Source organism: Marinobacterium iners DSM 11526 (assembly GCF_900107855.1).
GTDB classification, from domain to species: domain Bacteria; phylum Pseudomonadota; class Gammaproteobacteria; order Pseudomonadales; family Balneatricaceae; genus Marinobacterium; species Marinobacterium iners.
This window is the reverse complement of sequence record NZ_FNRJ01000016.1, coordinates 1-56,523: the sequence shown is the minus strand read 5'-3', so window position 1 is coordinate 56,523 and position 56,523 is coordinate 1. Positions and strand designations below refer to the sequence as shown.

60 protein-coding genes and 1 pseudogene (1 of these 61 only partly in view) are annotated in these 56,523 nt (G+C 53.8%); 23 read left to right on the top strand and 38 right to left on the bottom strand.

The window, feature by feature from the left end; translation table 11 throughout:
* Positions 1-1,530, bottom strand: the start of a protein-coding gene (locus tag BLV48_RS15000; protein ID WP_091827609.1) for an efflux RND transporter permease subunit. It extends 1,632 nt beyond the left edge of the window; only the first 1,530 of its 3,162 coding nucleotides appear in the window; the start codon lies at positions 1,528-1,530; the stop codon falls past the left edge of the window.
* The gene (locus tag BLV48_RS14995; RefSeq protein WP_091827608.1) at positions 1,527-2,699 is read right to left on the bottom strand and encodes an efflux RND transporter periplasmic adaptor subunit; all 1,173 of its coding nucleotides are present in this window, start codon (positions 2,697-2,699) and stop codon (positions 1,527-1,529) included. The genes BLV48_RS15000 and BLV48_RS14995 overlap by 4 nt, the downstream gene beginning before the upstream one ends.
* Positions 2,700-2,928: 229 nt before the next feature.
* Between BLV48_RS14995 and msrB the strand changes: the two genes are divergently transcribed.
* Positions 2,929-4,074 carry a peptide-methionine (R)-S-oxide reductase MsrB gene (gene msrB, locus BLV48_RS14990; protein WP_254775059.1) on the top strand — a complete coding sequence of 382 codons (1,146 nt, stop codon included), beginning with the start codon at positions 2,929-2,931 and terminating at the stop codon, positions 4,072-4,074.
* Between the two features lie 31 nt (positions 4,075-4,105).
* On the opposite strand, the gene BLV48_RS14985 is transcribed toward msrB, so the two are convergent.
* On the bottom strand, positions 4,106-4,828 hold the full coding sequence (locus BLV48_RS14985) for a TrmH family RNA methyltransferase (RefSeq protein WP_091827606.1): 723 nt from the start codon (positions 4,826-4,828) through the stop codon (positions 4,106-4,108).
* Positions 4,825-6,453: an NAD(P)/FAD-dependent oxidoreductase gene (locus BLV48_RS14980; protein WP_091827605.1), complete on the bottom strand. Its 1,629-nt coding sequence runs from the start codon at positions 6,451-6,453 to the stop codon at positions 4,825-4,827. The genes BLV48_RS14985 and BLV48_RS14980 overlap by 4 nt, the downstream gene beginning before the upstream one ends.
* Positions 6,454-6,611: 158 nt before the next feature.
* On the opposite strand from BLV48_RS14980, the gene rlmE reads away from it, so the two are divergent.
* The 3 genes from rlmE (at position 6,612) to BLV48_RS14965 (ending at position 10,247) form a co-directional block, all read left to right on the top strand.
* On the top strand, positions 6,612-7,232 hold the full coding sequence (rlmE, locus tag BLV48_RS14975; protein ID WP_091827604.1) for a 23S rRNA (uridine(2552)-2'-O)-methyltransferase RlmE: 621 nt from the start codon (positions 6,612-6,614) through the stop codon (positions 7,230-7,232).
* Between the two features lie 95 nt (positions 7,233-7,327).
* A complete protein-coding gene (locus BLV48_RS14970) occupies positions 7,328-8,749 on the top strand; it encodes a sensor domain-containing diguanylate cyclase (RefSeq protein WP_091827603.1) in 1,422 nt (473 codons plus the stop codon).
* Entirely contained in the window at positions 8,733-10,247 is a 1,515-nt protein-coding gene (locus tag BLV48_RS14965) for an ABC transporter substrate-binding protein (protein ID WP_091827602.1), read from the top strand. Before BLV48_RS14970 ends, BLV48_RS14965 begins: the two co-directional genes overlap by 17 nt.
* Here BLV48_RS14965 and BLV48_RS14960 read toward each other — a convergent pair.
* The 3 genes from BLV48_RS14960 to trmA all read right to left on the bottom strand — a co-directional run bounded on the left by BLV48_RS14960 (position 10,235) and on the right by trmA (position 13,153).
* A complete protein-coding gene (locus BLV48_RS14960) occupies positions 10,235-11,476 on the bottom strand; it encodes an OmpP1/FadL family transporter (protein ID WP_091827601.1) in 1,242 nt (413 codons plus the stop codon). The genes BLV48_RS14965 and BLV48_RS14960 overlap by 13 nt on opposite strands.
* A gap of 122 nt (positions 11,477-11,598) precedes the next feature.
* Positions 11,599-12,042 (bottom strand): DMT family transporter, encoded by a 444-nt coding sequence (locus BLV48_RS14955; RefSeq protein ID WP_091827600.1) that lies wholly within the window; start codon positions 12,040-12,042, stop codon positions 11,599-11,601.
* A 25-nt stretch (positions 12,043-12,067) separates the two neighbouring features.
* A complete protein-coding gene (gene trmA / locus BLV48_RS14950) occupies positions 12,068-13,153 on the bottom strand; it encodes a tRNA (uridine(54)-C5)-methyltransferase TrmA (RefSeq protein WP_091827599.1) in 1,086 nt (361 codons plus the stop codon).
* Positions 13,154-13,285: 132 nt separating this feature from the next.
* On the opposite strand from trmA, the gene metG reads away from it, so the two are divergent.
* Positions 13,286-15,328, top strand: a complete 2,043-nt coding sequence (metG, locus tag BLV48_RS14945; RefSeq protein WP_091827598.1) for a methionine--tRNA ligase — start codon at positions 13,286-13,288, stop codon at positions 15,326-15,328.
* A gap of 188 nt (positions 15,329-15,516) precedes the next feature.
* Here the strand turns inward: metG and BLV48_RS14940 are convergent, their stop codons facing one another.
* A complete protein-coding gene (locus tag BLV48_RS14940; RefSeq protein ID WP_091827597.1) occupies positions 15,517-15,834 on the bottom strand; it encodes a DUF6482 family protein in 318 nt (105 codons plus the stop codon).
* A 106-nt stretch (positions 15,835-15,940) separates the two neighbouring features.
* Between BLV48_RS14940 and BLV48_RS14935 the strand changes: the two genes are divergently transcribed.
* Together BLV48_RS14935 and BLV48_RS14930 are read left to right on the top strand one after the other, a co-directional pair.
* A complete protein-coding gene (locus BLV48_RS14935) occupies positions 15,941-16,897 on the top strand; it encodes a ketopantoate reductase family protein (protein ID WP_091827596.1) in 957 nt (318 codons plus the stop codon).
* 36 nt (positions 16,898-16,933) lie between these two features.
* A complete protein-coding gene (locus BLV48_RS14930) occupies positions 16,934-17,275 on the top strand; it encodes a HopJ type III effector protein (protein ID WP_091827595.1) in 342 nt (113 codons plus the stop codon).
* Here the strand turns inward: BLV48_RS14930 and dinB are convergent, their stop codons facing one another.
* Complete coding sequence (dinB, locus tag BLV48_RS14925) at positions 17,276-18,355, bottom strand: DNA polymerase IV (RefSeq protein WP_091827594.1); 1,080 nt, start codon at positions 18,353-18,355, stop codon at positions 17,276-17,278.
* A gap of 91 nt (positions 18,356-18,446) precedes the next feature.
* On the opposite strand from dinB, the gene olsF reads away from it, so the two are divergent.
* Positions 18,447-20,177, top strand: a complete 1,731-nt coding sequence (olsF, locus tag BLV48_RS14920; RefSeq protein ID WP_091827593.1) for a bifunctional ornithine lipid synthase OlsF — start codon at positions 18,447-18,449, stop codon at positions 20,175-20,177.
* A 59-nt stretch (positions 20,178-20,236) separates the two neighbouring features.
* Positions 20,237-20,713 (top strand): J domain-containing protein, encoded by a 477-nt coding sequence (locus tag BLV48_RS14915; protein WP_091827592.1) that lies wholly within the window; start codon positions 20,237-20,239, stop codon positions 20,711-20,713.
* On the opposite strand, the gene BLV48_RS14910 is transcribed toward BLV48_RS14915, so the two are convergent.
* Positions 20,714-21,709, bottom strand: a complete 996-nt coding sequence (locus BLV48_RS14910; protein WP_139253935.1) for a hypothetical protein — start codon at positions 21,707-21,709, stop codon at positions 20,714-20,716. It abuts the gene before it with no gap.
* A gap of 146 nt (positions 21,710-21,855) precedes the next feature.
* Here BLV48_RS14910 and BLV48_RS14905 point away from each other — a divergent pair, with 146 nt between their 5' ends.
* The 4 genes from BLV48_RS14905 (at position 21,856) to BLV48_RS14890 (ending at position 25,541) form a co-directional block, all read left to right on the top strand.
* The gene (locus BLV48_RS14905) at positions 21,856-22,062 is read left to right on the top strand and encodes a dodecin (protein WP_091827590.1); all 207 of its coding nucleotides are present in this window, start codon (positions 21,856-21,858) and stop codon (positions 22,060-22,062) included.
* 164 nt (positions 22,063-22,226) lie between these two features.
* A complete protein-coding gene (locus tag BLV48_RS14900; protein WP_175527694.1) occupies positions 22,227-23,633 on the top strand; it encodes a HAMP domain-containing sensor histidine kinase in 1,407 nt (468 codons plus the stop codon).
* Positions 23,634-23,636: 3 nt separating this feature from the next.
* Entirely contained in the window at positions 23,637-24,137 is a 501-nt protein-coding gene (locus BLV48_RS14895; protein WP_091827588.1) for a hypothetical protein, read from the top strand.
* A gap of 3 nt (positions 24,138-24,140) precedes the next feature.
* Complete coding sequence (locus tag BLV48_RS14890; RefSeq protein ID WP_091827587.1) at positions 24,141-25,541, top strand: sigma 54-interacting transcriptional regulator; 1,401 nt, start codon at positions 24,141-24,143, stop codon at positions 25,539-25,541.
* A gap of 73 nt (positions 25,542-25,614) precedes the next feature.
* Here the strand turns inward: BLV48_RS14890 and BLV48_RS14885 are convergent, their stop codons facing one another.
* The gene (locus BLV48_RS14885; RefSeq protein WP_091827586.1) at positions 25,615-26,151 is read right to left on the bottom strand and encodes a hypothetical protein; all 537 of its coding nucleotides are present in this window, start codon (positions 26,149-26,151) and stop codon (positions 25,615-25,617) included.
* Positions 26,152-26,253: 102 nt separating this feature from the next.
* On the opposite strand from BLV48_RS14885, the gene BLV48_RS14880 reads away from it, so the two are divergent.
* On the top strand, positions 26,254-27,672 hold the full coding sequence (locus BLV48_RS14880; protein ID WP_091827585.1) for a methyltransferase: 1,419 nt from the start codon (positions 26,254-26,256) through the stop codon (positions 27,670-27,672).
* Here BLV48_RS14880 and BLV48_RS14875 read toward each other — a convergent pair.
* From BLV48_RS14875 to smrA, 3 genes are all read right to left on the bottom strand, one after another.
* Complete coding sequence (locus BLV48_RS14875) at positions 27,642-29,735, bottom strand: tRNA(Met) cytidine acetyltransferase TmcA (protein ID WP_091827584.1); 2,094 nt, start codon at positions 29,733-29,735, stop codon at positions 27,642-27,644. The two genes, BLV48_RS14880 and BLV48_RS14875, sit on opposite strands and share 31 nt — an antisense overlap.
* Entirely contained in the window at positions 29,732-30,445 is a 714-nt protein-coding gene (locus tag BLV48_RS14870; RefSeq protein WP_091827583.1) for a hypothetical protein, read from the bottom strand. The genes BLV48_RS14875 and BLV48_RS14870 overlap by 4 nt, the downstream gene beginning before the upstream one ends.
* Before the next feature lie 78 nt (positions 30,446-30,523).
* Positions 30,524-31,108 (bottom strand): DNA endonuclease SmrA, encoded by a 585-nt coding sequence (smrA, locus tag BLV48_RS14865; protein ID WP_091827582.1) that lies wholly within the window; start codon positions 31,106-31,108, stop codon positions 30,524-30,526.
* Between the two features lie 138 nt (positions 31,109-31,246).
* On the opposite strand from smrA, the gene BLV48_RS14860 reads away from it, so the two are divergent.
* The 3 genes from BLV48_RS14860 to purT all read left to right on the top strand — a co-directional run bounded on the left by BLV48_RS14860 (position 31,247) and on the right by purT (position 35,271).
* Positions 31,247-32,017, top strand: a complete 771-nt coding sequence (locus tag BLV48_RS14860) for a hypothetical protein (protein ID WP_091827581.1) — start codon at positions 31,247-31,249, stop codon at positions 32,015-32,017.
* 120 nt (positions 32,018-32,137) lie between these two features.
* Positions 32,138-33,886 carry a DEAD/DEAH box helicase gene (locus BLV48_RS14855; RefSeq protein ID WP_091827580.1) on the top strand — a complete coding sequence of 583 codons (1,749 nt, stop codon included), beginning with the start codon at positions 32,138-32,140 and terminating at the stop codon, positions 33,884-33,886.
* A gap of 203 nt (positions 33,887-34,089) precedes the next feature.
* The gene (gene purT / locus BLV48_RS14850) at positions 34,090-35,271 is read left to right on the top strand and encodes a formate-dependent phosphoribosylglycinamide formyltransferase (protein ID WP_091827579.1); all 1,182 of its coding nucleotides are present in this window, start codon (positions 34,090-34,092) and stop codon (positions 35,269-35,271) included.
* Here purT and BLV48_RS14845 read toward each other — a convergent pair whose 3' ends face one another.
* Positions 35,272-35,541, bottom strand: a complete 270-nt coding sequence (locus BLV48_RS14845) for a GIY-YIG nuclease family protein (RefSeq protein WP_309546613.1) — start codon at positions 35,539-35,541, stop codon at positions 35,272-35,274. It lies immediately after the preceding gene.
* Between the two features lie 109 nt (positions 35,542-35,650).
* Between BLV48_RS14845 and nhaD the strand changes: the two genes are divergently transcribed.
* Positions 35,651-36,895 (top strand): sodium:proton antiporter NhaD, encoded by a 1,245-nt coding sequence (gene nhaD / locus BLV48_RS14840; RefSeq protein ID WP_091827578.1) that lies wholly within the window; start codon positions 35,651-35,653, stop codon positions 36,893-36,895.
* Positions 36,896-36,916: 21 nt separating this feature from the next.
* On the opposite strand, the gene cysG is transcribed toward nhaD, so the two are convergent.
* Both cysG and BLV48_RS14830 read right to left on the bottom strand, forming a co-directional pair.
* On the bottom strand, positions 36,917-38,320 hold the full coding sequence (cysG, locus tag BLV48_RS14835; RefSeq protein ID WP_091827577.1) for a siroheme synthase CysG: 1,404 nt from the start codon (positions 38,318-38,320) through the stop codon (positions 36,917-36,919).
* Positions 38,321-38,422: 102 nt separating this feature from the next.
* Positions 38,423-38,794: a glutaredoxin family protein gene (locus tag BLV48_RS14830; protein WP_091827576.1), complete on the bottom strand. Its 372-nt coding sequence runs from the start codon at positions 38,792-38,794 to the stop codon at positions 38,423-38,425.
* A 177-nt stretch (positions 38,795-38,971) separates the two neighbouring features.
* Here BLV48_RS14830 and minC point away from each other — a divergent pair, with 177 nt between their 5' ends.
* The 3 genes from minC to minE are packed head-to-tail and all read left to right on the top strand — an operon-like array spanning position 38,972 to position 40,821.
* Complete coding sequence (minC, locus tag BLV48_RS14825; protein ID WP_091827575.1) at positions 38,972-39,727, top strand: septum site-determining protein MinC; 756 nt, start codon at positions 38,972-38,974, stop codon at positions 39,725-39,727.
* A gap of 33 nt (positions 39,728-39,760) precedes the next feature.
* Entirely contained in the window at positions 39,761-40,573 is an 813-nt protein-coding gene (gene minD / locus BLV48_RS14820) for a septum site-determining protein MinD (RefSeq protein ID WP_091827574.1), read from the top strand.
* Positions 40,573-40,821, top strand: a complete 249-nt coding sequence (minE, locus tag BLV48_RS14815) for a cell division topological specificity factor MinE (RefSeq protein ID WP_091827573.1) — start codon at positions 40,573-40,575, stop codon at positions 40,819-40,821. Before minD ends, minE begins: the two co-directional genes overlap by 1 nt.
* A 71-nt stretch (positions 40,822-40,892) precedes the next feature.
* Here minE and BLV48_RS14810 read toward each other — a convergent pair whose 3' ends face one another.
* A complete protein-coding gene (locus BLV48_RS14810; RefSeq protein ID WP_091827572.1) occupies positions 40,893-41,357 on the bottom strand; it encodes a hypothetical protein in 465 nt (154 codons plus the stop codon).
* A 146-nt stretch (positions 41,358-41,503) separates the two neighbouring features.
* On the opposite strand from BLV48_RS14810, the gene BLV48_RS19230 reads away from it, so the two are divergent.
* Positions 41,504-41,914 (top strand): VOC family protein, encoded by a 411-nt coding sequence (locus tag BLV48_RS19230; protein WP_217633032.1) that lies wholly within the window; start codon positions 41,504-41,506, stop codon positions 41,912-41,914.
* On the opposite strand, the gene BLV48_RS14800 is transcribed toward BLV48_RS19230, so the two are convergent.
* The 3 genes from BLV48_RS14800 to BLV48_RS14790 all read right to left on the bottom strand — a co-directional run bounded on the left by BLV48_RS14800 (position 41,892) and on the right by BLV48_RS14790 (position 43,885).
* Positions 41,892-42,482: a helix-turn-helix domain-containing protein gene (locus BLV48_RS14800; protein ID WP_175527693.1), complete on the bottom strand. Its 591-nt coding sequence runs from the start codon at positions 42,480-42,482 to the stop codon at positions 41,892-41,894. The two genes, BLV48_RS19230 and BLV48_RS14800, sit on opposite strands and share 23 nt — an antisense overlap.
* A gap of 129 nt (positions 42,483-42,611) precedes the next feature.
* Positions 42,612-42,929, bottom strand: coding sequence for a quaternary ammonium compound efflux SMR transporter SugE (gene sugE / locus BLV48_RS14795; protein WP_091827570.1), 318 nt, complete (start codon positions 42,927-42,929; stop codon positions 42,612-42,614).
* Between the two features lie 92 nt (positions 42,930-43,021).
* Positions 43,022-43,885: a PA4780 family RIO1-like protein kinase gene (locus BLV48_RS14790; protein ID WP_091827569.1), complete on the bottom strand. Its 864-nt coding sequence runs from the start codon at positions 43,883-43,885 to the stop codon at positions 43,022-43,024.
* A 123-nt stretch (positions 43,886-44,008) separates the two neighbouring features.
* Between BLV48_RS14790 and BLV48_RS14785 the strand changes: the two genes are divergently transcribed.
* Positions 44,009-44,395, top strand: coding sequence for a universal stress protein (locus BLV48_RS14785; protein ID WP_091827568.1), 387 nt, complete (start codon positions 44,009-44,011; stop codon positions 44,393-44,395).
* 34 nt (positions 44,396-44,429) lie between these two features.
* On the opposite strand, the gene BLV48_RS14780 is transcribed toward BLV48_RS14785, so the two are convergent.
* The 17 genes and pseudogenes from BLV48_RS14780 to BLV48_RS14700 all read right to left on the bottom strand — a co-directional run bounded on the left by BLV48_RS14780 (position 44,430) and on the right by BLV48_RS14700 (position 56,395).
* Complete coding sequence (locus BLV48_RS14780) at positions 44,430-44,840, bottom strand: VOC family protein (protein ID WP_091827567.1); 411 nt, start codon at positions 44,838-44,840, stop codon at positions 44,430-44,432.
* A gap of 255 nt (positions 44,841-45,095) precedes the next feature.
* Positions 45,096-45,755, bottom strand: coding sequence for a hypothetical protein (locus tag BLV48_RS14775; RefSeq protein ID WP_091827566.1), 660 nt, complete (start codon positions 45,753-45,755; stop codon positions 45,096-45,098).
* Positions 45,756-45,844: 89 nt separating this feature from the next.
* Positions 45,845-46,333 (bottom strand): hypothetical protein, encoded by a 489-nt coding sequence (locus BLV48_RS14770; RefSeq protein ID WP_091827565.1) that lies wholly within the window; start codon positions 46,331-46,333, stop codon positions 45,845-45,847.
* Positions 46,334-46,513: 180 nt separating this feature from the next.
* Complete coding sequence (locus tag BLV48_RS14765) at positions 46,514-47,053, bottom strand: hypothetical protein (RefSeq protein WP_091827564.1); 540 nt, start codon at positions 47,051-47,053, stop codon at positions 46,514-46,516.
* Between the two features lie 36 nt (positions 47,054-47,089).
* Positions 47,090-47,569 (bottom strand): hypothetical protein, encoded by a 480-nt coding sequence (locus tag BLV48_RS14760; RefSeq protein WP_091827563.1) that lies wholly within the window; start codon positions 47,567-47,569, stop codon positions 47,090-47,092.
* A 597-nt stretch (positions 47,570-48,166) separates the two neighbouring features.
* The gene (locus BLV48_RS14755) at positions 48,167-48,592 is read right to left on the bottom strand and encodes a DUF3995 domain-containing protein (RefSeq protein ID WP_175527692.1); all 426 of its coding nucleotides are present in this window, start codon (positions 48,590-48,592) and stop codon (positions 48,167-48,169) included.
* A 275-nt stretch (positions 48,593-48,867) separates the two neighbouring features.
* Complete coding sequence (locus BLV48_RS14750) at positions 48,868-49,848, bottom strand: methyl-accepting chemotaxis protein (RefSeq protein WP_422730700.1); 981 nt, start codon at positions 49,846-49,848, stop codon at positions 48,868-48,870.
* 51 nt (positions 49,849-49,899) lie between these two features.
* Positions 49,900-50,055: pseudogene (locus tag BLV48_RS19605) on the bottom strand (PAS domain-containing protein); the annotation flags it as partial.
* 1,017 nt (positions 50,056-51,072) lie between these two features.
* Entirely contained in the window at positions 51,073-51,567 is a 495-nt protein-coding gene (locus tag BLV48_RS14740; protein ID WP_091827560.1) for a P-loop nucleotide/nucleoside kinase family protein, read from the bottom strand.
* 525 nt (positions 51,568-52,092) lie between these two features.
* Positions 52,093-52,683 (bottom strand): DUF4304 domain-containing protein, encoded by a 591-nt coding sequence (locus tag BLV48_RS14730; protein WP_091827558.1) that lies wholly within the window; start codon positions 52,681-52,683, stop codon positions 52,093-52,095.
* Between the two features lie 75 nt (positions 52,684-52,758).
* Positions 52,759-53,181, bottom strand: a complete 423-nt coding sequence (locus tag BLV48_RS18790) for a hypothetical protein (protein WP_139253934.1) — start codon at positions 53,179-53,181, stop codon at positions 52,759-52,761.
* An 84-nt stretch (positions 53,182-53,265) separates the two neighbouring features.
* Positions 53,266-53,709 carry a hypothetical protein gene (locus BLV48_RS14725; RefSeq protein WP_091827557.1) on the bottom strand — a complete coding sequence of 148 codons (444 nt, stop codon included), beginning with the start codon at positions 53,707-53,709 and terminating at the stop codon, positions 53,266-53,268.
* Positions 53,710-53,719: 10 nt separating this feature from the next.
* Positions 53,720-54,283, bottom strand: a complete 564-nt coding sequence (locus BLV48_RS14720; RefSeq protein ID WP_302847911.1) for an IS3 family transposase — start codon at positions 54,281-54,283, stop codon at positions 53,720-53,722.
* A 114-nt stretch (positions 54,284-54,397) separates the two neighbouring features.
* Positions 54,398-54,721, bottom strand: coding sequence for a transposase (locus BLV48_RS14715; protein ID WP_217633031.1), 324 nt, complete (start codon positions 54,719-54,721; stop codon positions 54,398-54,400).
* A gap of 138 nt (positions 54,722-54,859) precedes the next feature.
* On the bottom strand, positions 54,860-55,282 hold the full coding sequence (locus BLV48_RS14710) for a hypothetical protein (RefSeq protein WP_091827555.1): 423 nt from the start codon (positions 55,280-55,282) through the stop codon (positions 54,860-54,862).
* Positions 55,283-55,341: 59 nt separating this feature from the next.
* Positions 55,342-55,788: a hypothetical protein gene (locus BLV48_RS14705; RefSeq protein WP_091827554.1), complete on the bottom strand. Its 447-nt coding sequence runs from the start codon at positions 55,786-55,788 to the stop codon at positions 55,342-55,344.
* Between the two features lie 88 nt (positions 55,789-55,876).
* A complete protein-coding gene (locus BLV48_RS14700; RefSeq protein ID WP_091827553.1) occupies positions 55,877-56,395 on the bottom strand; it encodes a DUF2059 domain-containing protein in 519 nt (172 codons plus the stop codon).
* Positions 56,396-56,523: the final 128 nt, after the last annotated feature.

Sequence of the window (56,523 nt, the reverse complement as noted above, 5' to 3'; positions counted from 1 at the left end):
CGAACCTTCGAAACGCGGCTTGTGTTTGATGAAAATGGCCGACAGTGCCGGTGTAAAGGTCAGTGCCATCAGGGCCGAAAAACCAACCGAGATCGCCACCGTCAGGGCAAACTGTTGGTAGATCTGGCCGGTAAAACCGCCCAGGAACGCTACCGGCACAAACACGGCCGCCATGATAAGCGAAGTCGCAATAACCGGGCCGCCCACCTCTTTCATTGCTCGGATGGTGGCATTACGCACGCTGATGTCATCATCTTCACTCAACACACGCTCAACGTTTTCCACCACCAGAATGGCATCGTCCACAACGATCCCGATCGACAGCACCAGCGCAAACAATGTCAGCAGGTTGATTGAGAAGCCGAAAAGATAGAAGCCGGCAAAGGTTGCGATAACCGACACCGGCACCACCGACATGGCGATCACGGTAAAGCGCCAGTTCTGCAGGAACACGAACAGAATCACGCCAACGATCAGGAACGCCTCGATGAAGGTCGTCACCACGGTTTCAACGGATGAACTGATAAACAGCGTGGTGTCGTACGGTACTACGTAATCCAGACCCGGCGGAAAGCGTCCTGCCAGCTCTTCCATCTTGGCCTTGACCGCCAGTGATGTTTCCAGCGCATTGGCGCCCGGCTGCTGGTTGATGATAATGGGCGTCATACCGGCCCCATCAAGACGTGCATCGATACCGTAGAATGAGGCGCCCAGCTCGATACGCGCCACATCTTTCAACAATAGCGCCGAACCGTCAGCATTGGTGCGCAGGAAAATATTACGGAAATCATCCGCACTGGACAGGCGTCCACCCGCCGTCACGGTATAGGTATAGGCACGCGGATTCGCGTTGGGTGTTGCCGCCAGACTGCCTGCCGGCACTTCGGTATTCTGCGACCGAATTGCGGCTGCCACTTCAGTTGGTGTCAGGTCATACTGCGCCAGCTTATCGGGGTCCATCCAGATGCGCATGGCGAACTTGCCACCACCGAGCACCTCCGCTTCACCCACACCCGGCACCTGACGCAACTCGTCCAGTACATTCAGGGTGGCGTAGTTCTGCATGTAGATGTTGTCGTAGTCACCCTGGGGCGAAATCATCGCCACTACCATCAGGATGGAGCTGGAGCGCAACTTGACCGTCACCCCCTGCGCCTGTACCTGTTCGGGCAGCTGCGACAGCGCACCCTGCACACGGTTATTGACGTTGATGGTGTTGGTATCACCATCAGTGCCGATATCAAACGCCACGCTCAGGCTCATGATACCGTTGTCGGCACTGGTCGAGGTCATGTACAACATGTTCTCGACCCCGTTGATTGCCTCGGCCAGTGGGGCTGCCACGGTCTGGGCCACGGTCTCGGCATTGGCACCGGGGAAGCGCGCTTCCACCGACACTGTGGGGGGAACCACACTGGGATACTGCTCGATTGGCAGCACGCGCATGCTGACAACCCCGACCAGGGTCAGGATAATTGCCAGCACCGTGGCAAAGATCGGCCGACCGATGAAGAAATTGGAGAAATTCATTCGGCGTTCGCCTCCTCTGCCGCTTCATCGGCGGCTGCCTGGATCGGCGTACCCGGCTTGATATCGGAAGGATCACCGGATACAACCTGTACACCCTCTTCCAGCCCTTCGAGAATGATCTGCCATTCACCGGCAATCTCACCCAGCTGAACCGCCTGTGCACGAGCCTTGCCTTCTTCATCAATTACAAATACCTGAGGCCCCATCAGCCCCTGAGTAACGGCAATTTCAGGCACGGCAATCACATTGAAACGCTTCAGCCCTTCGATGCTGACACGCACAAACTGCCCCGGCAGTACCTGTGCATCAGGGTTTTCAAAGCGGGCAGAGGCCTGCACAGTACTTGTGCTCTCATCCACTCGAGATCCCAGAAAGTCCATCTGCCCTTGCAGAGTCAGGGACTGGGTACCGTTGTTGCCAGCCAGCTGGAGCGAGGCCCGAATTTCTCGAATATCAGTCTCTCCGACAGCCAGCTGCTTGCGCAGCTCAAAGGCATCCCGTTGGGGTAGCTGGAAGCGTACTTCAAGCGGGTCCAGCGGGGTGATGGTCACCAGTTCTGAACCGGCATTAACCAGATTGCCCAGATTGATCTGGCTGAGTCCAACCATGCCGGCAACCGGTGCCTTCACCTGGGTGTAATTCAAGTCAATACGTGCACTGGCCAGTGCCGCCTCTGCCTGAGCAACACGGGCCTGAGCAACACTCTGTTCAGCCTCTGCCTGATCGACCTGCTGACGACTGACTGAATTACGGCTGAGTAGCTGCTGATAACGCTCCGCATCGCGGCGGGCGCGGTCCAGCTCTGCCTGGGCACTTTTCAGGTCTGCAGCCCGTTCGTTGACGCGAGCCTGATACAACTCTGGCTCGATGGTATAGAGCAGATCCCCCTGCTCAACCCAGTCACCCTGCTCGAACTGACGCGTTTCCAGCACCCCAGTCACACGCGCCACTAACGTGACTTCGTCATCGCTGCGCAGCAATGATGAATATGATTTTTGTAGCGGAATATCCTGTCGCTTGACGGTTAGTACTTCGGTCGTCACCGGCGGAAGTGCCTGCCCGCCGGGGGCGGCGGCACTCTGAGGCGCTTCGTCGCTGCCACAGGCCACCAGCAGCGATGCCGCCAGAGCCAGCAAAACTGCCCGACCGGTATGAAAAGCTGTTTTCATGACGTTAATCCCGTTCCCAAAAGCAGAGTGAAAAGATAGGGTATTTTACATTCATCCATGTATGGATGTAAATCAGACTATGCTGACTAAACACTTTCACGACAGGCCACGTAAAAGCTTGTTGATATCAAGCCTTTTAGGCGATCAGTGGTCTCTGTTGTCCGCTGCAGCATGAAACTCTTTTAGCCGGTTGCAGGTCCTAAGCAGTAGAACATAACGGGAGATGCCCATGATGATCCGAAATGGATACCTTGCTGGCGGCGTACTTGCGCTGGCACTGTCTGTATTTGCATCAACACGGCTGACCGCAGCTGACACCCCAGCTACTCCTGACCTGTCGCAGTATCAAGTAGCAACCTTTGCCGGAGGCTGTTTCTGGTGCGTCGAGCAGGGCTTCGAAAAAATTCCCGGTGTTATTGAAACCATCTCAGGCTACAGCGGCGGCACCGAGCCAAACCCAACCTATGAACAGGTGTCCTCAGGCAGCACAGGTCATACCGAAGCTGTACAGGTCTACTATGATCCGACCCTGATCACCTACAAGGGGCTTGTAGAAGGCTTCTGGCGTTTCATGGACCCCACCGACGCCAAGGGCCAGTTTGTCGACCGTGGGCAACAGTATCGTCCGGCCATTTTCTATCATGATGATCAGCAGCGACAGGTTGCCGAATCCTCCCGTGATATCTTGGCCGCATCGGGGCGCTATGACAAACCTGTGGTGATCGAGATCACGCCCTTCAGCACATTCTACGAAGCAGAAGACTACCATCAGGACTACTACAAAAAGAACCCGGTGCGGTATCGCTTTTATACCCACAACTCAGGGCGTTACCAGTTTATCGAGCAAGTCTGGGGGGATGATCAAACACTCGACTTCAGCCAGTTTCGCCCAACTAAAGCCGAGTCTGGCAGTACAGAGATGGGGCCACCTGGGAAGGACTATCAGCGCCCCTCGGATGAGGTTCTGCGTCAGCGTCTGACACCGGAGCAGTTCAAGGTGGCACGCGAGGATGGTACTGAACGCGCCTTTGAAAATGAATATTGGGATGAAAAACGTCCCGGCATTTATGTTGATGTCATTTCAGGCGAGCCACTGTTCTCATCACGCGACAAGTATAAATCCGGCACTGGCTGGCCCAGTTTTACGCAGCCTATAAGCAAGGGCATGGTCACTGAGCACGAGGACCGTTCATGGTTTATGACCCGAACTGAAATTCGCAGTGCACTGGCCGATTCACACTTGGGCCATGTATTCAATGATGGTCCAGCACCCACCGGACTGCGCTACTGCATGAATTCGGCAGCCATGCGTTTCATCCCGCTTGAGGAGATGGAAGCACAGGGCTATGGTGACTGGATCGACGCGGTTCGCTGAGGCCCGTGGCAGGCGCTGCGGCAATACCGCCTCAGCGCCTGCGTTCGTAGACGCTCAAGCTGACAGCCGTTGCCAGATTGAGCGATTCGATCTGGCCTGAACCCGTAATGGTGAACGGGCATGCCGACAGGCTATCGAGCTGTTCACGCGGCACACCGCGTGCCTCGTTGCCAAACAGATAGCAGTCACACTCGCTGAAAGTGGGCGCGCTGAGCGGCTCCCCCTGCATGTCGAGACAACCGATCCGTTTATAACGCTCAGCAAGGCTCTCCAGCGGTACATCCAGTTCCAGTGGTACGTGGAAAATCGCCCCCATACTGGCACGAATCACCTTGGGGTTGAACGGATCGACGCTGTTGGGACTGAGCAGGCAGCGAAAGCCGCCAAACCAGGCCAAGGTGCGCAGAATTGTGCCCAGATTGCCCGGGTCCTGCACTTCGTGCAGATAGATGGCGATATCGCCATCGGCAGATGCCGGCCTTATCGCATCGATGGGCAGCACCGCCAGAATTCCCTGTGGCGACTTGGTGGCGCTGAGGGCACGCATCTGTTTACTGCCGATTTCATGCTTGACCAGCGGCGTTGGCCAGTCCCGGTATTCTTCGGTCAGATACAGTTCGGCGGCCTGCAGCTCGGGACGGAGCTGCAACACCTGCTGCAGCTCCAGTACCAGATGTTCGCCCTCAACCAGACAGGCGCCCAGCTCGCTGCGGTACTTTTTCTGCTGCAGCTTCTTGATGTCGTCCAGTTTCATGCCGATTCGGTTTCCCGCTGCTGCAGAATATCCAGTGCCACCGCTTCCGCCACCTTGATGCCATCAATACCGGCCGACAGAATACCACCGGCATACCCTGCCCCCTCACCGGCAGGGTAAAGGCCGCGCACATTGAGACTCTGCAGGGTGTGTGGGTCGCGGGTGATGCGAATCGGCGATGAGGTACGCGATTCAATCCCGGTCAGCACCGCATCTTCGCGGTCAAAGCCACGGATCTTGCGCCCAAAGGCCGGCAGCGCCTCACGCATGGCCTCGATCACGTAATCCGGCAACGCTTCGGCCAAGTCACAGAGTTTGACCCCGGGCTGATAGGAAGGCTCGACTTCGCCCAGTTTTTCGGAAGGACGACCGCGTAAAAAGTCCCCTACCAGCTGAGCCGGGGCACGGTAGTCACATCCACCCAACTGATAGGCGATCGACTCCAGCTTTTCCTGCAGTTCGATCCCGGCCAGCGGCCCACCGGGAAAATCCTGTTCCGGGTTGATGCCAACAACAATGCCCGCATTGGCATTACGCTCCTTGCGCGAATACTGGCTCATGCCATTGGTGACCACGCGTCCCTCTTCCGAGGTCGCCGCAACCACCTGACCACCCGGGCACATGCAGAAGCTGTAAACAGCCCGGCCGTTTTTGGCATGGTGGATCAGCTTGTAATCCGCCGCTCCCAGCTCTTCATGACCTGCATATTTGCCTAAACGCGCCCGGTCGATCATCGACTGCGGGTGCTCAATACGAAAACCGATGGCGAAGGGCTTGGGTTCGATATGTACTTCGCGCTGGTGCAGCATACGGAAGGTATCACGCGCACTGTGCCCCAGCGCCAAAACTACATGACGGCTCAGCAACTGACTGCCATCAGCCAGGGTCACGCCCTTGACTTCGCCATTCTCCAGCAGCAAGTCAGTGACTTTGGATTCAAACCGAATTTCGCCCCCCATCTCAATGATGCTCTGACGCATCCTTGATACTACCGTGGTCAAGCGGAAGGTGCCGATATGCGGCTTGTTGACATACAGGATATTGTCCGGCGCACCGTGATCAACAAACTCCTGCATCACTTTGCGGCCATAGAATTTGGGGTCCTTGACCTGTGAGTAGAGCTTGCCATCCGAAAACAGCCCTGCTCCACCTTCGCCAAACTGGACGTTGGATTCGGTACTCAGATTGTGCTGACGCCAGAGCGCCCAGGTATCCTGGGTACGTTTTCGAACATCACGGCCGCGTTCAAGCACGATCGGCTTGAACCCCATCTGCGCCAGAATCGTGGCGGCAAACAGACCACAAGGACCAAAACCGATCACCAGCGGTCGTTCAGCCAGATCGGCGGGTGCCACGGCAACTGGGTGATACTCCGTATCCGGCGCCATGGTCACATGCGGATCATCGACAAAGCGCGCCAGCACGGCAGCCTCATCTTTCACATCCAGGTGGATAATGTAGACGAAGGTAATCTCGGTGTTCTTCTTGCGCGCATCATAGCTGCGCTTGAAAACACTGAAACCGAGTAGCGCATCATCCGCCAGCTCAAGCCGTTTCAGAATGGCCTGACGCAGGGCGATTTCAGGATGATCAAGAGGAAGTGACAGTTCGCTGAGACGGATCATGGCAAGGGTTCCGGCCGGTTTATCCGGCAAAGGGACAATAAACCGCGAATTATAGCGACCAACAAGGGTAAAGTCAGTCTGATACACCCGAGAACATGGCACCAACAGGCTGCGAGACGTACAATCAGGTTTTAATTTTCAGATGGTTTGCAACCCGTATGGCCCGTTCCAAAAGCAGTGCACGCTGGCTCGATGAGCACGTCAACGACCCCTTCGTCAAACAGGCACAGAAAGACGGTTACCGTTCCCGTGCCAGCTACAAGTTATTGGCGATCAATGAAAAGGACAAGCTGATTCGTCCCGGCATGCTGGTGATCGACCTGGGCTCGGCGCCCGGTGGCTGGTCACAGGTCGCCTCCAAGCTGGTCGGCACAGGTGGCAAAGTGATTGCATCCGACATTTTGCCAATGGACAGTCTGCCCGATGTGGAGTTTATTCAGGGAGATTTCACTGAAGACAGCGTATTCGAGCAGATCCTGCATGCGATCAATGACAATCCGGTTGATGTCGTGATCTCGGACATGGCACCCAACCTGAGCGGTATCGCCACGGCAGATCAGGCAGCCTCCATCTACCTGATCGAACTGGCGCTGGACATGGCACAACAGGTCCTGAAGCCCAAAGGCAGCTTTATTGCCAAGGCGTTTCAAGGTGAGGGCTATGAAGCCTTCGTGAAGGAAGTTCGCAACCACTTTGACACAGTGGTTATTCGAAAACCGGAAGCATCACGTTCACGCTCAAGGGAAGTCTACGTGGTAGGCAAGGGCTTCCGTGGTTGAAAGTTTTCACCAATAAATTGAAGTAACCGTCGTTATCAGCTACACCTGTATCCAAACAACAAAAAACGTATCTAAATGAATACACAAGATAGCGGTTGTCTGCCAAAGCTCTCCGGCCAGCTGCCGGCAGCAAAATGATCCACCGGCGGGTCGGTCTTGGTCTTACCACCAAGACGCTGGGCATGACCATGATGATCCTCGCCCTGATTATCGGTGTTACGGCCATCATGAGCCGTGCCTTCGAGCGCCTCCACGATCAGGTCGACACGCTCACCAGTACCGAAATGGAAAACCTGATGACCTCAGTGCGACTGGTGCAACAGGCCGAGTCGCTGAATAGCCTTGGCTTTGGCCTGTCTGTTGCCAACAACCACACCGAGCGACGTCAGGCACTGATAAATCTGACCGATCGAACCCTCTGGGTAAACCAGCTGACCGACCGCCTTGCCCAGCAGGGTGGCAACCCTGATCTGATCAATCAGGTCCGCGAGACACAAGCACAGCTGCAGAGCAACATTGACGAACTGAATGATCTGGTCAGCCAGCGCATCGATACCGGGCGCCAAGCGGGGCTTGAGCGCCAAATCAGAGCCCTGTCACACAACAACCGTGAACTGGCCGGGCAACTGGCTATACTGATGGGCTACTTTTCCGCCACCATGCGCCAACAGATGGTGATGCAAAGCGAGCAGCTTGCCGCCGAGATCAATGTCCAGCAACGCAACCTGATCGCACTTGCCCTGTTGCTGCTGGTCTTTGCCTTGTTGGCCGGGGTTTATTTCGAGGTCGTGGTGGTGAGGCGCATCCTGCAGATGCAGCGCAATGTGAGCGCCCCGATTGTTGATGTTGATGCCTTTGATACTCATGGTGGCGATGAAATTTCCAGTCTGGCCAAAACCGTGCGCAGTTACGTCCAGCGCATACAGCATCAGGAAGCTCGCATGCGCGAAGCACATCAGGAGCTGACCTTTCTGGCTGAGCACGATGTCTTGACCGGGCTTGCTAACCGTCGTCATTTTCAGGCGGCCGCCCGACGTCTGCTGCGTCAGAGCTACCAGCCATTATGTGTGGCTATTGGTGATATTGATCACTTCAAGAAGGTCAATGACCGATTCGGTCATGCCACCGGAGATCAGGTCTTGATTGAAGTATCCCGGCAATTATCCGAAGGACTGAGGGAAAGCGATATTCTGGCTCGATTCGGTGGTGAGGAGTTTGCCATTATTCTGACGACAGGCTCTCTGGAAGCTGGCTATCAGGTACTCGACAAGTTGCGAAGCCTGATTGCTGAGAAGCCGTTTTTATCCAGTCAGAAGCACAAAATTCACCTGAGCATGAGTTTTGGAGTTGCCCTGGTTGATGCAACAGTTCTTCAGAGCGAGACAGATGATCAACGGACCGAACGCCTGCTGGATGCAGCGTTGCACGAGGCTGACAAGGCTCTCTATGATGCCAAGCGACAGGGCCGGAATAAGGTCGCCTTAGCTCCAAAGACCGTTTATGCGCAGGCTCTCTGATCTGTTTCATTTCGCCTGTTTCAGCGTCATTGGCAGGTTGATGCCGCCATTTCTGCTGCTGTGCAGCCTGCCTCTGCAGGCCAGTGAGCATATTCGGCTTGGTATTCAGCTGGAACCGCCCACTCTCGACCCTACCGTTACTGCCGCCGCCTCGGCTGGCGAGATCACCTGGTGCAATCTGTTCGAGGGCCTCACGCTGGTCGATGGTGAAGGTCTTTTGAGGCCGCGACTGGCACGCAAATGGCACCTGTCCGAAGATGGACTGACCTATACCTTCGAGCTGCACAAGGGCGTGACTTTTCACGACGGCAGCCGCTTCGATGCCCATGTGGCCGCCTTTTCCCTCAATCGACTGCTGGATAAAAACAGCGGCAACCCCCAGCAACAATGGTTTGAGCAAGTCGATAGTGTCACCGTTCAAAGTGACGAGCACCTCATCATCACGCTCAAACGGCCCGACGCCATGCTGCCCTTCGCCCTGTCACTGCCTGCAGCCGTCATGGTTCACCCGAACACCGTTGCAAACAACAGCGAACACCCAGTCGGCACCGGTCCCTTCCGCTTCGACCGCTGGGAGAAAGGGCACTCCGTCACCCTGAAACGCAACATTGATTACTGGGGCAAGCCACCTTACCTGCACCAGGCACAGTTTCTGTTCATGCAGACCACAGTAGGCACCGAGAACATTCTGGCCGAAGGGCTGGTCGATGGACTGCTGAGCGTTACCCGAGTTGGCAACCGTTTCATGATTCGACCCGATTACCGCATGAGCGCACGCAAACTGCAGAGCAAGATGATTCTGGCGATCAACAATGCGCGCCCACCATTCAACGATTTGCGCGTGCGCCGTGCTCTGTCACACGCCATTGACCGCAACCGCGTCAGCAAACTGTACGGTGCTCAATTCGAGCCGGAACTTATTGGTACGCATTTTCCGCCTTCACACCCTGCCTATGTGGATCTGGTAGACCGCTACCCCTTCGACCGGTTACTGGCCCGTCAGCTACTGAGTGCGGCCGAAGTACCTGAAGGCCAGACACTCACACTGACAATTCCCCCGACCGATTATGGCCGTTACGGTGGCTTGATGATTGCGGATGATCTGGAAGCGGTCGGGTTCAGAGTCAAGCTGGAGCAGGTGGACTGGAGCACATGGATGGAGCGGGTATTCCGGCAGAAGGATTACGAACTGACGCTTATCATGCATGTCGAGCCCATGGATCTGAACATCTATGCTCGTGACGACTACTACTTCAATTATGACAACGCCGCGTTCAAAGCGATTTGGGAGCGGGTACTGAATGCACGTACTGAAGATGAACTACACCGACTGCTTGGTGAGGCCCAGCGCCGCATCACTGAAGATGCAGTGAATGTGTATCTGTTCATGCGCCCGGAACAGAACCTGATGCACCGGGACCTGGAAGGGATGTGGGAAAAGAGCCCCATCCCCTCCTTCGTGCTGGAAGATATCCGCTGGAAAGATCAGAAGCGGTAGGACCAGGCCAACCCCAGAATATCCTGACTCATGCTCAGGTCCGCCTCACCGCCACCAAATGCGGCAAGAGAACCGTTACCTTCGACAGACTCTTCAAGTGCTCGTGTATAGGCGAATGTCAGTTCCTGCGCTGGAGACGGCCGCCAGCTGGCACCCAGACTGACATGTTCCTGTACCACACCTGGTGCCAGAATATTGAAAAAGGTCTCACTGCTCGGCACCGGCTGGTCCGCGTAGCTGTAACCGGCCCTAAACGTCAGGCGGCTTGACCAGTCATAGCTGACACCCAGCTTGTAGACATTGATATCCTGCCAGCCAAAACCCGAGCCGTTATCCTGCCCCAACTGTGTAATCGGAATCAGCGGGTTGCCCACTGAGGCCACGTCACTGTAGTTGATGCGCTGCCAATCACCCGCCAGGGTCCACTGCGGATTCATCTGCCAGGCAAAGCCGAGACCATAGGTTTCCGGTACATCAAAGCCACCCTGTTCAGCAAACAGACCACGGTAATCGCTGAAGCTGTCGGTCTTGATTTTGGATGACCAGCTGGCAGCCAGTGTCAGAGTATCGGTCACCTGCCCCTGCCAGCCGAGCTTAAGACCGAAACCGTCTGAGCTGTCGTGGCCATTGTCACTCAAGGCGGCAGGATTTGAAGACATGCTTTCGAAGGCTGGACCATTGACGCCTCGGGCTTCAAACATCTGATACACATAGGTCAGGCCGACACCCACACTGTGGCGCTCGGTCAGTCGATAGCCCACGGATGAGGTGACAAACAGCTGGGAAAGATCCACCCCTGCATCGCCAGTTGCGCCAGCGCCTGCATAGGGGTTGTTGGCATAGGAAGTATTCATGCCACCATTGGCATACATGGCCACACCGTAGGCCAGGCGCTCCGAATGCTGGCGACTGAAGCCCAGCTCAGGTATCCAGAAGCTTTTGTCACCGTTGCCGTCATACTGACCATTGAATGCCGGGTTGCCGCTGATACGCGCATCGCGTTCCGGCTTGAACCAGGTCACCCCCAGATCCAACTGATCCCCCAGTGCCGTCAATGCTGCCGGGTTGCTGGCGACCGAGATGCTGTCGTGTGCCATTGCATAGCTGACACCGGCCATCCCCTGGGCCTTGATGCTGTTACCGTGGGTGAAGTAACCGTTGGTCGCTTCAGCAGTCAGCGGCAGGGTTGCCAGCGCAATGGCCGCGGCAAGGGGATGCAGTTTGTTCACGACGCTCTCCGTTAAAACAGTGTCTAATTAAGAACGTCACCATATTATTAAAAGTTATATAAGAAAAATAACTTTGATGCTTAAGATATATGCAAGGTGGTTATAAGCGAACGCCTGCCCGTTCAATAGAACCGAATCAGCACCACGCCCACCAGCAGACACGCCACGCCCAGCACCCGCCCCAACGTGATATCGAACTGGGGAAAGGTCGCCCAGCCGAGATGATCGAGAATCACCGAGGTAATCAGCTGACCGGCTACAAACAGGGCGATCATGGTGGCAGCACCGATACGCGGCGCCAGAAAGACACCGGTAGAGACAAACAGCGCCCCCATGAAACCGCCTGTCCAGGCCCACCAGGGCGCCTGCCTGAGATCACTCAGCAACGGCCATTCAAACCGCATCCCTACGACGATCACAAACAGCGCCAGTGTACCAATCAGAAACGAGATAAAGGACGCCCATATCGCTCCTTGGCTGTGCAGCGCCAACGTGCTGTTCACACCGGCCTGCAGGGGCATCATCATGCCGGCCACAAACGCCAGCGAAAGCCAGAAAAACAGCATGGAGCCTCCTTTCTTCATCATTCACTCAACGGCGGGTCAGATAGACACCGCACTCCAGATGGTCGGTGTAGGGAAACTGGTCGAAGATCGCAAACCGCTCCAGTTTGTGGGTTTTGCTGATCTGTTGCAGATTTTCGTGCAGCGTCTCGGGGTTGCAGGAGATATACAGGATATGCGGATATTCGCAGATCTGCTCCACCGTATGCTCATCCAGACCGGCACGCGGCGGGTCCACCAGGACGGTGGTAAAGTCACACTCGTCCAGCGCCAGCCCCTGCACCTTACGACTGGTTTTCTCGCCCTTGAGGATCAGTGACAGATCTTCCGAGGGCATGCGCAGTACGTCAATATTATCGATACCGTTTTCCTGAATGTTCCACTCGGCGGAACGCACCGATACCTTGGAGATCTCGGTGGCCACCACGCGGCGGAAGTTCTGCGCCAGTGGCAGGGTAAAGTTTCCGTTACCGCAATAGAATTCCACCAGATCACCGCCAGCGTGGGCACTGGCATCAATCGCCCACTCGATCATCTTTTCGCAGACATGGCCGTTGGGCTGGGTAAAGCCGTTTTCGGTCTGCTGATAACGGTAGGCGCGGCCGTTGATGTTCAGGGTTTCGACCACGAAGTCGTTATCCAGCACGATCTTCTGCTTGCGTGAACGTCCGATAATGCCGATGTTGAACTGTTCACGCAGCGGCTTGACCCGCTCGACCCACTCGTCATCCAGTTTGCGATGGTAGATCAGGCTGACCAGCAACTCACCGGACAGGGTGCTGAGAAAGTCGACCTGAAACATTTTGAAGCGCAGTACCGGGTCGAGGCGAATTACCTCGATCAGCTCGAACATCACGTCATGGATGCGTTCGGCTACCATCGGACAGCTGTCCAACCGTACCGGCGTGCGCTTGTCACCGTCGAACATGACGTAATAGAGGTCATCGCCCTCATGCCAGGTGCGGAACTCGGCGCGCAGGCGGTAATGCTCGGGTTCAGAGGTAAACACCTCGATCGCGGGCAGATCGAATTCGGCAAATTGTGCTTCGATACGGGCTTTCTTGGTCGCCAGCAAGGCGTCGTACTGATCAGGCTCCACGCGGGGAAGGGCCATCGGCTAACCTCTGTGTTCTGTTGCTCGGGACGGGCGGCGGATTTTAGCACAGCCACCCCCAGCCTTCATTCAGAGATCAATCCAGCGTAGAATGCAGGGCTTCATTTGTCTTCAACCGACTCAGAGCCAACGATGTCCGACAGCAAGCGCAAGATTCTCGTCACCAGTGCCCTGCCCTACGCCAACGGTCCCATCCATCTGGGCCATCTGGTGGAGTATATCCAGACTGATATCTGGGTTCGTTTCCAGAAGCAGCGTGGCCATCAGTGTACCTACGTCTGTGCCGATGACGCCCACGGTACGCCGATCATGCTCAAGGCCGACCAGCTGGGCAAGAGCCCGCAGGAACTGATCGACCAGGTCAGCGCCGAGCACCAGCGCGACTTCGCCGGCTTCATGGTCAACTTCGACAACTACTACTCTACCCACTCGGAAGAGAACCGCCACTTCTCCGCGCTGATCTACGAGCGCCTGCGCGATGCCGGTCATATCACCCGCCGCACCATCACCCAGGCCTACGACCCGGTGAAGAACATGTTCCTGCCGGACCGCTTTATCAAGGGCGACTGCCCGAAATGCGGTGCCAAAGACCAGTACGGCGACTCCTGCGAAGCCTGTGGCGCCACTTATCAGCCGACCGAGCTGAAGAACGCCTACTCGGCCGTTTCCGGTGCTACCCCGATCGAGAAGGAGTCCGAGCACTTCTTCTTCAAGCTGGGTGACTTTGAAGACTTCCTGCGCACCTGGGTTAATGAGCACGTTCAGAGCCAGATGATCCACAAGCTCAACGAGTGGTTCGAGTCTGGTCTGCAGGAGTGGGACATCTCCCGCGATGCGCCCTACTGGGGCTTCGAAATCCCCGACGCGCCGGGCAAGTACTTCTACGTCTGGATGGATGCACCGATCGGCTATATGGCCAGCTTCAAGAACTGGTGCGATAAGAACGGCGTCGACTTCGACGAGTACTGGAAGCAGGATTCCGATGCCGAGCTGTACCATTTCATCGGCAAGGATATCGCCTACTTCCACACCTTGTTCTGGCCGGCCGAGCTGAAAGGTGCGGGCTTCCGCACCCCAACGGGCGTGTTCTGCCACGGTTTCTTGACCGTCAATGGTCAGAAGATGTCCAAGTCCCGCGGCACCTTCATCATGGCCGAGACCTATTTGAAACACCTGCGCCCGGAATACCTGCGCTACTACTTCGCCGCCAAGCTGGGCTCCGGCATTGATGATATCGACCTGAGCCTTGAAGACTTCCGTTACCGCGTCAATGCCGACCTGGTCAACAAGGTGGTCAACATCGCCAGCCGTTGCGCCGGCTTCATTCAGAAGAAGTTCGACGGCATGCTTGACTCCGAGCTGACCTACGCGTCGCTGTACCATGAAGCAGTTGCCGCCGGTCACGGCATTGCCGAGGCGTACGAAAAGCGTGAATACGCCCGCGCCATGCGTGAAATCATGCACATCGCCGACAAGGCCAACCAGTACATTGATAATGCAGAGCCCTGGGTACTCGCCAAACAGGAAGGCAAGGAAGCCGAGGTACAGGCCAGCTGCACGCTGGGCATCAACCTGTTCCGCGTGATCATCAGCTACCTGGCCCCGGTACTGCCGGAGGTGGCCAAAGAGGCCTGTGCGTTCCTCAACATCGACACTCTGGCCTGGGATGCGATCGAGAAACCGCTGCTGAGCCACAAAATCAACAAGTTCAAGCCGCTGATGCAGCGCGTGGATGAAGCTACCATCGAGAAGCTGATTGAAGATTCTCGCCAGAGCCTGGAAGCCCAACCACAGGTTCAGGCGGCACAACCAAAGGCTGAAGTGACGCAGAACATGGAACCGATCGCCGACACCATCGAGTTCCCCGACTTCGCCAAGATCGACCTGCGGGTGGCCAAAATCGCCAAGGCGGAACACGTTGAAGGCGCCGACAAGCTGCTGCGTCTGACGCTGGACCTGGGCGGCGAAACCCGCAACGTCTTCGCCGGCATCAAGTCCGCCTACAGGCCGGAAGACCTGGAAGGCAAGCTGACCGTCATGGTCGCCAACCTGGCCCCTCGCAAGATGAAGTTCGGCATGTCGGAAGGCATGGTGCTCGCGGCTGGACCAGGTGGTGAGGATCTGTGGATTCTGGAGCCGCACGAAGGGGCTCAGCCGGGGATGAGAATCAAGTGATGTCTTTACTTTCTTTACTTGTGTAAAGAAAGTAACAAAGAAAGCACACCCCTAAGAGCAGGCCTTCGGCTTCTCTGCGCGTCTCGCGTCAACAGGGATGTTTGGAAAACTCGCCACTGCGTGGCTCAGACAATCCAAACATTTTTCCCTGTTGCCGCTGCGATGCTCGACTGCTCACAAGGGGGCTTTTAGGAGTAGTCGTCATCCGGATTCGCCAGCTTCACCTGCAGCGGCTCCATCTTCCCGCCCGGCATACCGATCATTTCGTTGTACGGGCTTTCATGCACCAGCACGGTGTCGGTAATCCCCAGCCCCTTGAACTGAAACTTGGCATCGAGCTGGCTGTTGAAGCGCATTATCGTGCCCTTGTCATCGCACACGTTTAGCAGCTCTTCACCCTTCTTCAGTTTGACCTGAACCAGGTACATGCTGCTTTCAAATGCGCGCACGACCAGTTGTTCGATCTGGCCGATCTGCTTTTTAACTTCTTCGAGCGAAATCTTCATTGATACCCTCCTGTTGCATTACTGCATTTACGCAGGCCCGTTACAGACGGTTTAACTGTGTTCGTATTTAAGGTAAAACATCCCTCCTGCTTGATGGAGGTACAGGATGAAGTGTCTGATTATCGGGGCCGGCGGGATCGGCTGTTATTACGGCGCCAGGCTGCTTGAGGCTAAACATGAGATGACCTTTGTTGCCCGTGGTACGCACCTTGAGGCGATGCAGCAACAAGGACTAACGGTTGAGCATGAAGCCTTGAAATTTCACGCACCCGTTGATGCTGTTTCAATGGAGCAGCTGCTGGCCGAACGTGACTGCGCCGACTATGACCTGATCATGCTGGCACTGAAGGCCGGTGCAACCGCCGACTGGCTTGAGCAAAGTGGTGACTGGCTGAGCACTGCCGACACGCCGGTACTGTCACTGCAGAACGGCGTCGACAATGAGCCTTTGATCGCAGACCGGATCGGTGCTGAACGCACCCTTGGCGGGCTGGCGGTACGGATCGGCGGGCATATCATCGCGCCAGGGCATATTGAGGCAAGGGGACCGGCTCAGGTGGTAATGGGCTGCTGGCCTGCCACCACCGACGATGACACGCGACTGAATATTCTAGCCGAAACCCTGAACGCCGCCGGCATCCCCACCCGCGTCACGGCCAATATCCGTTACGAGTTGTGGAAGAAGCTGCTGATCAACAACGGTGTCAATCCGCTCAGCGCCCTGACCGGGTTGGATACACGTAGCCTGACCGCCGACCCTGTATTGGGCAAAACGGTCTACCGCATGATGCAGGAAGTCGCCATTGCGGCGCGGGCCGATGAGGTTGAACTGACCGCTGTCGATGTAGACGAGATGTTCGAGCTGATCAGCAACTTTGACGCTATTAAGACATCAATGCTGGTTGACCGCGAAAAGGGACGCCCGCTGGAGCTGGACGAGATCAGCGGCGCCGTGATCCGCCGCTGCAAGACGCTGGGCGAAGACGCCCCCTGGACAGAAATGACCGAGCGCCTGCTGCGCCTTGAAATCCGCCCCTTGCAATGGCGACCGCAGCCCGCATAATGCCGCCTTTTGAATCGTCAACCTGAGGATACGCCGATGACACCTGAAGCCTTTTCCGCCCGTTTGGGCACCGATGACAGCATCGATTTTGAAGACACCATGGCGGTGATCAGCGAGCATTTCGACTACGCGCCCTGCGCCTTCAACAACGGCGAAATCTTCAACGAAGCGGGCCAGAACGAGGGCTCCTGCAAGATCTTCGGCTTTGGCAAACTGATGGAGCTGGATGAAGCTCAAACACTGGCCTGTTTTGGCCGCTTCTACCGCGATGTCCTTGCCACCCCTGACGGCACTGATCACGGCAATATTCGCAATTTCATGCAATCCGGCTGGGCCGGCATTCAGTTTGAAGGCGAACCACTGCGCCGCAAAGGCTGATCAGGCATCAGAGTCAAACAGCGGAAGCTGCACCGCTTCCGCGTCGCCTTCAGCCGTATCAAGCCGATACCCCACTCCAACCAGCCGTACCGGCTTCTGGCCCCGCTGCCAGGCCTCTTCAATCAGGGCCATGAACAGCGCCTTGTCGGGACGACTGCTGCGGGTTTCGGCCGTAGTCTGGCTGAAGTCCTTAAACTTAAGCTTGGCAACCGCGCCGATAATGCGCCGCTGCTCACGGTGCTTTTCATAACGCCGCTCAAGATCGGCCAACAACTCATCCAGCTGGGCCTGACAGGCTGCCAGGTCAGGCAGATCACGGCTGAAGGTATGCTCAGTACTGACTGACTTGCGCTCGCGGCTCAGGCGTACTTCCCGGTTATCCTGCCCTCTTGCCAGCTGCCACAGGCGCTCACCAAAGCGTCCAAACAGCTCGGTCAGTTGCTGCTGTGACAGCTGTTGCAACTGGTCACAAGTCTCGACCCCTAGTCCCAATAGCTTCTCCTGCGTCCGCGGCCCCACACCCGGAATTTTCTTCACCGGCAGCTGCGCCACAAATTCGGCCTGTCGCATCGGATCGACCACACAGAGACCATCCGGCTTGTTCCAGTCGCTGGCCACCTTGGCCAGAAACTTGTTCTGCGCCACACCGGCCGATACGGTAATACCAGTCTCTTCCCGCACCTGCTGACGAATGGCCTGCGCAATCCGCGTCGCACTGCCGTCAAACAGTGGGCTGCCCGTCACATCCAGATAGGCTTCGTCGATGGAAACCGGCTCGATCGTATCGCTGTAACGACGATAGATATCAAAGATTCGCTCCGCTACCTCGCGGTAACGCGCCATGTTGCCGGACACCAGTTTCAATTGGGGACAAAGCTGCAGCGCACGGGCAGTCGACATGGCGGAATGCACACCAAAGCGCCGTGCGGGGTAGTTGCAGGTTGCAATTACTCCACGCCTCTCGGCCGCCCCTCCCACTGCAAGAGGAACCTCACACCACTCTGGATGATCCAGCATCTCAACTGCGGCAAAAAAACAGTCGCAATCCAGATGTATTATTTTGCGTGTATTGCCTGACATTCGCCCACCTGTCATCCAGCATTCATCTGACTGTCACTTCAGTGTCAGATCACCGCCATAGTGTACAGGCAGTGAACTGAGGTGACCCAACATGCAGATCGATGTCGAACAGGTACTGGTCAACAAGTACCCCGCTTTTGCAGAAAAACCGGCTCCCGTGCGCCGCTCCACCCTGTTCTGCCTGCGCCGCCTGGTGCGTGAACAGGAGATCAACCACTTCCTCGAAACCCATCGCGGCGTGCGTGGCTTCGAGTTTGTGGATCAGGTTCTGGACTACTTTAATTTCAGTTACGCCATCAGCCACAAGGAGCGAATGAACATCCCTTCTTCAGGCCGCGTCGTGATTGTAGCCAACCATCCACTGGGGGCACTCGACGGTCTGGCGCTGCTGAAATTGGTAGGAGAGGTACGCCGTGATGTGCGCATCATCGCCAACGATGTACTGATGCACTTCGATGCACTGCACAACCTGTTCCTGCCAGTCGATAATCTGGGTGGCAACACCCGCAAAGACAACATCAACCGTATTGTGGAAGCGCTGCAGAATGATGAGGCCATTATCGTCTTTCCTGCCGGCGAAGTATCCCGTGCGGGTCTGACCGGTATCAAGGATGGGCGCTGGAACAGTGGCTTCCTGCACTTTGCTCGCCGTGCCAATGCCCCTATTCTGCCTGTCTATCTGGGCGGCAAGAATTCGACGTTGTTCTACAGCCTGTCATACATCAATCGTTCCATGTCGACCCTGTTGCTGGCGCGTGAAATGTTCAACAAGCACTCGGTGACACTGCCTGTGCGGGTGGGCGAGCCGATCGCCTTCAGTCAGCTGGATGCACTGCCGGTATCAAACCGGGACAAGGCCAAACTGCTTAAAAAACACCTGTATCGTATCGCCCGCAACAAGCCACCACTGTTTCTGACCGAAAAGACCATCGCCCACCCGCAGAACCGACAGGCGCTCAAACTGGAGTTGAAACAGGCTGAGCTGCTGGGCGAAACCGCGGATGGCAAGAAGATCTACCTGTTCGACTACCATCCCGATTCGGTTGTCATGCAGGAGATCGGGCGTCTGCGTGAAATTGCCTTTCGCACCGTGGGTGAAGGGACCGGCGAAAAGCGCGATCTTGACCATTATGACCAGCATTATCGTCACCTGATCCTTTGGGACGAAGACGATCTGGAGATTGCCGGTGCCTACCGTATCGGCGAAGGCCACCAGCGCCACAACGAGTCCGGATACCCGCTATACAGCGAATCACTGTTCCACTACAGCGAACAGATGGAACCGATTTTTGCCGCCGGTATCGAGCTGGGACGCAGCTTCGTTCAGCCACGGTACTGGGGCAAGCGCTCACTGGACTATCTCTGGTACGGCATCGGTGCCTACCTGCGTCGTCATCCGAACGTTCGCTACCTGTTCGGCCCAGTCAGCCTGAGCCACAGCTATCCGAAACGGGCGCGTGACCTGCTGGTCTGGTTCTACCGTCACTACTTCCCTGATCATGCCTGGCTGGCACGCTCACGCAGCCCCTACCTGATCGACAAGGATACCGAAAATGCCATCGCGGACATTTTCTGTGGCAACGACTATCGTGAAGATTTCAGTCGTCTGCGCCAGCAGCTGGAATTCCTTGGCGTAACCGTGCCGACGCTCTATAAACAGTATTCGGAACTCTGTGAGCCCGGCGGGGTCAGTTTTCTCGACTTCGGCATCGATCCCGACTTCAACTACTGTATCGATGGGCTGGTACTGGTGGATACCGAACAGGTCAAGCTGCGCAAACGCGAACGCTATATCGGCACAACTGACGCCGCCAACCGCTGAGCGTAATTTTGACAGGGTTTTGTTAAAGTATCAGTCCACACCCTTTTCGGGAGAACTGGATGCATCCACTGGGACTGGTACTTTTTGCCCTGATCATACTGGGTAGCTGGTACTGGTGGCAGCGACAGCCTGACGACAAGCGAGGCAGCGCCACCCTCAAACTGATTCTGATTTTCGTCACCATCGGCTTGCTGGCGATGGCGATCACCGGACGCATGCACTGGCTCGGCGCCCTGATTGCACTGGTGCTGCCATTTCTGCAAAAACTGCTGCCACTGCTGCTACGCTTCCTGCCCTCACTGGCAGGTACTCTGAATCGCAAGCGCCAGCAGAAAAAACAGCAGCGGTCGAACCGCCCCAACAAACAGATGAGCCGTGACGAGGCACTGGAGATTCTTGGGCTCAAGCCGGACGCCAACCGCGATGATGTCATTCAGGCCCACCGTCGCCTGATCCAGAAACTGCACCCGGACCGGGACGGCAGTGCCTATCTGGCTGCGCGCATCAACGAGGCCCGCGACCGCCTGTTGGAATGACTAGTGCCACCAGTCAAGCTCATGATGCTCCATCATGGGCTTTCCTGAGGGCAGCAGTTCCAGCTCGCTACCATAGGCAGGATGGAAGTGAGTGAGCTTCAGCCGCCCTTCCAGATCCAGCTGAAATACCAGCTTCGAATCACTGCCTGCAGCCTCCTCTGAATCCAGCCACAGCTGCAGCCTTCCAGAGTCGGCCTGCTGCCAGCGGCCGCTGTACTCGATCACAGGCTGCTCATTCAGATAATCCTCAAGCAGCTGCGCGTTACCGTCTGGATCCAGTTGCAGGCTCAACCGGCGCGTCAGGAGTGTGTCTGCAGTTCGGTAGCGGGTAAACAGTCGCCACTGCTGCAAATCACCCAAACGCGCACAGCCATTGTAAAAAAGACCATCCACCTCGGCTGAAAGGGTCAAGGCATACCACCCTCCACGAGGCCCTTCGCAATCGCGTTTTTCGACCTCCATCAGCAGCTGATGGCTGCTGCGACCACCACCAGTGGCCATCGTCTGCTGCCAGCGCCGCACGGCCCCGAGTCGCTCACCTTCAGGGCGCTTGAATCCCAGCTGGCGCAAACTGTCACGGTAATGCACTCGAATCTGCCGTTCACGCAACTCGAAAACGGTATTGCCACGCATGGCAACAGCCCACAGCTTGATATCAGGCAGATCAACATCACAGGCTTTAAGCGACCCGCCGACCAGCAACGGCTGGGTCAGCTCTACACCCTTGATCGATACACGACCAAATGCCTCGACATATACGGGCCAGCCATCACCCAAGCTCTGACGCGCATACTCGCGTTCCAGTGGTTCACCCATCAAGGCAATCGGGTGACGCATTGTCAGGCCACAAGGCTCAAACCAGTACCCTTCAGCATTCTGAACCAGCATCCCTCGCAAGAAAGTACGAGGCTCGGCTGACTGATTGGCCACACCTGCACAGCCGGTCAGCAGCAGGCTAAACAGCAATAACATGGGTCGTCTGAGTATATCGCTCACGGCGTGCATCCTTGTTCTCAACAACGAAATCATCAACTTAAGAATAATACCTTCCAGCCAGGGGCGATATGATCTATCCCATAATCTGGCCTGCTATGGATTTTGGCCTACACTGACATCACTCTACTTCAGCAAGGAGATTCGTTATGTCGGATCATGTCTACAAGATTATCGAAATTGCAGGCTCTTCCGCCGAAAGTCACGATGATGCCATTCGCAATGCGGTTGCCAAAGCAGCCGAGACCATAGGTCACCTCAACTGGTATGAGGTAAAAGAGATGCGCGGGCATATCGCAGACGGCAAAATAGCCCACTACCAGGTTGTCATTCGGGTAGGATTCAGGCTCGAATAAATGACCTTCCATGCACGGCTCACTCGGAGGCTGCCCACGCCTGCCGCGTCCGAGTGAGTCTGCCTTCGTTCACCCAAGGTTCATATCTGTCTGCTTTATAATGCACTCTGTTAATCTCTAACGTTGCCTATCTGCAACAAGCCTATCCTGGAAGGATGACCACTTTGCCCTGGCATACCCATTCTCTCAAGCAGCTGGTTCTGCTCGCCTTCTTTCTGGCAGCGGTACCATTGGCGGTGCTGGTGTACCAGTCAGGCAATGCGCTGGTGACACAGTCAGCGCAGGCACGCCTGCTGGCGAGAGAAATGCTGGAAAGCAGCCAGCGTAATGAACAGCTACGCACTCTGACCGAAGATATCATTCGCGCTGCACGGCAGTACGATATCGTCAACCGTGCCGAGGTACGCCAGCGGCTGGAACAGAATCTGAATGATTATGCCGCCTTGCTGGATCTGGCTGACAGTTCTGCGGCCCCCACCCTGCCACGATCCGATCTGCACCAGTTGCTGACTGAGCTGCGAGGGCTGTCCACACTCGAACAACCACCCCGTTTTGCCAGTGGCCGCCTGGAGCAGCTGATGCATGAAACTCAGCAGCTGATCAGGGCGAGTGATGCCGGCTTCAATGACAGGCTTGAATTGCTGGAGCAGCGCGTACAACAGGAGCAGCTTCGTACCGGCTGGTTTGCCGTACTGCTTATTGCCACGTCCACGGCCCTGATTCTGTTTTTCAGCGGGCGAATCAACCGCCCGGTACAACAGCTGATTCGCCATATTCGCAACATCGGCGAGGGTGAACGCACACCGCAGGCTGATCTCAGCGGTCCTGAAGAACTGGCACAGGTTAACACCCAGCTGAACTGGCTGGCGCAACATCTCGAATCACTGGAGCAGGACAAGGTACGATTCCTGCAGCATGTGTCACATGAGCTCAAGACTCCCCTGACAACGCTGCGAGAAGGCGCAGATCTGTTGGCAGAAGAGCTGGCCGGGCCGCTTACTGCCGACCAGCACGAAATCATCCAACTGCTGCAACAGAACAGCCTGACGCTACAGGAACTCATCGAGCAACTGCTCGACTATAACCGCCTGCAGCAACCGGGACAGGTCCAGCTGGAGAATGTGGTGATACCACCGCTGGTGCAGCGTATAATGAGGCCTTTCAAGCTGCAAATCGAGCAAAAGCAGCTGCAGGTCAGTACCCGTTTCGAGTTCGAGAGCTGCCACACCGATGCCCAGATGTTACAGCGAGTTCTGTCCAATCTGATCTCAAATGCCGTGCATTATTCAGACCAACAGGGCACTTTATCGATTTCAGCCTGTCGCAATGGCAACGTACTTGAACTAAAAGTTGCCAATAGCGGCCCTCTAATACCGAACGAGGATGTTCCAATGCTGTTCGAGCCCTTCTATCAGGGCAAAAATCGTCGCCGCGGGCCCTTGAAAGGCTCAGGTATTGGGCTGAGCATTGCACAGCAGGCCAGCCGGGCGCTGGGAGCAAAGCTGGTGTTGAGTGAAAATGAAAATGCACGGGTAGCCTTCACCCTGACGCTGCCGCCTGAGGATGCCTGAACCATGTTATCGCGAGCCTTAGCTGCGCTGCTTCCACTTTTGTTGCTGACAGGTTGCCTGCCAACACTGCCATCCGACTCGGGCGTCGAGTCGACTTCAAACATGGCGCAGAAATGCCATATTGATAACGATCAGCTGCTTGGTTGGTTAAAATATGAACATCGTTATACTTCGTCTACACTTAACGACAAACAACAGCTACTGATCGACGCAGAAGCAAGACAGCCAAAAACTCTCTACCCTCTGTTACTGAGCACACCCGGACAGTCTCCACAGCATGTAGCCCGGGCTCTGGAAATGCTCACAGCACTACAGCTGCAACCTGTCGAGGTTGACTGCGGTGCCGATCAGTTTCTGCAGCTGCGTTTGCGCCAACTGCAACAGCAGCTGAATACCCTGCAACAGCTTGAACAACTGGAGCTGGACAATCAGGAACTCAAGCGTCAGGTCGATGCCCTGACGGATTTGGAACGACAAATAACGCGACAGCGTGAGGAGCACTGACAGATGACGTCAACCCCCCGTATCCTGCTGGTCGATGACGATACCGCCCTGCTGCGCCTGCTTGAAATGCGCCTGCAGGCGTCGGGCTACGACATCAGCTGTGCCGAAAGCGGCGAAGAAGCCCTGGAGATGATTCGCCAGCACAGCTTTGACCTGGTTCTTACCGATCTGCGGATGGATGGCATGGATGGCCTGATGCTCTTCTCCTGCATCCAGCAGGAGCAGCCAGACTTGCCCGTGATCATTATCACCGCCCACGGATCCATCCCTGAGGCTGTGGAAGCAACTCAGAAAGGCGTATTCGGTTTCCTGTCAAAACCCATTGACAAGGACCATTTGCTTGATACTGTTCGTGCGGCACTTAACACGTCTCAGCGTCACCGTGACCAAAGCTGGCGCGCGGGTATCATCAGCCACAGCGCACGTATGGAGCAGCTGCTGGATCAAGCTCAGCGTGTAGCGGCTTCTGATGTAAGCGTACTGATAACCGGCCCCAGTGGGAGCGGCAAGGAGCTGGTTGCCCGTGCGATCCATCAGGCCAGCGCTCGTGCGGACCAACCGTTCATTGCCATCAATTGTGGCGCTCTGCCCGAGCAACTGCTGGAGTCCGAACTGTTTGGCCACACCAAAGGTGCGTTCACCGGTGCGGTTAACCAACACGAAGGCTTGTTCCGTGCGGCACAGGGCGGCACCCTGTTTCTGGATGAGATCGGTGATATGCCGGTAGCACTGCAGGTAAAACTGTTGCGCGTACTGCAGGATCGAACCATCCGCCCGGTTGGCTCGACCCAGAGCACGCCGGTAGACGTACGTATCATCTCAGCGACTCACCGCGATCTCGAAGCCGCGATGCTGAGCCAAGAGTTCCGTGAGGATCTCTATTACCGTCTCAATGTGGTCAACCTGGAACTGCCGCCACTGCGCGAGCGGCCCGAAGACATCCCGCTGCTGGCTCGTCATTTCCTTACCCAGGCAGCTCATAAACACAACCGCAAGGTTCGTGGCATCTCTCCCGGTGCACTTCATCTGCTTGCCCAAGCGGCTTGGCCAGGCAACGTCCGTCAGTTGGAAAACGTGATGGAGCAGGTGGTTGCCCTTAGCCCTTCTCCCATCATTCCCGAAGGGTTGATATCCAAGGCACTGACCAATCAGGAGCGTGTCATTCCTTCGTTCAATGAAGCGCGCGCTGACTTTGAGCGACGCTATCTGATCAAGGTGCTGCAGATTACGGAGGGCAATGTCACCCATGCTGCCCGTATTGCCCAGCGCAACCGGACCGACTTCTACAAGCTGCTGAACAAGCACCAGCTGGAAGCGGCTCAGTTCAAGGCTGATGCCAAGGCTGCTTTGGCTGCTCAACAGGAAGCCCTGAAACAGGCTACCGAGCAGCGCAAAGTCGGCTGATCCTGCCGAACTCGGCACAAAAAAACCGCGCTTGCTTTTGGTAGGCGCGGTTTTTTGTGTTTGAATGCGCCGTTTATCGGCCCAGCATCTCCAGCGCCTTGTCGGTCAAGTCAATAACATCCAGTACCGTACCGCGGCCCTGAACAACGCGCACCACGCTGTCGCCCAACAGAATCAACTCGGCCGCTTCAGAATCGTATCCGAGCCGCTCAAGATAATGCCGCGGCAGACGCTCGCCTCTGCGATAGAGATCCGAGTCCAGCACTTCACCCTGACGCACCTTGTCACGCCACCCCGGCGGCAGCTCGCCCCCGCGGGCAAGTTTTTTCTGCAAACCCGGTGGCAAGGACTTCATCCTGCCCGGTTCAGAACGAACACCATAGCGCTCTTCCAGCACCTGGTCGCGCAGCAAGCGCCGCTCACGCTCGGACAGGGGTAAAAAACCGTCAACTCGGTCATCAGAGCGACGTTCATCACGTTGCTGAGGTTGATGTACCCGCTCGGGCCACTCCTTCTGAGGTTTCCCATCAGGTCCTGCCCAGGAAGGCTTGTCTGCCATAGTCGGCATAGATATCAGGCAGGCTGACAGTATCAAGGTCAGTTTTTTCATGGCTACCTCTGGTCTTCAGAAGTCCTTCCGGACCGGTGTTGGATTTTATTGCCCATTTTTATAGTATCGCTGTGCCTTTTATTCTCTGTAGACGAGTTTCTAATGTCCTCTCTTCCCAGCCTCAATGAAGCCTTGGCATTAATGAACCAGCAAGCTTTTGCCGCTGCCCGTTCCATCTGCCAGCAGCACCTTGCCCACAAGCCCGACGACTTCAACGCTCGCCACCTGCTGGGACTGATTCAGCTCAAGTCCGGCAATGCCATTGCGGCCTGCCGTGAACTGCAACGTACCACCGAGTTACCCGTACAGGCGCGCTTTAAGGCCCAGGCTCTCAGCAATCTCTCACTCGCATTGCAGGCAAGGGGCCGATCTGAAGACGCGTACAGGGCAATAGAGCACGCCATCACCCTGCTCCCCGACGAATCGGCATTCCAGCTCAACCGACTCGCCCTGCTGGAACAGCTTGGCCGCTGGCAGACAATTGAGCAGCTTTTCACAGTTCAGCCTCAACTTATGCACTACACCGATGCCCGGCTGACCCTTGCAGTAGCGCTGCGCCACCAGCATAAAAGCCCTGAAGCTCTGAATCTGCTGCAAACCCTGTTGGTATCACCTGACTTCAGTATAGAAGCCGAATCTGAATGGGCCTTGAACCTTTGCCTGTGCCAACAAAGTGACAGGCTGTTGGCGCAGTTGCGCCAGCAGGATTGCTCACCGACACGGCTGTTGGAGCTGGCGGATTACATTGCCGAAGAAAGCGACCCTGAGGTGGCTGTTCAGTTATACGAAGAAGTGGTTAAGCAGCAACCTGATAACGCTCATGCACAGCACATGTTGAATGCAGCGGGCGGGCGCTGTTCTGCCGAAGCACCAAAGGGTTATGTGCAGGTGCTGTACGATACCCACGCCGAAGAGTTTGAAAATCGTTTGCAAAAACAGCTTGAATATCGCGCCCCCCAACTGCTGGCCGAGCTGCTGACACAACTGATTGAGCCCGACAATGCAGAGCTTGAGATGCTGGACTTGGGGTGTGGCACAGGCCTGTGTGGACAGGCCCTGAAAGCGGTACTGCCGATTCATCGGCTATATGGCTGTGACCTGTCGCACAGCATGCTTGAGTTGGCTGCCGCCAAAAAGTGCTATGACCAACTCGAATGCCGCGATCTGCAGAGTGCGCTGGCACAATCAGGTCCGGTCGATCTGATTACCGCCACCGATGTACTGATCTATACTGGCGACCTGCAACCCGTTTGTCAGGCAGCCGCCAGAGCCCTGCGAGCGGGTGGCCAATTTGCCTTTACCGTTGAAGCGGCCGAAGATGATCAGGCGGTCAGTCTCCAATCATCGGGGCGCTTCCGCCACAGCCAGTCTCATATTGAAGCGGCTGCAGCTGTTGCCGGGCTTCACGTGAAGTACTGCGCAACCTTTCCGCTGCGGCTGGAACATCAGCGGCAGCTAACCGGTCTAATGGTGGTGCTTGAGCGCCCGAGTCAGGCCGAGGGCAACAACGCCAGCAGTTGATCACACAGATTGCGCAACCGCTGCAGCTGGGCACGTTTGCCCGCGGGTTCGGCAACGGCCGTTGCCGGCTGCTGGCGCAAAATACGTTCGCACAACAAACGCTGATCATCACAGCCAATGCCTGCCTGACCCCATAGAGGCAACGTCTGCTCCAGCAGCCAGCTCAGTGGCAGCAGGCTGCTCTCCAGCGTTCTCTGATCCTGAGCAAACCCCCTAAGGCGCTTCAGCGTGTCCAGGTCGGCAGCATCCGGTTGCCAGAGGCCGCCCAACAGCAACGTCAGGCGCTCAGGTTCAAGATCCTGCAGCGCTCCCGGCAGCCGCCGCAGGACACTCTGACCATACCAGTGTTGCGCCCTGGGCAGCCACTGCCTCACCTGATCGCTGACAGGCCGGACCACCAGCAGTGCATGGGTACCGGCAACCGGATCACGTTGCTCGCCCAGACGTACCGGCCGATAGCCACAGTGATGCCAAAAGGCCAACAAAGATTCTGAAGCCGCGAAACTTGCACCCAGATAGTCAACCCCGGCCGCGACCGCCATACATTCCAGTTCATTCAGCAGCTGAGCCCCCAGTCCCTGCTGTTGCAACAAAGGGTGCACAGCAATGCGCATAATACGCCAGGCTCGCCAGGAGGCCACCTCACCCCAGCCCTCTTGCGCGATCAGGGTTTGCGGCAACAGATGGCCTCGTGGTCGGCGCCGCCCCTCCCACACCGTCTGTGCCAGCGCATCCGGCAGCTCCCCCTCTTCTGCCACCAGCACACAGGCCAGCGGCTGTCCCTGCTGCATCAGGACATGGATCTGAAGGTTGGGGCTGTCGAGCAGAATCCGCAGATCTCCCGGCGTCGTTCGGTAGTGAGCCAGCAGCAGCAGAGCGAACAAATCACGCAGCAGTGCCGGGTCTTGACTCAATTGCGCCTGATCAATGGTTTCCAGCAGCAGTGATTGATCCGGAGATGGAAGGGGCTGTGTATCCACATCCAGCAACAGCATTCGATTACTAAGATGCTCCAGAGGGTCAGGCCCGGCCCAGCGAATCGGTGTTTCAAGTCGATACTCTGCTGTAGTGGGCCGATACAGCTCAAGGTGATGCCGAAAACGCAGCGCAAAACCCTGGCCATTGCCCTCATAGCCATGCAAAGTGGTGGAGAATACGATCCGCGGACAACAATTCAGCAGTTCAACCAATACGGGGGTTGGAATGGCGGCGGCTTCATCAACCAGCAGCAAGTCAGCCTGCACTGGCTGATGCAACAAATCGTCAGGGCTGGCAAACAGCAGCTGCGACATACAATCAGGCGCAAGCGCCTGCACCCGTTCAAACACGGCACTTGTCGCGGCACGAGAAGGGGCTGTCAGTATGACTCGCTTTCCCTGCTGCAACAGACGAGCAGCTGCTATTCCCAGAGCCGCACTCTTGCCCCGACCCCGGTCGGCTGTCAGTACCAGTGCAGCACGGCGCTGCTCAGCCACCGCCAGCACACATTTTACAGCTTCAGCCTGGTCCAGACTCAGACAGGGCTGCTCTGCAGGCTCAGGATCTGCAGTCTGAGGCAATCGAGGCCAAGTGGCTCCGGCTACACTCCAGCACAGCAACTGATCGCTGCCCTCAAGAATGCTGCACAGGTACTGCAGAAAGTGACCTTTCATGTCAGCAGGGGTATGGGGCTCCACACACAGAGATGCATATTCGGGGTCATCATAGCCGCGCCACTGATCGGCTGCGGGTGTAAGCAGCAACAGAACGCCGCCCCCTCGGACAGTGCCACACAGCTGGCCAAAGGCATTGGGATTGAAACCGGCGTACGCATCAACAACGGCAAAGTCGAGCGTTGTACCCAGAACACGGTGCAGCTCAGCGGCTTTTAGGGAGGGAATGGCATGAGCAGCCGCAGTCAGTGGCTGTCCCAGCAGCACACCCTGACCAGAGCACAGGGGCGACAATGCAGTTTCAAGCTGGCGGTGACACCATGCCTGTTCACCCTGCACCCAGACCAGCAATCGTTGACGCGACTGTTTCAGCTGACGCTGCAGCCGCTCCAGCAGCGGCTGTGAGTTCATCCGTCAGTATAGGTCATGCTGGGAGTTGCGGGGTCTGTAGCCGCTTCGGCAGCATAGAACACCCCCGGTGCATCCTGCCTGGCTTCTTGCATTTTCTGTTCCAGATGTTGGCTGACCTTGCTTAGATTAAGGTCGCCTCTTGGCTGATAGGTCTGGGCTACCAGCCAAACCGGCAGATCTGGGTTGGACGAATTTTCCCGAATGTAGCGGTAACAACGCTCGGTCAGTTGCTCGGCATGCTCATTGGTACAGGGCAGCACGGCCCCCAGGTCTGAGTTGGTTTCCCAGCCGATCAGATCGCCCGGTCGAGACAGCTCTTCGCTCAACACCCGAATCACCTCCAGCAGGTGCTTACGCTTTGTGTGCTCGCCCAGGCTGATGCGCATCACGGTCAAAGGGGCAAACTCCCTTACTGCACGCCGACACTCCAGCGCCAGCATGTGCCGGAACCAGTTTTCGGTGGCAATACCGGTGTTGGGATCAAGTGCCAGCACCGGCTCCTGAGCGTACGTTACCGCAGCCGTCATACTGCGATTGCGCAGCATAAACAGCAGTGCAGCGGTACCAATCAGCAGCACAATTTGCAGTGCAACCACTCCTGCCCCGTATTCACCACCGGCCAGCAGCGCCAGTGTCAGCATGTTGAGCAGCAGCAACAGCACCACAAGATGGCGGCTGCGTCTAAGCTGCTGAACGAACATCGAGTCCATGTTCCGAGTTCCTTGATCATCTCGATTTGTCACTCAGTAAAGCGACTTTTGACTCGCGATGCAATCGACTGCATCCGATCAACGTCGCTTCTGGTGCTTTTCCCGGTTTTCCTGCCGTGCCTGCTCGCTTTTTCGCAGCATCAAATACACCGCGCCGGTACCGCCATGATGCGACGGAGCCGAGTGAAATGCCATGACCTGCTCCAATTCAGGCAGCCACTGATTAAGGTAGGTTTTTAACTGATTGGCATGCTCATCCGAGCGCCGCGCACGCCCCTGTTGAATCAATACACACCGAATATTCAGCTCAGCACTCTGGCGTACAAAACCCGCCACTTCATCACGCGCCTGGGCAAGTGTGCAGTGCTGAAGATTCAAACAGGCATCCGCGCTGTAACGGCCAAGACGCAGATTTCGAAACACACCCTCCTGTACCCCATCACGCTTCCAGCTGATCGGATCAGCCGGATGCAACCATTCCAGCGGCGCTAAGGTCAGCCCCTCGGGGGCACCTTCAGCCAGCTGACGTCGAATGCTTTTGTTCGGGTCAACACGCAAGGGGCGAACGGCAGCATGGTCACGCGTGGTATCGGCATAATGGTGTCGACTGATACCCTCAGCCAGCATCTGCTGCATGAATTCATCGTGGTTATCAGATCGCATGACGAACCCTCCTCTCAACAGCCGGGCACTTCAGCCCTGCAGCTGCCAATTGTGACAGCAGCCGCAACAAAATTGAACGCTTTTACCGAATCCGCTTCTCATCTATGGTTAGATAAAGCCTCAGCAGGAGTATGACCGATGCAGCGCTTCATGATCGCCTTGATCATTGTGATATTAAGTACGGCTGTGTACCTGTTTCTACAGCCAGACACTTCCACACCCGCACCACGCCCTGACCAGCCGCCTGAAGTATCGGAACAAACCCGCTCGGAAGCACAGGCTCATATTGATAGCCTGACCCGCCAGGCATCCTCGGACGTGATCGAGATGGACAAGGCACGCCATTTTGTTACCGGCGAACAGCTGCTTAGCCTTCCGCACAGAGAGGCGCTCAAGGCCGAACAAGAGACGTTGGAGCAGGACGGCAACGCCAGCAGCTTCGCCGTGGATATGCCTGCGCGTTCTGCAGGCAGCACCAGCCAGCCTGCACCTGAACTGGCACTTGACCGTCTGAGACTGCAGGAGCTGCTGCAAGACCCTGACCGCTCGGCCAATGAGGTGTTCTATATCCACGCTGTTCAGCCCGCCGACCGACATGGCCTGTGGGGAATCATGCGCCAGGGACTGATCGAAACCTTTGCCCGCGGCATTCGCGTCAATGACCGTTCTCGAGTCCTGAGTGTTGCCATTCCTGAAGATGCGGACACGCTGCAGGAAGACCGCAGCAGTTCATGGCTGGGGCGGTTGCTGCACGACAAGGTTGAGCAGACCTGGGTCTACAACCACCAGCAGGGACTGCTGGGACAGAACCCTGATGTGATTCACCCCGGCCAACAGCTGGTGATCGTGCGTTTCAGCGAAGACGAACTGATCAGCATCTATAACCATTTCAGTGAGTCCACACGCTGAGGCGGTGGACTCCTGCCGCCGAAGTGCGTACAATTATGACCTTATTTCAGGAAGGCGGCACCTGAGCAACACACTCCCGCGGCTTTCCTCCTCTTCTATGACCCAGGTAATACTCACAGCATGTCCAACACTGAAACCAGCCCCGCCAGCTTTGGCGATTTGGGACTGTCCGCTCCTATTCTCAACGCTCTGACTGACGTTGGCTACGAAACCCCTTCGCCGATTCAGGCCAGGAGTATCCCGCCGCTGCTGGAGGGACGGGACCTGCTTGGCATGGCTCAGACCGGTACCGGCAAGACCGCCGCATTTGCATTGCCGCTGCTGCAGCGTATTGACGCAGCCGCCACTCACCCTCAGGTTCTGATTCTGGCACCGACCCGTGAGCTGGCTCTGCAGGTTGCGACTGCCTGTGAGAAATACGCCCACCATCTGCCAGGGCTGCGTACCCTGTCGATCTACGGTGGACAGGGTTACGACACCCAGATCCGTGGCCTGCGCCGTGGCGCCCAGATCATCATCGGCACCCCGGGGCGCGTGATGGACCATATCCGTCGCGGCACGCTGCAGCTGGACAAGCTGCAGGCACTGGTTCTCGACGAAGCTGACGAAATGCTGCGCATGGGCTTCATCGACGATGTGGAGTGGGTACTGCAGCACACACCGGCACAGCGTCAAATCGCGTTGTTCTCGGCCACCATGCCGCAAGCGATCCGCAACATCGCGGAAAACTACCTGAACAACCCGGCCGTAATCAAAATCCAGTCACAGACCGCAACGGCCAGCACCATTCGCCAGCGCGTGTGGACGGTTCGCGGCATGAGCAAGACTCAGGCCCTGACCCGCGTACTTGAAATGCATGAGCATGAAGCCGCTCTGGTGTTCGTACGCACCAAAACCTCAACCGAAAGCCTGGCGGATGAACTGACCCGTGCAGGTTTCCCGGCGGCTGCACTGCACGGCGATATCGCTCAGGTTCAGCGTGAACGCATCGTCAGCAAGCTGAAAAAAGGCGAGCTGGATGTAGTGATAGCTACTGACGTGGTTGCCCGTGGCCTGGACGTTGAGCGCATCAGCCACGTTATCAACTACGACATTCCGTACGATAACGAATCCTATATCCACCGTATCGGCCGTACCGGTCGTGCCGGGCGCAACGGCGATGCCATTCTGTTCGTTGCACCGCGCGAGCAGCGTCTGCTCAAGCAGCTGGAGCGTACTACGCGCCAGCCGCTGGAAACGTTGCAGATGCCGAGCGCCAAGGAGATCAATGCGCTGCGCGCCGAACGTCTGCAGAAGAAGATTCTGGCCGCCGCCGAATCGGCCGACCTCAGCCAGTACCAGCCGGTGATCGATTCCCTGCAGCAGAATTCCGAACTGACTCACGAGCAGATGCTGGCCGCAACACTGGCGCTGATGCACAGTGACAAGCCGTTGTGGATGAACGAAAACGAACCCGATCCCAACCGGCCAGTACGTGAGCGCCCTGAGCGTGGCGAACGCCCTGAACGTGGCCGAGGCAAACCGGGTCGTAACGATCCTGTTGCCGAAGGCATGGAGCGCTACTGGATCGGCGTTGGTCACCTGCACGGCGTCAAGCCGGGCAATATTGTGGGTGCCGTTGCCAATGAAGCCAACCTGGAAAGCCGCCTGATCGGTCGTATCAACATCGCTGATGAGTTCAGCTGCATCGACCTGCCAGCCAACCTGAGCAGTGAGCAAATTCAGAAGCTCAAGCGTGCACGCGTGTGTGGCCAGAAACTGGACTTGCGCCCCTGGACCGATGCATCTGCTCCGCGCCGCTCACGCAGCAGTAACAGCGGCACCAGTAACAGCAACAAGCCATCACGCCGCGCCGCTCGCGCCAACTGATAGCCTGTAGAAAAAGAAAGGCTGCCTCCGCAACGGAGGCAGCCTCACAGGGCCGGAAAAGATTCCGGCTGATGGCCATACCCAGCGGGCATGGTGATAACGAGACACAGCAACCAACTTTCCTCCCAGTATAGTCAATCCGGTGGCCTAACAAGTCTGCCCGGCTCTATAATGCGTGAAACTTTTTCATTCAGGAGTATGTCATGACCACTCTGGGGACCCCTCTTTCCGCCACTGCCACCCGCGTATTGATGTGCGGTGGTGGTGAACTGGGCAAGGAAGTCGTGATCGAACTGCAGCGCCTCGGGGTTGAAGTGATTGTAGTAGACCGTTATGCCAACGCGCCCGCGATGCAGGTCGCTCACCGCTCGCATGTCATCTCCATGCTGGACGGCGCTGCTCTCCGTGCTGTCATCGAGCAGGAAAAGCCTCACCTGATCGTGCCCGAAATCGAGGCCATCGCCACCGACACTCTGGCCGAACTGGAGCAGGAAGGGTTCACTGTCATCCCGACCGCCCGCGCTACTCAGCTCACCATGAACCGCGAAGGCATTCGCCGCCTTGCTGCAGAAGAACTTGGCCTTGCCACTTCTCCCTATCGATTTGCCGGCACACTGGAAGAGTTCCGCCAGGCGGTAACGGAAATCGGTCTGCCCTGCGTGGTCAAACCGATCATGAGTTCATCCGGCAAGGGCCAGAGCACCCTGCGTGAAACGGATCAGATCGAGGCCGCCTGGCACTACGCCCAGGAAGGCGGTCGCGCTGGCGGTGGTCGTGTCATTGTGGAAGGCTTTGTCGAGTTCGATTATGAAATCACTCTGCTGACGGTACGTCATATCGGCGGCACCAGTTTCTGCGAGCCGATTGGCCATATTCAGGTGGATGGTGACTATCGCGAATCCTGGCAGCCACAGGTAATGACAGATTCTGCACTGAAAGCCGCACAGACGGTTGCCGAGCAAGTAACCGGAGCACTGGGTGGACATGGTCTGTTCGGGGTGGAGCTGTTCATCCGCGGTGACGAGGTGTTGTTCAGTGAAGTTTCGCCGCGTCCGCATGATACCGGCATGGTGACACTGATTTCGCAGGACCTGTCCGAGTTTGCGCTGCATGCCCGCGCCATACTTGGCTTGCCGATTCCGGTGATCCGCCAGCATGGCCCATCGGCTTCAGCCGTCATCCTGCCACAGGGAGAATCCACTCAGACCAGTTTCGGCCATCTGCAGGCGGCATTGGCTGCACCGGATACCGACCTGCGCCTCTTCGGCAAGCCAGAGATTCATGGCCGCCGCCGCATGGGGGTTGCACTGGCCCGCGGTGAAAACGTTGAAGAAGCCCGCGAGAAAGCTCGCAACTGCGCCCAGAGCGTGCGTGTAGAGTTCTGATCAGGTATTCACCAGCGCCAGCTTTCGATTACGGGGCAGGCGCTTGAGTGCCGCCTCCCGTCTGTGGGCACTGCTGCGGTCGTGCCCCGATTCCTGCCAGACCAGTGCCACCGGGCGCCGACAGCGGGTATAGCGGGCACCACCAGCACGCTCGCCATTATGTTGTGCCAGCCGCCGTTGCGGGTCTGTGGTCACGCCCGTATAGAGGCTGCCATCGGCACACCGCAGCATATAGACCCACCAGCCATCCTTTTCCTGATTCTCTTGCACCTGTACTTCCGAACCAAATTCGCCTGCTGCGGCTTATTGCCCCTGTTGCCGAAACGGACAGAGGCGTAGAATTCCGCTTTCTAACAATTCTGGGGGCTCGGTCAGACCGATGCAAACACTATTAATCACGATGGCAGGTATCGCCTTCCTGCTGATCGTGCTCGAAGATGTGGTGCACATCAACAAGGCGAAAACCACACTTTTCCTCGGCACACTTGCCTGGATACTACTGTTTCTGTTTCCTCAACACGGTGCCGATGCGGCCATGGTGCAGGAGCAGCTGAATGAAAATATTCTTGAAATCGCCAGCCTCTGGCTGTTCCTGATGGCCGCCATGACCTTTGTGGCCTTTCTCAACCATCAAGGCTTGATCGAAACCTTGATTTACAAGGTGTTGCCGCGCCGACTCAGCGAACGCAAGCTGATGTTTCTGGTAGCCGGTTTTGCCTTCTTCTTCTCGTCCCTGTCGGACAATATCACCGCCACATTGATTTCGATTGCACTGGTACTGTCGCTGCGAATGGAGGTAAAGAAAACTGTTCGCTTCGCCGTACTGGTGGTATTTGCGGTCAACTCGGGCGGTGTTGCCCTGATCACCGGCGATGTCACCACGCTGATGATCTTTATGCAGCACAAGGTAGAAATTGACGACCTGCTCTGGCTCAGCTTGCCGGCACTGACCAGCGTACTGCTGCTGGCAACCCTGCTGTCACTCAAGCTTAAGGGCGAAGTCGAGATCATCCCCTCTCCACGCCGTGATGACCGGGTGGGCAAGATGATCGCCATGATCTTTCTGCTCACCATTTTTTCTACCATTATCCTCAACGTGATCGCGGGGGTACCACCGCTGCTGACCTTCCTGTTCGGCCTGTCGATCATGTTTCTGGTGGGTCGCCTCTGCTATGAGGAAGACGAGCGTGAGAGTCTGCTCGACTACATCCGCGTCATCGAGTTCGATACTCTGCTGTTCTTCCTCGGCATTCTGCTGCTGGTCGGCATGATGAAAGAGATCGGTGTGCTGGATTCGCTGGTGCGGGTGTACGAAGTGATGCCGACTACAGCGGCCAACTACGTCATGGGACTACTGTCCTCACTGGTGGACAACGTGCCGCTGACCGCCGCATTGCTCAAGTCTGAAATCGCCATGAGTACCGCTAGCTGGCTGACGCTGACCTACGCGGTGGGCGTGGGCGGCTCATTGCTGGTAATCGGCTCGGCAGCCGGAATCGTGGCCATGAGCAAGGTGGAAGCGATCACCTTTATCAGCTTCATGCGTTATTCGGGGTTGATTCTGATCGCATACAGTGTGGGATTTGCTGGCAGCTATCTGGTCGGTCAGATGCTGCACAGCTGATGTCAGTCCGGCGAGAACCGCTCAAATGCGGTTCTCGGCTTCCGCCGCACCAAACCAGGACAGCTGCGGCTGTAATGCCACCACTTCGCCAACTATCACCAACGAGGGTGCCGGCAGCTGCGCCTCAGCCTGCTGTGACACAATGGTGTTCAGCGTTCCGGTAAGAACACGCTGGTCCTGCGCTGTGCCTCTGGACACAATCGCAACCGGTGTATCAACAGACTTGCCATGGCGGACCAGGCCATCGCACAGCTTATCAAGCGTATGCAGCCCCATATAGAACACGATGGTTTGATTGGGATGCACCAGTTCGGCAAAATCCAGCTCAGAGGTGCGATTTTTCAGCTGGCCGGTGACGAACTTGACCGACTGAGCATAGTCACGATGGGTCAGCGGAATACCGGCATAGGTTGAACAAGCGCTGGCGGCGGTAATGCCGGGCACTACCTGAAAGGGAATGCCCTCCTGTTTCAACCGCTCCAGCTCTTCACCACCGCGACCGAAAATGAACGGATCTCCGCCTTTCAGACGCACCACCCGCTTGCCTGCTCGGGCATGATCGATCAGCAGCTGATTGATCCCCTCCTGCGGCACGGCATGGTTGTCCCGCTGCTTGCCGACAAATACCAGGTCGGCATCACGGCGACACAAGTCCAGGACGTCAGGCGAGACCAAACGGTCATACAGCACCACATCCGCCTGCTGCATCAGCCGCAACGCCTTGAAAGTCAGCAACTCAGGATCGCCGGGGCCGGCTCCCACCAGATACACTTCTCCTACCTGGTGCTGAGCATTCCCCTGCTCGATCTGCTGTTCAAGCAATGCTTCGGCAGCGCTATCCTGACCGGCAAATACCCGCTCTGCCACCTGCCCCTGCAGCACCGATTCCCAAAAGACTCGGCGTTCATTTACACTGCCAAAGCGTGCCTTCACCTTGTCACGAAAACGCCCTACCAGCTGACCCAGACGGCTGTAGCCGTTAGGTATCCAGGTTTCCAGCTTGGCGCGCAGCAGCCGTGCCAGCACGGGCGATTGACCACCGGAGCTGATGCCGATCACGATGGGTGAACGGTCAACGATGGCCGGAAACACGAAGGTGCAGAGCGCAGGACTGTCGACAACGTTGACCGGCACGTTCTGAGCTACAGCATCGTAATGCACACGTTCATTAAGCTGATCATCATCGGTAGCTGCCAGCACCAGCACCTTACCGTCCAGCAGCTCAGGATGATATTCGCCGATAATCACCAGCCCACGATTGAGCTCCAGCAACGATTCCAGCTCTGGCAGAACACGGTGCGACACCAACGTAATGCGGGCTCCGGCGCGTACCAGAAGGCGCGCCTTGCGCAAGGCCACATCGCCACCGCCAATCAGCAGCACATCACGCTCGCGCAGGTCAAAAAACAGCGGCAGGTAATCCATCGCGGGGCTCCTCAATCAGGCCTATCTCTGCCCACAACTATAGTCAGATTCGATGGGATAAAAAATAAGTTTTTTATAACTTTATTGAAAAGCCCTGAGAATTCAGGGCTCCAGCGGAAAACGACGCTGCAGGTAAGAGACAATTTCGTCAGACTCGTACATCCATTCACTGTGGCCATCTTCATGATCAATGCGCAGGCAAGGCACTTTCATTTTACCGCCGCCATTGATCAAGTCCTGGCGGTGACGACCGTCGGCACGTACGTCACGCAGTTCGATCGGCAGGTTCAGGCGACGCATGGCACGGCGCACCTTGACGCAAAACGGGCAGGTTGGCAGCTGATACAGAGAATGGCTGCGCAGCGCTTCTTCAACCTGCTGCTGGTGCTGCGGGGTGCGCTTGCCACGACGTGGCAAAGTCAGAAAATGCAGAGCCATGACAATCAGGCCCAGAATCCAGCGGACGGCTTTCATCGTGACATCGATTCCTGTTTAGAAGTGATGGCGCATATTACACCATTGACCGAGATCAAAAAACCGCCGTCGCCATTTGCCCCCCTGTCAGCCACCCCGCGCTCCATGGTATTGTTAGCGCCTTTGACACCACATTGACACCCCAGCGCAACCAGCGAAAGTGAAGCGTTACAGACTATGGCCCAGGCTGAATCCAAATCTACCGCCGGCACCGGTTTCCAATTCAAGAGTACCCGTGCGGCCCTGAACGAACTGATCCTGCTTGAATCAGACCCGGCTCTGCTGGCTCCCCAGCTGGCAGCTCACGCTGCACGCGTCCCGATGCTGTTCAACGGTATGCCGGTAGTGCTGAATCTTCAGCAGCTGCCACAGCTGCCCAGTGCCGCTGAGGTACAGGCATTGATTGAGCTGTGCCGCGAACAGACACTCATGCCGGTGGGAATCAAGGCCGAACCGGGCAGCGCCACCGAACTCTGTGCACAGCTGCAAATGGCCGACTTCAGCCAGCAGCGCCGGGTGGCCGAGCCGGCACCGGAGCCAGCCACTGAACCATCGCCCAGACAGCCCGCTGCAGAAGCTGAAACGGCACCAGAACCTGCTCCGGCCCGCGCCGCCAAAATCGTGACCACTCCGGTACGTTCCGGCCAGCAGATCTATGCCCGTGGCAGTGATCTGGTGATTCTTTCATCGGTGGGTGCCGGTGCCGAGGTGATGGCGGATGGCCATATTCATGTCTACGGCCCGCTTCGGGGTCGAGCCATGGCGGGGGTCAGTGGTGACGAAGATGCACGCATTTTCTGCCAGAGCCTTGAGGCCGAACTGATCTCCATCGCCGGCTATTTCAAGACCAGCGAAGATCTGCAAACCGAACATTGGCAGAAACCTGCTCAGGCATTGCTCAGCGGTTCACGACTGGATACAGTCGCACTTTAATTAACATTGATCCATTTACACGGACACACACGCATGGCTGAAATCATCGTAGTCACCTCAGGCAAGGGAGGCGTTGGCAAGACCACCAGCAGTGCCGCTATCGGTACCGGCCTTGCCCTGCGCGGATTCAAAACCGTTCTGATCGACTTTGACGTGGGTCTTCGCAACCTCGACCTGATCATGGGATGCGAGCGCCGCGTGGTCTACGACTTTGTCAACGTGATCAATCAGGAAGCCACTCTCAATCAGGCTCTGATCAAGGACAAGCGCACCGATAACCTGTTCATCCTGCCCGCTTCACAAACCCGTGACAAGGACGCGCTCAGCGTTGAAGGCGTGGAAACGGTATTGAACGAACTGGCCAAAACCTTTGACTACATCGTCTGCGACTCGCCTGCCGGTATCGAAAAAGGTGCCCAACTAGCACTCTATTTCGCCGATACCGCTGTTGTCGTCACCAACCCCGAAGTCAGCTCGGTACGTGACTCCGACCGTATTCTGGGTGTACTGCAGAGCAAGTCCCGCAAGGCCGAACAGGGTGGCAGTGTAAAAGAGCACCTGCTGCTGACTCGCTACAACCCGGGGCGGGTTATGGCGGGTGAAATGCTCAGCGTTGAAGACGTGAAAGACATTCTGGCGATCCCGCTGCTGGGTGTTATTCCAGAATCAGAAGCCGTGCTTAAGGCATCCAACCAGGGCGTTCCGGTTATCATGGACGACGACAGTGATGCCGGGCAGGCCTATGACGATGCAATTGCACGCTTCCTCGGCGAGGATCGGGAGCACCGCTTCCTCGATGTACAGCGTAAAGGCTTCCTGAGCCGGGTATTTGGACGGAAGGGCTGATGGGTATTCTGAGTTATTTTCGACAAAAGAAGCAGTCCTCGGCCAGCGTTGCCAAGGAGCGATTGCAGGTACTGGTCGCATACGAACGCTCACAGCGCAGCCAGCCTGACTATTTGCCGCAGATGCAGCAGGAAATTCTGGCCGTGATTGCCAAGTATGTGGATGTATCGCCGCAGGACGTACAGGTCAATCTGGATGAAGACTGCTCCATCCTGGAGCTGAACGTCACCCTGCCGGAAAAGAGCTGACGCCTGCACCTATCCTGGTTTAAAAAGCCCGCATCTGCGGGCTTTTTAAACCAAAGGTTGAGGGTCTCAGTCTAGAGCAGAACCGCCTCGGCACGTACCGTCGTGGCGTACAGTGCAACCAGCGAATAGTTCATGAATTTGGTACTGGTCGAGAGATAGTCCTTGGCCCAGAAGCTGACCTTGTCAGAAAAGGCTTCAAGCCTTGCCGGCCCATCTTCCGCCTGTTGCAGCACCGTATTCAACGCCGAAAATTGACAGACGACCACCTCTCGCGAGTCCTGTACCTTACCTGCATCCGTAACCGCCAGCCGCAAAACGGAACATGAAGGCGCCCACTCTACCATGAAATAAAGTGACTCGTTTTTGACGTTCGCATCGAGACACGCCACCGCCCGCTCAAGTGCCGCTTCAACAACGTCCTTCACTGCCACATCGTCGACCGCGGTTGATTCGGCGGCGTGAAACACCAACCCAACCGCCGACTCTTCCGCCACATAAGGATTCCGACCCTCATTCACGCTCCAGTTCACGCTCACACTTGCTCCTCGTCAGCTAGCCTACCGCGCAACTGTGTGCTGCTCCGATTTGGCCAATATATTCAATACGGGACAAAGCCCTTGTCCTATTTTTGTGTGCAGCCTTCGGCACACACTGCATCATTTTAATTTATACAGGTACAGATATGGATATTCGATCAGCCAGCATGACTCTCGTAACGCCCGCCCTGGAAGAGACTCGCCACTTTTACGAAACGCATTTTAACGCACGTCCGGTCTTCGACTGTGGCTGGTATGTGGTATTGCGTCTTGGCACAACCGACTCTGATGTTGAACTCTGTATTATGCTACCGCAGGACGGCATGACCACGTTTACCGGTGGTGTGTGCCTTAATCTGAGGGTTTCTGACGCTGATAGCGTCCATGAACGTCTGCACCGAACCGCAGGACTAGCCGTGGAGATACCACTTGAAGACCACCCATGGGGAGATCGCGGTTTTGGCCTCAAGGATCCGGCCGGAACCATGATCTATTGCTACCATCCAATTGCGCCAGATGAATCCTTTCAGCGTTTCATTCTCGACGATTCGCAATAATTGAAAACGCATCCGGTGACGCCAGGCCGACCCATTCGGCCTCTGGCTGCTGCCGCAGTCTGGCTGGAGTGACTCCGAGCCAGCGGCGCACGTCCCGGCACAGATGTGCCTGATCAGCGTAACCATGAGCCAAAGCAATGTCTGCCAATGGCAGGTCCGACTGCACAATCGCAAGGCCAGCACGCCTTACTCGACCAAGCCCTTTCCAGAAGCGAGGTGATGCACCGGTAAGATCCAGAACCCCGCGGCGGATACTGCGTTCGCTGCGGGGATGGCTAATGGATCGTCCCTCATTCAACTCCTGCAGGCAATCTGCCAGCCATTGGGGTGGCAGTTGCGCGTACTCCATTACGTCCAAAAGACACTGCTGCATATCGGCCGGCTCTGCCTCATGGTCCAGCCTCGCGGCAGCATCAAGCAACGGCTGGTCACTATACTTTGCACTCGACTCAGCGCGCTCCCAGGGAAATGAAACACCAGGCGCCAAACGTATCCCCACAAACCGGGTCTCGCCCTCACAAACCACATGTCTGGGGCTTGCATCCAGCCCTGTGCAGATAAAACTCACAGGCCCTCCTTGAGAACTGATGGCAATCAAGTCGCGACAGCCGTCCGGCAGCACAGACATTTCCCCTTTGCCGCACTGTACACTCCATTGATATATGATGCTGTCCATAGATCCTCTTAGCAGTAAGACTCAGCCATGTGCCAGCTTCAGCCCCACAATACCGGCACAGATCAGCCCAAGGCTGACCAGCCTGAGCGGCTCAGTGGGTTCGCCAAACAGCAGCATGCCCAGCACGGCTGTACCGACAGCCCCGATACCGACCCACACCGCATAGGCGGTCCCTACCGGGAGGGAGCGCATGGCAATGCCGAGCAGCGCAAAACTCACCAGCAGTGAGACAACCGTCGCCACACTGGGCCAGAACCGAGTAAAGCCCTCGGTATACTTCAAGCCGATGGCCCAGCCTATTTCCAACAAGCCTGCCAGACACAGAATCAACCAGCTCATACAACACCTCTCTTGCGTGGGGCCGTCCCCAATGGAATGCAGAGAGGTGGGGTCGTCCCCACATCTGTTTGATTTTGGCTCATTATAAAGGTTTACAGGTCCGAGGTGTCTGCCGCCTCACGCAAACGCTCACGGCGCTGCTGATCCTCCTGCAGCACCGCTTTTATCTCTTCCAGCACGGCATCCACATCGGAGTCGTCACCCTCATCCTCAAACTCACCGCTCAGTTCAGAATCCGGGGTCAACTCACCTTCCTCAAACAGCGCCCAGATTTCGTTCGCGTACTGTGTATTCAGCAAATCCGGCGCGTACTGGCCGTAATAGCGACGCATATTATTCACGTCGCGGGCGAACATGGCCTGCGCGCTGTTGTTGGACGCCGCGTTGACCGCCTGCGGCAGGTCGATGATCACCGGGCCGTAATCATCCACCAGCACGTTGAACTCGGACAGGTCACCATGCACTATGCCCTCACACAGCATGAGCGTGATGTAATGCATCATCAGGGCATGATCTTCAATGGCCTGCTCTTCTGACATCGATACATCCGCCAGTCGCGGTGCGACATCGCCGGCATCGTCCGTAACCAGCTCCATCAACAGCACGCCATCAAAGCAACCATAGGTTTCAGGTACCCGTACACCGGCTCTTGCCAGTGTCGAGAGCGCGTTGATTTCGGCGTTCTGCCAGACCTCTTCCTGCTGCTTGCGCCCATAGTTTGAACGCTTCTCCATAGCGCGCGCCTGTCGTCCGCTGCGCACCTTGCGCCCTTCCTGATACTGCGCTGCCTTTTTAAAGCTGCGTTTGACCGCATCCTTATAGACCTTGGCACAGCGAATGGTATCGCCACACCGAACAATGTAGATGTCGGCCTCTTTGCCGCTCATGAGGCGGCTGATGACTTCATCGATCAGGCCATCATTGAAGAGAGGTTGTAAACGTGCGGGGATTTTCAAATAGCGCCTGCCGGTATTGGTCGGTAAAAAGCCTCATTGTACCGTTAAAGGGTCAACGGCCACCATGACCCTGAGCTGCTAAGCTTATGACAGATGCCGAACCCATTGACTGGGAGAAAAATGATGAGCTATCAACATGTTCTGGTTACCGTGGACCTGTCTGAAGCCAGCAAGACGCTGATCGACAAAGCCATCGAGCAAGCCCAACCGGCCAACAGCAAACTTTCAATTGTGTATGTGGAAACAGACCACCTGAGATCATATCCAGATGATGAAGCGCGCCTGGAGGCGCAGCTGCAAACGCTTGCCGATGACTGTGGCTACCCCGTGAACGAGATTATAACGGTCATTGGCGACCTGCATATGAAGGTCGCGGGCTTAGTCGAGAACAGCGATATCGACCTGGTCGTCTGTGGCCATCACCACAACCTGGTCAGCCGCTTTTTCAGCGCCGTACCCAAGCTGGTTAACACTGTTAAAGCTGACCTGTTGGTCGTCAATCTGGGTTGATGATCGGGGTCGGACTGAAGCGATGGTCAGGCGCTCACTCGTGGAGCCACGGCGCATAACTCAGCCCCACCAATACCCCCTCGGGGCTCATGAACCGGGCAACGGTCTGCCCCCAGGGTTCAGTTCGGGCGGTATGAACGAATGCTTGCCCTTTCGCCTTTAACTCGTCTACAGCCGCCTCGACAGATGCCGCATCCGCCAGCTCAAACTCAACCGTGGCGGTAGGCACAGGAACCCCTTCGGGCCATTCATCCTGCCCAAAACAGGACTGGGCGGCCATGGCAAGCGGCCAGACACCAAAATGGTTTGCCCCGGGGAATTTATCCATGAAGCGATAATGGTCAATCTTCTCCAGCGGCAACCCCAGCAGTCCTTCATACAGCGAGGCACTTGCAGCAGGGTTCTGGGTTATCGTGGCAAATCCTGAAATGCATTTAATGTCCATCGGTTCCTCCAGTGCCGGTGTCTCAAAACAGCGGAGACACCGGCACCTATGTGATGCAAAGGCTAGATGCCATTGCTAGTTTCAATTGCATTAATGGCCTGTTGTAACAGCGGCGTCTCCGCTGACATATATGTTTATCCCACCAATAAAGATAATGTATTTATGTATATTGATCATTATTTTCGGTCATAGAACCTAAAAGCATAGCTTTTCAGGCTCTAGTCCGCTTAAAAGAGCAATATAAGTTATTGGAATTTATATGTTTTTAAGAAAGTGCGCTTTAAAGTTATCTAAGTCACTAAAGCTCTGATCTTTAAATGGTACAACCACATCTGATGCCTCCAGAAAGAGAAGATCATTTTCTATACAGTAATCAACTGATCTGCATAGTGAATCCAGTCCATCCGCTTCGAATCTATTAGATACAAAATCTTTATTATTTTCTAACCATTCTTTTAGACTTGGCACATCATTTATAACACCAGATGCTGAATAATTAGAATTGAAAGTGAAGTCTTCACCTTCATTAAATGAACTGAGAGGTGATTTTTCCATCTTGGTATAACCATTAAAAAAACTTTTCAACTCCGGCCTTTCATTAGCCAAAAGCGAAAGTGCACCATCTCGAGAATACCAAAACGGGTGTAAATAACCGGATAAGGCAGCTATCCCTAAAGAGAATGTACTCGAAAAATTTTCAACCCCAATTTCTTGAGATTCAGAATCTTTTCTTTCACGATACCAATAGAGCAAGGCATTATCATATATCCTAAAGATATCTTCAAACTTATCATTATTGCCCTGAGAAATCTCTTTGGCTCTATGCTCTGCACAACTTGGATCATTCAAAACATCAAAAATATATTTTTCTAATTCAGCTTCTGAAATTGAATGAAATGTAACATCAAACCCCATAATTATAACCCCTCTTTATATTAAAAACCTTCAATGGTCATTCCGCCCTTGAAATAAAGTCCCGTCGTGACGGAAGTGCTTCCTGATTTTTACATTTCGTCTATATCTATTAAACCATTAATGCCGTCTTCAGTTGTATAACCATCTTTTTCTAGCTTATCAAAAAAAACATGTAGAAAGCCATTCACTGACTCTTCCTGGTGCTTGCTCAACCAAATATCATACTCCGCAAAGTCCCATTCATCTCCATGTTTTGCATATCCAATCATCTGTCTTCCGGGAGTTTTAAATACTGGCACGAATAGATCATACTGATATTTATTGGGTATATCTTTCAGTTCATCTTTATCAGTAATTTGTTTTGCAAGAGATTCACTAAGTGGTAATAGCTTATGTAGCCCGAACACACCATTGGAGTCGTCTTCTTCCCCATCAAACATTGAGTAAATATCATAGTAATCACTTGGCAAGTCTAGAGACTTTGCCTTAGCTAACAAAGTAGAATCTGTAGTGGGTGGTCGCAGCAGCGTTGAGATCTCTGGGAATTTATCCCGTAGCGAATTAAATTTTTCTTTCATCACTCTCTCCTTGAATGGGATTCTCAGCACTTTCCAAGGCTGAGGTATCGTACGGCTAACACCTAAGAAGCTATATAGTCTGCTACGTACAAATGTCTGCTGGACTCAAGCATCCATCCGGATGGCAACGACTTCTGCTTCGTTTCAGTATCAGCTTCCACGCGTACCAGCCTTACTCTATTAGTCAGGTATTTTATTTTTTAATATTATAGGGTCATAGTCGAGAAAAAAATCTTCCATATTATAAAAACGACGCTTGGGAACTATCTCATCATCTTCAATTTTAGTTTCAAAAAAGCTACCTGCACAACTATCTGTTGTTCCATCTATCGTCATAAACAAGCTTCCTAATATACTTTTCTGGGATTCTCGTATAACTCTAAAAAGATCGTCTTCATCAATACCTTTATCATAAAGGTTTTTGAGTGATTTCAAGGTGCCATCCAAATCAGACTCGTCATAGAAATCAAGAACTCCTTGATGAAGGTCTTCCAAATCAAGCTTTGGTTTTATAGTTCGCTCTAGCCAGCCACTTTTCATAGATGGACTAATAACACCATCCCAGCTAAATCTCATAAATCGAGACATTTCAAAACACGGAACCTTAGACTGATTTTGACCAGTAACATCATTTTTTATTTCTTCAAGACTTCTTTTATCCAAATCTAATCTTTCCAGATATTCGATATGATCCTTTACAAAATTAGGTAAATTATCCATTTAAACCTCCATATTAATCTTTAATTTAAAAAATGGTTAAAATAGCGCATCATCAAAATTGTACAATTCTTCATGCTTAGATGCAGAAATAAATAACTTCCTGTCACACAGAATTAATACCATAGGTTCATCGTCGCTAAAATCTTCCGCAACGACGATACCGATAGCTCCTTTTGCTGATGACATTGAAGCCAACCAATGAACAAGAGGAAGGGTATCTTGCCAAACGCCTTCTAGCTTATTTCCAGGCAAGCAAAGATTAATACCGGCATTGCACACATTGCCGCTTGGATCCTTCTGTATCCAAAAATCTGATTTCCATGCGCCTGAAACAAAGTCTTTGTAAGAATTATGAAAACGATCTATTGGATTAAAGTTTTCAAAGAACGGATGATTTGGAAAATCAGTTGGCTCAGAACTATTATTATTGAAAACAAAATCCAGCACAGAAAAATTATCAGCAGCTAAAGATATTTCCAGTGGCAGTGATAACAATAAATTATAATGGGCTGACATAAATCACCTTATATGCTGACCTTAAGTCGGCTGATAATTGATTCTATTAAGGTATTATCCCAGCCGTTTCCTTTACAGCTTATGTTTGGTTTAGATTCATAGCGTTCTATCAATGCCTGATAGCGATTGGAAAAGTACTGAGAACTGTAGACACCCAGAGCATTGCGCTTCTGAGTGATTCCAGGCGCCCTGTAACTGGCTTGATAGGTGGCAAATGTATCCATAGCTTATCTTCCATGATCTGTCACCTGTGTACACAGGCACTGAAGCCCGGTCCAACCAGGGGCAAAGTCTTGAGGCCGATACATCCCGAACCGGCACATTAACCGTATCGTATACTGCCCTCGATACGACTGTATCAGAGCGTACTTTAATTCGTGTTGGCTCGCAAAGTACGCAGCTGCTTTTTTACAAATTCACGCTCCGTCTTCAAGTCTTCTCGTACAGGCGTCAACTACCGCATGTCTGAATGCCTCGCGGCGAGGCTCCTCGATGCAATGCTGATATTTATCCTGGCCATCTTGCACCTCGTCAGGGGTAAACCTATTGATAGAAGGTGTCTACTGCTCGTGGATAGCCCAGAAAGTTAACTGTCATTTATAGACTACCTGCCGCCAGTGTTAAGAATGCCCCTCCAGCCAACAGACAGAAAGGCGAAAACAGCCAGCTGTCATACGTTGCAAACTTCGAGCCTTTCACACGTTTGAAGAAACCAACATACTTGAATTCTCCTATCGCTCGCAGGACGAGCACGCCCCCGACTGCGAAGCCGAGAAAGACAGAATAAGGAGTGAGCGTAGCGGCGTTACTGGCTCCAAACCCGAGGACCAGCGCGATTAGGGCGAAGCCAGTGAGCACGAATGCAACCGCAATCGTTGCCGCTGCTCCAGGCATGAAGGCTGGTGCTCCATCTATCTCAGGGAGAGCAGCTGACATGCCGAACTTTCCGCCGAGCGCCCAATACAAATGCAATGCCGCCAATCCGGCGAACGATACGACGAGTAGGATCGCTATTGTTTCCATAGCTCCCTCCATTGGATATAACGCTTGCAGCATACACACTCACGGCGCGGAGCCGAAGGGGAGCACCAGTGAGCTGACAGCTCGTTCTTCCGGCAACGAGAAGTCGACTTCAATACCTAAGCCTCACGATTGAAGTCATCGATAATATTCCGGCTTTCTCTTCTGAGTTGCTCTATGGCCTTTACACATACAACCTCGACAGTTCATTAAAAATAAATATATTTTAGTATTGAACCACACTGGCCGCGCATACCCTGTCTATTTATTATTTTAGGTTAAGACAAATTCTTAACTTCAATTAGGCCAACATCTTTTTTGGCAGCATCATCGATTAACCCTTCAATTTTGCTAATATTTTCGAGCTGAGCCTGGAGTTTCAATGAAAGCTTACTCAGCTCAGAGGCAGAAAGGGAGGTCTCCTCCGCAGACGCCGCCGTCGAATGTACTACCTGATCAATGTCTGACATACCTTGATTTACCTGACTCAATCCCACCGCCTGGCTTTGCGATACATTATCGATTTCTTCGATGGTGTCGGAGATGGTTGCCACATGCTTAACAATTTCGCTCAATGCACTTACACATTTTTGTGATATTGCATTTCCCTTTTCGACGTTGTCTGCTGATAACTGAATAAACTGTGCTGATTCGCTGGCTGCGGCTGTACTGCGTTCAGCAAGTTTTCTTACTTCATCCGCTACCACAGCAAAACCGCGCCCCATTTCGCCAGCCCGAGCAGCCTCAATGGAAGCGTTAAGTGCAAGCAAATTAGTCTGAGATGCTATATCATCAATGACATTAATAATTTCATTAATCGCTTTGCTTGAGCGATTAATTTCCTGCATTGCTTGCTCAAGTTCTCTTATTTGATCAGAGGCCATGTTCGCAGCCCGCTGAGCCTCAGATGAAACCCCACTTGCTCTTGATGCACGCTCAGCATTGTCATTAGCCTGGGTAAGAATTTCATTCAGCGAGCTACCAATTTGGGTAATAGAAGCCGCTTGCTGAGTTGAGCCTACTGTCAAAGTATGGCTAGCAATTTTAAGTTCTTGTGCCCCTGTTGTTAGGTTTTCACTGATAGCATCTACATCTTTATAAACTGCCTTTAGCGCTACCTTTTCCGATACTTCCTGTACATATTCGACATGGCCTATCTCGTTACCATCTAAGCCCTTGATGTAAAAAGTATCTACACGGAAATCTTTTCCCCATTGATTAAAGGAGGTGTCCGGCTTACCTTTTCTTAAACAGCTCACACCACAGTCTTCAGTTTTACAGATGACTGCCCCCCAGTTTGAGCAGTGCTGTCCAAGTACGTCCTCACGTTTTACTCCAAGTGGAGCGGTGGCAGCTCGATTGACAAATGTCCACTTCATATCCATGTCAGTGACCGAAAGTGGATTTGGGATAGTATCAAGAATCTGTTCATAAAAGTTGAATTTCTGTTTTGCCAAACGTTCCATTTTTATCAGGCAACCTAACAAACCCAACAGCACAACAACCAAAAACAACAGGCTTGTTTCTTCTCTCGCAAGTAGTAAGGCAATTATTAAGGAGACGGTATTGGCACCTAGTGCCAAGCGGTAATATTTTTTCATATTATTCTCTCTTCATTCCCTACCAAAAGCTATAGAGCCTAAAACTGGAAATTTCCAGTCTCATGGTGTTTCTCACGCAACTGATTCAGCGCTTGTGACAAAAAACACCTCCGCTGGACCAGTACCGAAGCCCTCAACTCCGAAACCTCCCAAAGCCTTCGGCCACTGACCAAGTCTTTGGACTCTTGCTGCCGGAGTGCAAATACGAACTCCAAGGGGCCTGACAGGCAAGTGGTGAGTGAAGTCTTTGGTCATTATAATCGATATATCCACGCGCCACTCACCGATTAGCTGTCGGGCATGTACCAAGTCTCCGAACCAATGCTGATTCAGACATTCATCCCTGAGTTGTCATTGAAGCCTTTGACATACCATACCATACCCGTTTTCCAGCGGTTTTCTAGGCTGTATCTGTGTCAATTCCACCTTTTTCCTATGGGCTTGTTCGTCTGATATCCCCAACGAAACCGGTATATCCAGGTGTGGGTGCTAAAGAGGTTGTGACCTACTCCCCACTTTCTTCGCCTGCATGGATGCCTGAGCCATAGATTGAATTGATTCGGAAAATGCACCTGATAATCATGTGGACTGCCAAACAGGTTGCGCAGGCACTGAAGATTGCGTGCTCCACTGTTACTGCCGTGTTTCGTCGCTTGAAACTCCATTGCGCAGCACACCTGGAACTGGTAGCCGCTGGGCTTTTGCGCGGGTATTACAGATGAGCGGCAAGGCTGCCATAACTTACTTTCTGCAAAATACTCTAGCGGCCTACCGAGAAATAGGTGTGGAGGTGAAAGGCCTGATGACCGACAACGGTCCAGCCTATCGTTCCCGTCGGTTCAATGCAGTTTTACCTATTGACTCCGAAGTGGTTCATATGTGTTATAAATTTGCCGAAATTACGGTTGTGTTAAACCCTTCATCAGGTCTGGGGGCAACAAAATACTTTGTAACAAGTTCAAACATCTCTTCTGTATCAGTCTCCGCTCTCTGGGGCTGCTCTATTCGCCTTTTTGCGATTTGCCCCAAGCAAATATCATCTGGCCGGTCGATGTAAATCAGTTCGTGAGCAGCCTGGATCTCAGAGAAAATGCTTTTAAACCACTCTCGCTGCAAGATAGTATTTGCAGGAAAGTCCATTACCACGTTAGTTCCTGCTGCCAAGATCGACTGAGTCAGCTTCTTCATTTGAGGTTTAAGCAGACCAGAATATTTTACGTAATCCTCCAGTGTCTGGATGCTATCCGGATAAACAGACGCAAGCCACTCGTCCTCAGAAAGCAACACAGCATTCCGCTCATGAGAAATTTCGAGAGACTTTGTTGTTTTCCCAGCCCCCATTTTTCCACAGAAAAATATTAATATTCCTTTGTTCATTTTTTCCTCTTATCGCATAACGACCGCATTATTCACCTCACCTGAATTAGATCGAGATATCCACTAAGCGGTCGGCTGCAGCTTCCTGTTATATGGCCTATCGCAAGCTAACATGTTTGGCCACTCTGTTTTGTAGTAACCGGATGAGCTCGGGGTCCATTCGATCATAGTTGTCTGGTATATCTAGGCACACCAGCTTTTTTCCATGAAGCAATTCTTTGAATTTCTTTGAGACCTTATTCCTGTGGGTCTTTTCCATAACGAATATGACATCGGCCCACTCAACCAAATCTCCGCTTACGACAGTCTCGGCGTCAGCATTCGTTCCTGCTCCTATTGCATTGATCCCTTCATACTGTGAGAAGACTTCTTCTCCTGTAGGACTCCGCAATCTGTTCTCACTGCATACGAAGAGAAGGTTCATAATCTTTTCGCCATATCACGATTGCTAAGGGACTGGACAAGCGTAGCTCGAACATTCCCGCGGAGCCAGCCTTGGCCGGTGGAGTGAACTTGAGCAAGTTGTTAGACCAGATCATTGTTAAGACCAACTTTTTTTGCCCAAGAAACATACCTGTTTTTTGCTCTTGGACGTGACTCAATTGCTTTTTGCAACCTTAAAACTGCAGCTGCCTCGCCACCCGATAAAAACGCTGCTGAAAATGATTCTAAAGTGGGCTGCTGTTCAAGACTTTCTGCTATGGCAGAGACGGATTGATGAGTATTGAGCCAAGGAACACCATAGTTCTTCATTTCCTCCACTACTTCCTGTGCTATATGGCTAAGTTCAGACTCTTTTTCTATTTTCCACCAGTGGTCAACACCGTGTGCCAGTACCCCAACACGCTCACGTACGGTGGCCTCGTATTCCTTTGGCTTTCCAGTGAGAGGGGCTTGCCCGGCTAGAGAGGATATCTCAGCATTGTAAACGCCAAGATTTATGGTGAATGCCCCCTCAGCACCTATGTTTCCGCTGCTCGATTGCACATTGACGACCAACCAGTTATCACCTTCTTGCTTATGCCAGTTGCGTGCTGATTTTTTGAAGCCCTCGGATTTCATAAAGCTAGCGAGATCGAGCTTAATAACTTCATCAATTTTTTTTGTATATTTCACTCATACTTTCTGTATCTAAACGCCAGGAACAGCGGCAGCCTTTCCAGCACGCGCAGTGAGCGTTGCTGCTGCCTCTTATTCTGTCTTACTATCTGATTTTGTTGAAATAATTTGATCACGGTATTTTTGGAAGTCACCCCATGCTGACTGTTCTGGACGATTAGGATCAATAAAATCACCAGAGGAACAATCTAATAAAGACCAATCATTTGGGTTCGAAATTTTCATGAGTGTTGCCACAGGGTCTCCACCTCCACGAATATGAACCATAAAAGAATCTTTTTCATCTTCCACTCCGATACTGAACTCTAAAGAAAACCCTTCTCCTTTGTATATACCCCATGATGGATCTGACCAATCAATTCCTGAGAGTTGTTTGTTAATTAATTCACGCACATGGCCCGCATTTCCTATGCAGAATGGTCGATCATCGTCGGTCATATTCTCAACACGAGGGGGGTTCCCTCTATAGTTCATGATCAAAATATCCCAACTCATATTCTTACTCTCGTTTTAAGAAACATAACGTTTGGTGAAAGGGCTAGCTTTAGCCCGTCCCAGCGAGCTGGTTTGAACCAATTGTTAGCTGCCTTCCATCCTACCAACTATTTTTTTCCTAGAGAAATCAATCAACTCTTCATCTATATTGTCGTCAAACGAGTAGGAGTAAATTATCCATTTATCTTTAGGGCGGTAAAAAACAAATTCCAGCCTAACTGGCTGACGCTCGAACATTGTTAAATATGATATGTAAGTAAGTCTGTCTTCTAATGATTCCTCACCCAACTTTACTTTACCATGATACTCGCCGACGAGAGTTTGCAAATTTTGCATCTGAGTTTTGACATTTTGAATTTCATCACTCTTATTGCTCATCCATTTATTCGTTGAGTAAATAGAGTCTACTGCCTCAACGATTCTTCCTTCTTCGTAAAGTTTGAAAAACTTATCTATCTCTTTTTGATAGGCAAAAGATTCAAAAGAAACAAGGAATAAAATAGTAGATATCAAAATTTTTAATTTCATAAGTATCCTTTTAGTTTATTTGACAGTTTCCTTTACGGCTCATGCTTAGTTTACAACCATGCCGCTCTATCAATGCCTGATAACGATTGGAGCGGTACTGAACACCCCGGTCAGAGTGAATAATCAAATCGTTTTCAATAGCCCGGCGCTTGAACGCCATTTGCAGCGCATCGGTATTCAACTGCTCGGTCATGTGGGTATCCAGTGCCCAGCCGACAATGCTGCGTGAGTACAGGTCCATCACCGTCGCCAGGTATAACCAGCGATCCCGGACCCAGATATAGGTGATATCGGTCGTCCATTTCTGATTCGGACCGTCTGCGTTGAAACGACGCTTGAGAAGGTTGTCAGCGACGCCTGTCATCGCTTCGGTGTTCGGCGAGTACTTAAAGGCTTTACCATTACGCGCCCGTATACCGTTATGTTTCAAGATGTGGGCGACATAGTTAACAGAGCAGTCGACACCCAGAGCATTCAGCTCCTGAGCGATTCTAGGCGCCCCGTAACGGGCTTTGTAGGTGGCAAAGGTATCCATAACCTGCTCTTTCTTCCATGATCTGTCGCCTGCGCACACGAGCACTGAGGCCTCGGCTTAACCAGCGGTAAAATCCTGAGGCCGAGACATCCAGAACTCGGCACATCAACCGTATCGCATGCTGCCCTCGATACTCCTGTATCAGAGCGTACTTTAATCGTGCTGACTTGCAAAGTTCGGGAGCAGCCATCCGTCAGCTGCATTTTGTACGAACTCAAGCTCCTTCTTCAACGCATCACGCTCGCGTTTCAGCTGCCGGACCTCATCACTCTCCGGCTTGGAGTAATCCACCCCATTCAGACTGTTGAACTGTTTGTCAGACAGCCGGGTAAACTGGCGTCTCCAGTTGTAGATCTGACCGGGATGTATCCCCAGTTCCTTCGCCACTGATGAAGCCGTATGTCCGGGTTGGTCAGCACGTCTTACCGCCTCACGGCGAAACTCATCGGTATAGTGCTGGTACTTTTTCCTGGCCATCTTGCACCTCCGCGTCAGGGATAAACCTAACTATAGAAGGTGTCTACTGTTCGTGGGTAACTCGGTTACATAACGCCTAATTTAGGGGCTGGAGCTGCGTAGCAGCGAAGGTCCCAGCCCGCTTGCGGGCGACTACAATTATTTGTTATAGCTTCCAATTAATTTCTTTATAGGTTCCTGCAGTTTTAATATATAGTGCATCACCCAAAAATAACCAATCACCAAGCCTACGAATGCTAAAAACCATCCCCATATACCACCAAATTTTAGTGCAAAGTAAAGAGAAATACCGGCAATAAGGTATCCGAAAAATGTCTTAGATAATATGAAAAGTGTGGATAGCCAAATACGATGGTTGTCATCCGTTTGCGGACAAGTTAATAGCTCAGTAGTGACATGGTAAGCAGCTCCACCACCGAACAACAAAAAGCAAAAATTGAAGAATTGCATTACACTTATTTCTGATTCCATCCCAGCGGAAAATAAGTATAGAAATCCGCTAATTGAAATACACCAAAGCATAATAACTGATCTTTTCGTAGCCACTGGTTCAATCCTCACATTCACTCCTTAATGCTATAACGCCAAAATCAGCCGCCGCTTTTAGCGGTCGGCTGAATTTACTTGTTAGGGCTGCCTCCCTGCAATGCAACCAACTGACTATCTATTTCAGCAATTGTACTTTCAAATGATTTTAATTTAGCTAAATCTGAAAATGCCTTCATGGCGATGAAAGCTGCGCCAAAATAAATACTCATTCTAATTACACTTAAAGGGAAATATATAAAGTCAGTCAAATAGCCTAGCGCACTGCCTAGATAAGCCAAGAAAAGTATATAGAAAAGCAAACCAAGGTAGTGAATTAGCAAATCTGACGTATTGGTATGAAGCTTGGTTAAGCGATCCTTCTGCTTTTGTAAATCTTCTGCTTTCTTAGCTCGTCGCTTGCTACTCTGCCCCACTGCTAGCTTTTGAAACCCCCAGAATATGAAGGCACCAATTACGCTGGATACAACTCCGACAACACCAGATACAAACCAATTAATATTACTGACGTCTGCTTCCATTACTTTTCCTATTCTCGTGTAGTCCTAACGCCCAAAGCAGCGAGCGCGCTTTTTGGCGTCCGCTGCCTTTGTTTGTTATAGCGCCCTATTATTTTTGGCAGTTGCACTCTTTTGCCACTAATTTTAGCTCTTGAATATATTCTTGAGTCGCTTTTTGAAAAATAGGCTCGCCTAGATTTTGAAAGTGCGCAGTAAACTCTGTAAGAGCACTCTTACTCGCTTTAACCTCTTTCTGCCCTATTGGTGATGTATAAAATTCAACCAATGAGTCCAGCTCTTTTTCTGTAAAGTGCTGGCCATAGTATTGTCCCCAAACGCTTACTATTTCTTCAGTTCCCCAAGGGGCTGTAACTTTATCCATATAATTATTGAATGCTGCTGTAAAGCGAGCTTGGAACTCTTCATTTGGTTTTATTTGCGATAGCAATTGATCCATCATTTGCTTTCCGGCTTTCTCGCTTTGAACCTTACCCATTTCCAATTGGCTTTCGAACATAGAGATAATTCCCTGCGCCTCCATTAACTGTCTAATCTTATCTTCTTTGTCTCCTGCCATTGCGAACATGGGGAATACAGCCAACAAAATAATTGAGATTATTTTCTTCATGAACTATTCCTTAGTTTGAAATTGGTGAAGCTATAACGCCGCATTAAAGGGCCGAGCGTAGCGAGGTCCCAGTGAGCGCAGCGAACGATTTTAAATGCTTTGTTATGCATTTGACGTTCCTCCGTAAC

What these genes read in the sequence shown, in the direction of transcription:
- sugE (WP_091827570.1), bottom strand. Translation starts at nt 42,929, where the DNA reads ATGAGCTGGTTGATTCTGTGTCTGGCAGGCTTGTTGGAAATAGGCTGG.
- BLV48_RS14985 (WP_091827606.1), bottom strand. Translation starts at nt 4,828, where the DNA reads ATGAAACTGGACGACATCAAGAAGCTGCAGCAGAAAAAGTACCGCAGC.
- BLV48_RS14725 (WP_091827557.1), bottom strand. Translation starts at nt 53,709, where the DNA reads ATGAAATTAAAAATTTTGATATCTACTATTTTATTCCTTGTTTCTTTT.
- BLV48_RS14885 (WP_091827586.1), bottom strand. Translation starts at nt 26,151, where the DNA reads ATGAAAAAACTGACCTTGATACTGTCAGCCTGCCTGATATCTATGCCG.
- BLV48_RS14895 (WP_091827588.1), top strand. Translation starts at nt 23,637, where the DNA reads ATGTTATCGCGAGCCTTAGCTGCGCTGCTTCCACTTTTGTTGCTGACA.
- BLV48_RS14980 (WP_091827605.1), bottom strand. Translation starts at nt 6,453, where the DNA reads ATGATCCGTCTCAGCGAACTGTCACTTCCTCTTGATCATCCTGAAATC.
- cysG (WP_091827577.1), bottom strand. Translation starts at nt 38,320, where the DNA reads ATGGATTACCTGCCGCTGTTTTTTGACCTGCGCGAGCGTGATGTGCTG.
- BLV48_RS14740 (WP_091827560.1), bottom strand. Translation starts at nt 51,567, where the DNA reads ATGAACAAAGGAATATTAATATTTTTCTGTGGAAAAATGGGGGCTGGG.
- minC (WP_091827575.1), top strand. Translation starts at nt 38,972, where the DNA reads ATGGCCCAGGCTGAATCCAAATCTACCGCCGGCACCGGTTTCCAATTC.
- BLV48_RS14875 (WP_091827584.1), bottom strand. Translation starts at nt 29,735, where the DNA reads ATGAACTCACAGCCGCTGCTGGAGCGGCTGCAGCGTCAGCTGAAACAG.
- dinB (WP_091827594.1), bottom strand. Translation starts at nt 18,355, where the DNA reads ATGTCAGGCAATACACGCAAAATAATACATCTGGATTGCGACTGTTTT.
- BLV48_RS14935 (WP_091827596.1), top strand. Translation starts at nt 15,941, where the DNA reads ATGAAGTGTCTGATTATCGGGGCCGGCGGGATCGGCTGTTATTACGGC.
- smrA (WP_091827582.1), bottom strand. Translation starts at nt 31,108, where the DNA reads ATGCGATCTGATAACCACGATGAATTCATGCAGCAGATGCTGGCTGAG.
- rlmE (WP_091827604.1), top strand. Translation starts at nt 6,612, where the DNA reads ATGGCCCGTTCCAAAAGCAGTGCACGCTGGCTCGATGAGCACGTCAAC.
- trmA (WP_091827599.1), bottom strand. Translation starts at nt 13,153, where the DNA reads ATGGCCCTTCCCCGCGTGGAGCCTGATCAGTACGACGCCTTGCTGGCG.
- metG (WP_091827598.1), top strand. Translation starts at nt 13,286, where the DNA reads ATGTCCGACAGCAAGCGCAAGATTCTCGTCACCAGTGCCCTGCCCTAC.
- nhaD (WP_091827578.1), top strand. Translation starts at nt 35,651, where the DNA reads ATGCAAACACTATTAATCACGATGGCAGGTATCGCCTTCCTGCTGATC.
- BLV48_RS14830 (WP_091827576.1), bottom strand. Translation starts at nt 38,794, where the DNA reads ATGAAAGCCGTCCGCTGGATTCTGGGCCTGATTGTCATGGCTCTGCAT.
- BLV48_RS14880 (WP_091827585.1), top strand. Translation starts at nt 26,254, where the DNA reads ATGTCCTCTCTTCCCAGCCTCAATGAAGCCTTGGCATTAATGAACCAG.
- msrB (WP_254775059.1), top strand. Translation starts at nt 2,929, where the DNA reads ATGATGATCCGAAATGGATACCTTGCTGGCGGCGTACTTGCGCTGGCA.
- minE (WP_091827573.1), top strand. Translation starts at nt 40,573, where the DNA reads ATGGGTATTCTGAGTTATTTTCGACAAAAGAAGCAGTCCTCGGCCAGC.
- BLV48_RS14890 (WP_091827587.1), top strand. Translation starts at nt 24,141, where the DNA reads ATGACGTCAACCCCCCGTATCCTGCTGGTCGATGACGATACCGCCCTG.
- BLV48_RS14770 (WP_091827565.1), bottom strand. Translation starts at nt 46,333, where the DNA reads ATGAAAGAAAAATTTAATTCGCTACGGGATAAATTCCCAGAGATCTCA.
- BLV48_RS14765 (WP_091827564.1), bottom strand. Translation starts at nt 47,053, where the DNA reads ATGGATAATTTACCTAATTTTGTAAAGGATCATATCGAATATCTGGAA.
- BLV48_RS19230 (WP_217633032.1), top strand. Translation starts at nt 41,504, where the DNA reads ATGGATATTCGATCAGCCAGCATGACTCTCGTAACGCCCGCCCTGGAA.
- BLV48_RS14930 (WP_091827595.1), top strand. Translation starts at nt 16,934, where the DNA reads ATGACACCTGAAGCCTTTTCCGCCCGTTTGGGCACCGATGACAGCATC.
- BLV48_RS14755 (WP_175527692.1), bottom strand. Translation starts at nt 48,592, where the DNA reads ATGGAAACAATAGCGATCCTACTCGTCGTATCGTTCGCCGGATTGGCG.
- BLV48_RS14995 (WP_091827608.1), bottom strand. Translation starts at nt 2,699, where the DNA reads ATGAAAACAGCTTTTCATACCGGTCGGGCAGTTTTGCTGGCTCTGGCG.
- BLV48_RS14955 (WP_091827600.1), bottom strand. Translation starts at nt 12,042, where the DNA reads ATGCTGTTTTTCTGGCTTTCGCTGGCGTTTGTGGCCGGCATGATGATG.
- BLV48_RS14965 (WP_091827602.1), top strand. Translation starts at nt 8,733, where the DNA reads ATGCGCAGGCTCTCTGATCTGTTTCATTTCGCCTGTTTCAGCGTCATT.
- BLV48_RS14775 (WP_091827566.1), bottom strand. Translation starts at nt 45,755, where the DNA reads ATGGGGTTTGATGTTACATTTCATTCAATTTCAGAAGCTGAATTAGAA.
- olsF (WP_091827593.1), top strand. Translation starts at nt 18,447, where the DNA reads ATGCAGATCGATGTCGAACAGGTACTGGTCAACAAGTACCCCGCTTTT.
- BLV48_RS18790 (WP_139253934.1), bottom strand. Translation starts at nt 53,181, where the DNA reads ATGAGTTGGGATATTTTGATCATGAACTATAGAGGGAACCCCCCTCGT.
- BLV48_RS14705 (WP_091827554.1), bottom strand. Translation starts at nt 55,788, where the DNA reads ATGGAAGCAGACGTCAGTAATATTAATTGGTTTGTATCTGGTGTTGTC.
- BLV48_RS14700 (WP_091827553.1), bottom strand. Translation starts at nt 56,395, where the DNA reads ATGAAGAAAATAATCTCAATTATTTTGTTGGCTGTATTCCCCATGTTC.
- BLV48_RS14715 (WP_217633031.1), bottom strand. Translation starts at nt 54,721, where the DNA reads ATGGCCAGGAAAAAGTACCAGCACTATACCGATGAGTTTCGCCGTGAG.
- BLV48_RS14870 (WP_091827583.1), bottom strand. Translation starts at nt 30,445, where the DNA reads ATGGACTCGATGTTCGTTCAGCAGCTTAGACGCAGCCGCCATCTTGTG.
- BLV48_RS14760 (WP_091827563.1), bottom strand. Translation starts at nt 47,569, where the DNA reads ATGTCAGCCCATTATAATTTATTGTTATCACTGCCACTGGAAATATCT.
- BLV48_RS14860 (WP_091827581.1), top strand. Translation starts at nt 31,247, where the DNA reads ATGCAGCGCTTCATGATCGCCTTGATCATTGTGATATTAAGTACGGCT.
- BLV48_RS14940 (WP_091827597.1), bottom strand. Translation starts at nt 15,834, where the DNA reads ATGAAGATTTCGCTCGAAGAAGTTAAAAAGCAGATCGGCCAGATCGAA.
- BLV48_RS14905 (WP_091827590.1), top strand. Translation starts at nt 21,856, where the DNA reads ATGTCGGATCATGTCTACAAGATTATCGAAATTGCAGGCTCTTCCGCC.
- BLV48_RS14855 (WP_091827580.1), top strand. Translation starts at nt 32,138, where the DNA reads ATGTCCAACACTGAAACCAGCCCCGCCAGCTTTGGCGATTTGGGACTG.
- purT (WP_091827579.1), top strand. Translation starts at nt 34,090, where the DNA reads ATGACCACTCTGGGGACCCCTCTTTCCGCCACTGCCACCCGCGTATTG.
- BLV48_RS14780 (WP_091827567.1), bottom strand. Translation starts at nt 44,840, where the DNA reads ATGGACATTAAATGCATTTCAGGATTTGCCACGATAACCCAGAACCCT.
- BLV48_RS14785 (WP_091827568.1), top strand. Translation starts at nt 44,009, where the DNA reads ATGAGCTATCAACATGTTCTGGTTACCGTGGACCTGTCTGAAGCCAGC.
- BLV48_RS14915 (WP_091827592.1), top strand. Translation starts at nt 20,237, where the DNA reads ATGCATCCACTGGGACTGGTACTTTTTGCCCTGATCATACTGGGTAGC.
- minD (WP_091827574.1), top strand. Translation starts at nt 39,761, where the DNA reads ATGGCTGAAATCATCGTAGTCACCTCAGGCAAGGGAGGCGTTGGCAAG.